This is a genomic window from Nonomuraea sp. NPDC049695 (genome assembly GCF_040674955.1).
In the GTDB taxonomy this organism is placed as follows: domain Bacteria; phylum Actinomycetota; class Actinomycetes; order Streptosporangiales; family Streptosporangiaceae; genus Nonomuraea; species Nonomuraea helvata.
Map to the genome: position 1 here is coordinate 112,086 of NZ_JBFANV010000017.1, position 48,538 is coordinate 160,623.

General features: G+C 70.5%; 41 protein-coding genes. 15 read left to right on the plus strand and 26 right to left on the minus strand.

Annotated elements, in window-relative coordinates; genetic code table 11:
* Positions 1-124: 124 nt before the first annotated feature.
* The 6 genes from pdxS to pgsA form a co-directional block, all read right to left on the minus strand.
* Positions 125-1,039, minus strand: a complete 915-nt coding sequence (gene pdxS / locus AB0J64_RS17745) for a pyridoxal 5'-phosphate synthase lyase subunit PdxS (RefSeq protein WP_344996011.1) — start codon at positions 1,037-1,039, stop codon at positions 125-127.
* 129 nt (positions 1,040-1,168) lie between these two features.
* A complete protein-coding gene (locus tag AB0J64_RS17750; RefSeq protein ID WP_364027772.1) occupies positions 1,169-2,185 on the minus strand; it encodes a DUF3048 domain-containing protein in 1,017 nt (338 codons plus the stop codon).
* Positions 2,186-2,250: 65 nt separating this feature from the next.
* Positions 2,251-2,793 (minus strand): hypothetical protein, encoded by a 543-nt coding sequence (locus tag AB0J64_RS17755; RefSeq protein ID WP_364027775.1) that lies wholly within the window; start codon positions 2,791-2,793, stop codon positions 2,251-2,253.
* Between the two features lie 37 nt (positions 2,794-2,830).
* Entirely contained in the window at positions 2,831-3,961 is a 1,131-nt protein-coding gene (locus AB0J64_RS17760) for a glycosyltransferase family 4 protein (protein ID WP_364027778.1), read from the minus strand.
* The gene (locus AB0J64_RS17765; protein WP_364027781.1) at positions 3,958-4,866 is read right to left on the minus strand and encodes a phosphatidylinositol mannoside acyltransferase; all 909 of its coding nucleotides are present in this window, start codon (positions 4,864-4,866) and stop codon (positions 3,958-3,960) included. Before AB0J64_RS17765 ends, AB0J64_RS17760 begins: the two co-directional genes overlap by 4 nt.
* A complete protein-coding gene (gene pgsA / locus AB0J64_RS17770; RefSeq protein WP_364027784.1) occupies positions 4,856-5,485 on the minus strand; it encodes a phosphatidylinositol phosphate synthase in 630 nt (209 codons plus the stop codon). The genes AB0J64_RS17765 and pgsA overlap by 11 nt, the downstream gene beginning before the upstream one ends.
* Before the next feature lie 235 nt (positions 5,486-5,720).
* Here pgsA and AB0J64_RS17775 point away from each other — a divergent pair, with 235 nt between their 5' ends.
* The 3 genes from AB0J64_RS17775 (at position 5,721) to AB0J64_RS17785 (ending at position 11,837) form a co-directional block, all read left to right on the plus strand.
* Positions 5,721-7,859: an elongation factor G-like protein EF-G2 gene (locus tag AB0J64_RS17775; RefSeq protein WP_364027787.1), complete on the plus strand. Its 2,139-nt coding sequence runs from the start codon at positions 5,721-5,723 to the stop codon at positions 7,857-7,859.
* A gap of 143 nt (positions 7,860-8,002) precedes the next feature.
* Complete coding sequence (locus AB0J64_RS17780; protein WP_364027790.1) at positions 8,003-9,565, plus strand: family 10 glycosylhydrolase; 1,563 nt, start codon at positions 8,003-8,005, stop codon at positions 9,563-9,565.
* Between the two features lie 190 nt (positions 9,566-9,755).
* Positions 9,756-11,837, plus strand: coding sequence for a hypothetical protein (locus AB0J64_RS17785; RefSeq protein WP_364027793.1), 2,082 nt, complete (start codon positions 9,756-9,758; stop codon positions 11,835-11,837).
* Between the two features lie 104 nt (positions 11,838-11,941).
* Here AB0J64_RS17785 and AB0J64_RS17790 read toward each other — a convergent pair whose 3' ends face one another.
* The 4 genes from AB0J64_RS17790 to AB0J64_RS17805 form a co-directional block, all read right to left on the minus strand.
* Entirely contained in the window at positions 11,942-12,472 is a 531-nt protein-coding gene (locus AB0J64_RS17790; RefSeq protein WP_344994723.1) for an HIT domain-containing protein, read from the minus strand.
* A 127-nt stretch (positions 12,473-12,599) separates the two neighbouring features.
* Positions 12,600-14,600 carry a threonine--tRNA ligase gene (gene thrS / locus AB0J64_RS17795; protein WP_344996008.1) on the minus strand — a complete coding sequence of 667 codons (2,001 nt, stop codon included), beginning with the start codon at positions 14,598-14,600 and terminating at the stop codon, positions 12,600-12,602.
* Between the two features lie 29 nt (positions 14,601-14,629).
* Positions 14,630-15,235: a glycoside hydrolase family 25 protein gene (locus tag AB0J64_RS17800; protein ID WP_364027796.1), complete on the minus strand. Its 606-nt coding sequence runs from the start codon at positions 15,233-15,235 to the stop codon at positions 14,630-14,632.
* A 30-nt stretch (positions 15,236-15,265) separates the two neighbouring features.
* A complete protein-coding gene (locus AB0J64_RS17805) occupies positions 15,266-16,165 on the minus strand; it encodes a TIGR03564 family F420-dependent LLM class oxidoreductase (protein ID WP_364027799.1) in 900 nt (299 codons plus the stop codon).
* 95 nt (positions 16,166-16,260) lie between these two features.
* On the opposite strand from AB0J64_RS17805, the gene pgm reads away from it, so the two are divergent.
* A complete protein-coding gene (gene pgm / locus AB0J64_RS17810) occupies positions 16,261-17,892 on the plus strand; it encodes a phosphoglucomutase (alpha-D-glucose-1,6-bisphosphate-dependent) (protein ID WP_364027803.1) in 1,632 nt (543 codons plus the stop codon).
* Between the two features lie 24 nt (positions 17,893-17,916).
* Here pgm and AB0J64_RS17815 read toward each other — a convergent pair whose 3' ends face one another.
* On the minus strand, positions 17,917-18,612 hold the full coding sequence (locus tag AB0J64_RS17815; RefSeq protein WP_364027806.1) for a DUF2786 domain-containing protein: 696 nt from the start codon (positions 18,610-18,612) through the stop codon (positions 17,917-17,919).
* 11 nt (positions 18,613-18,623) lie between these two features.
* The gene (locus tag AB0J64_RS17820; protein WP_364027809.1) at positions 18,624-19,862 is read right to left on the minus strand and encodes a hypothetical protein; all 1,239 of its coding nucleotides are present in this window, start codon (positions 19,860-19,862) and stop codon (positions 18,624-18,626) included.
* Positions 19,863-20,172: 310 nt separating this feature from the next.
* Here AB0J64_RS17820 and AB0J64_RS17825 point away from each other — a divergent pair, with 310 nt between their 5' ends.
* From AB0J64_RS17825 to AB0J64_RS17835, 3 genes are read left to right on the plus strand one after another with little or no spacing between them, the layout of a single operon-like run.
* Positions 20,173-21,342 carry a cytochrome P450 gene (locus AB0J64_RS17825; RefSeq protein ID WP_364027812.1) on the plus strand — a complete coding sequence of 390 codons (1,170 nt, stop codon included), beginning with the start codon at positions 20,173-20,175 and terminating at the stop codon, positions 21,340-21,342.
* 18 nt (positions 21,343-21,360) lie between these two features.
* Positions 21,361-22,110, plus strand: coding sequence for an HAD family hydrolase (locus tag AB0J64_RS17830; RefSeq protein ID WP_364027815.1), 750 nt, complete (start codon positions 21,361-21,363; stop codon positions 22,108-22,110).
* 9 nt (positions 22,111-22,119) lie between these two features.
* Positions 22,120-22,392 (plus strand): DUF4031 domain-containing protein, encoded by a 273-nt coding sequence (locus tag AB0J64_RS17835; RefSeq protein WP_344994698.1) that lies wholly within the window; start codon positions 22,120-22,122, stop codon positions 22,390-22,392.
* Here the strand turns inward: AB0J64_RS17835 and AB0J64_RS17840 are convergent.
* Positions 22,339-22,968 (minus strand): metal-dependent phosphohydrolase, encoded by a 630-nt coding sequence (locus AB0J64_RS17840; protein WP_364027818.1) that lies wholly within the window; start codon positions 22,966-22,968, stop codon positions 22,339-22,341. The genes AB0J64_RS17835 and AB0J64_RS17840 overlap by 54 nt on opposite strands.
* A gap of 92 nt (positions 22,969-23,060) precedes the next feature.
* Between AB0J64_RS17840 and AB0J64_RS17845 the strand changes: the two genes are divergently transcribed.
* The 3 genes from AB0J64_RS17845 (at position 23,061) to AB0J64_RS17855 (ending at position 26,294) form a co-directional block, all read left to right on the plus strand.
* Positions 23,061-24,227 carry an alpha-hydroxy acid oxidase gene (locus AB0J64_RS17845; protein WP_364027821.1) on the plus strand — a complete coding sequence of 389 codons (1,167 nt, stop codon included), beginning with the start codon at positions 23,061-23,063 and terminating at the stop codon, positions 24,225-24,227.
* 124 nt (positions 24,228-24,351) lie between these two features.
* Positions 24,352-24,771: a hypothetical protein gene (locus tag AB0J64_RS17850; protein WP_364027824.1), complete on the plus strand. Its 420-nt coding sequence runs from the start codon at positions 24,352-24,354 to the stop codon at positions 24,769-24,771.
* 272 nt (positions 24,772-25,043) lie between these two features.
* Complete coding sequence (locus tag AB0J64_RS17855) at positions 25,044-26,294, plus strand: hypothetical protein (RefSeq protein WP_364027827.1); 1,251 nt, start codon at positions 25,044-25,046, stop codon at positions 26,292-26,294.
* 10 nt (positions 26,295-26,304) lie between these two features.
* On the opposite strand, the gene AB0J64_RS17860 is transcribed toward AB0J64_RS17855, so the two are convergent.
* Complete coding sequence (locus AB0J64_RS17860; RefSeq protein ID WP_344994683.1) at positions 26,305-26,877, minus strand: sigma-70 family RNA polymerase sigma factor; 573 nt, start codon at positions 26,875-26,877, stop codon at positions 26,305-26,307.
* Positions 26,878-27,059: 182 nt separating this feature from the next.
* On the opposite strand from AB0J64_RS17860, the gene AB0J64_RS17865 reads away from it, so the two are divergent.
* Genes AB0J64_RS17865 through AB0J64_RS17875 form a run of 3 tightly spaced genes read left to right on the plus strand, consistent with a single transcriptional unit; the run spans position 27,060 to position 32,265 of the window.
* Positions 27,060-27,761: a Crp/Fnr family transcriptional regulator gene (locus AB0J64_RS17865; RefSeq protein WP_364027831.1), complete on the plus strand. Its 702-nt coding sequence runs from the start codon at positions 27,060-27,062 to the stop codon at positions 27,759-27,761.
* Positions 27,762-27,784: 23 nt separating this feature from the next.
* Positions 27,785-29,062, plus strand: coding sequence for an oxygenase MpaB family protein (locus AB0J64_RS17870; RefSeq protein ID WP_364027834.1), 1,278 nt, complete (start codon positions 27,785-27,787; stop codon positions 29,060-29,062).
* Positions 29,059-32,265 (plus strand): AAA family ATPase, encoded by a 3,207-nt coding sequence (locus tag AB0J64_RS17875; RefSeq protein ID WP_364027837.1) that lies wholly within the window; start codon positions 29,059-29,061, stop codon positions 32,263-32,265. The genes AB0J64_RS17870 and AB0J64_RS17875 overlap by 4 nt, the downstream gene beginning before the upstream one ends.
* Before the next feature lie 30 nt (positions 32,266-32,295).
* Here AB0J64_RS17875 and AB0J64_RS17880 read toward each other — a convergent pair whose 3' ends face one another.
* The 8 genes from AB0J64_RS17880 to AB0J64_RS17915 all read right to left on the minus strand — a co-directional run bounded on the left by AB0J64_RS17880 (position 32,296) and on the right by AB0J64_RS17915 (position 41,989).
* Positions 32,296-33,039 (minus strand): SDR family oxidoreductase, encoded by a 744-nt coding sequence (locus AB0J64_RS17880; protein ID WP_364027840.1) that lies wholly within the window; start codon positions 33,037-33,039, stop codon positions 32,296-32,298.
* Positions 33,040-33,092: 53 nt separating this feature from the next.
* Positions 33,093-34,367: a HAMP domain-containing sensor histidine kinase gene (locus AB0J64_RS17885; RefSeq protein ID WP_364027843.1), complete on the minus strand. Its 1,275-nt coding sequence runs from the start codon at positions 34,365-34,367 to the stop codon at positions 33,093-33,095.
* The gene (locus AB0J64_RS17890; protein WP_364027846.1) at positions 34,364-35,041 is read right to left on the minus strand and encodes a response regulator transcription factor; all 678 of its coding nucleotides are present in this window, start codon (positions 35,039-35,041) and stop codon (positions 34,364-34,366) included. The genes AB0J64_RS17885 and AB0J64_RS17890 overlap by 4 nt, the downstream gene beginning before the upstream one ends.
* Before the next feature lie 82 nt (positions 35,042-35,123).
* Positions 35,124-36,446, minus strand: a complete 1,323-nt coding sequence (locus AB0J64_RS17895) for a cation:proton antiporter (RefSeq protein ID WP_364027849.1) — start codon at positions 36,444-36,446, stop codon at positions 35,124-35,126.
* 1 nt (position 36,447) lies between these two features.
* The gene (locus AB0J64_RS17900) at positions 36,448-37,752 is read right to left on the minus strand and encodes a cytochrome P450 (protein ID WP_364027889.1); all 1,305 of its coding nucleotides are present in this window, start codon (positions 37,750-37,752) and stop codon (positions 36,448-36,450) included.
* Between the two features lie 2 nt (positions 37,753-37,754).
* A complete protein-coding gene (locus tag AB0J64_RS17905; RefSeq protein ID WP_364027852.1) occupies positions 37,755-38,798 on the minus strand; it encodes an alpha-hydroxy acid oxidase in 1,044 nt (347 codons plus the stop codon).
* Complete coding sequence (locus AB0J64_RS17910) at positions 38,798-40,354, minus strand: NAD(P)-binding domain-containing protein (protein ID WP_364027855.1); 1,557 nt, start codon at positions 40,352-40,354, stop codon at positions 38,798-38,800. The genes AB0J64_RS17905 and AB0J64_RS17910 overlap by 1 nt, the downstream gene beginning before the upstream one ends.
* Before the next feature lie 39 nt (positions 40,355-40,393).
* On the minus strand, positions 40,394-41,989 hold the full coding sequence (locus AB0J64_RS17915) for an AMP-binding protein (RefSeq protein WP_364027858.1): 1,596 nt from the start codon (positions 41,987-41,989) through the stop codon (positions 40,394-40,396).
* Between the two features lie 112 nt (positions 41,990-42,101).
* Between AB0J64_RS17915 and AB0J64_RS17920 the strand changes: the two genes are divergently transcribed.
* Positions 42,102-42,665 carry a sulfotransferase family protein gene (locus tag AB0J64_RS17920; RefSeq protein WP_364027861.1) on the plus strand — a complete coding sequence of 188 codons (564 nt, stop codon included), beginning with the start codon at positions 42,102-42,104 and terminating at the stop codon, positions 42,663-42,665.
* Between the two features lie 61 nt (positions 42,666-42,726).
* Here AB0J64_RS17920 and AB0J64_RS17925 read toward each other — a convergent pair whose 3' ends face one another.
* Genes AB0J64_RS17925 through AB0J64_RS17940 form a run of 4 tightly spaced genes read right to left on the minus strand, consistent with a single transcriptional unit; the run spans position 42,727 to position 47,263 of the window.
* Positions 42,727-43,626, minus strand: coding sequence for a carbohydrate ABC transporter permease (locus tag AB0J64_RS17925; RefSeq protein ID WP_364027864.1), 900 nt, complete (start codon positions 43,624-43,626; stop codon positions 42,727-42,729).
* A gap of 8 nt (positions 43,627-43,634) precedes the next feature.
* On the minus strand, positions 43,635-44,522 hold the full coding sequence (locus AB0J64_RS17930; protein WP_364027867.1) for a sugar ABC transporter permease: 888 nt from the start codon (positions 44,520-44,522) through the stop codon (positions 43,635-43,637).
* A gap of 2 nt (positions 44,523-44,524) precedes the next feature.
* Positions 44,525-45,991, minus strand: a complete 1,467-nt coding sequence (locus tag AB0J64_RS17935; protein ID WP_364027870.1) for a sugar ABC transporter substrate-binding protein — start codon at positions 45,989-45,991, stop codon at positions 44,525-44,527.
* 15 nt (positions 45,992-46,006) lie between these two features.
* Positions 46,007-47,263 (minus strand): alpha-L-fucosidase, encoded by a 1,257-nt coding sequence (locus AB0J64_RS17940; protein WP_364027872.1) that lies wholly within the window; start codon positions 47,261-47,263, stop codon positions 46,007-46,009.
* Between the two features lie 542 nt (positions 47,264-47,805).
* On the opposite strand from AB0J64_RS17940, the gene AB0J64_RS17945 reads away from it, so the two are divergent.
* Positions 47,806-48,249 (plus strand): DUF6623 family protein, encoded by a 444-nt coding sequence (locus tag AB0J64_RS17945; RefSeq protein WP_364027875.1) that lies wholly within the window; start codon positions 47,806-47,808, stop codon positions 48,247-48,249.
* Positions 48,250-48,538 lie beyond the last annotated feature (289 nt).

Consider the following 48,538-nt stretch of genomic DNA (forward strand, 5'->3'; position numbering starts at 1 on the left):
CTTCGTGGTGCACCCTGCCTGCCGTACCGACAGGCACCACTCCCTGCAGCGAGCCGCGGAACGCGTCCCGCCACGTGTGATCATGTCACGTGGAAAGCTCAGATGACCTGCAACGACGCGCCGACTACCAGCCGCGCTCGGCCAGGCGGTGCGGCTGCGGGATCTCGTCGACGTTGATGCCGACCATGGCCTCGCCCAGGCCGCGCGAGACCTTGGCGATGACGTCGGGGTCGTCGTAGAACGTGGTGGCCTTGACGATGGCCGCGGCGCGCTTGGCCGGGTCGCCCGACTTGAAGATGCCCGAGCCCACGAACACGCCCTCGGCGCCGAGCTGCATCATCATCGCGGCGTCGGCCGGGGTGGCGATGCCCCCCGCGGTGAACAGCACGACCGGCAGCTTGCCGGTCTTGGCCACCTCGGCGACCAGCTCGTACGGGGCCTGCAGCTCCTTGGCGGCGACGTACAGCTCGTCCTCGGGCAGCGAGGTGAGTCGCTTGATCTCGGCGCGGATCGTGCGCATGTGGGTGACGGCGTTGGAGACGTCACCGGTGCCGGCCTCGCCCTTGGAGCGGATCATCGCCGCGCCCTCGGTGATGCGGCGCATGGCCTCGCCCAGGTTGGTGGCCCCGCACACGAACGGCACGGTGAACTGCCACTTGTCGATGTGGTTGGCGTAGTCGGCCGGGGTCAGCACCTCCGACTCGTCCACGTAGTCGACGCCGAGCGCCTGCAGCACCTTGGCCTCGACGAAGTGGCCGATGCGGGCCTTGGCCATCACGGGGATCGACACGGCGCTGATGATGCCGTCGATCATGTCGGGATCGCTCATCCTGGACACGCCGCCCTGGGCACGGATGTCGGCGGGCACGCGCTCGAGGGCCATCACGGCGACCGCGCCGGCGTCCTCAGCGATTTTGGCCTGCTCGGGGGTGACGACGTCCATGATGACGCCGCCCTTGAGCATCTCGGCCATGCCGCGCTTGACACGGGCGGTTCCGGTGACGGGGGTGCTTTCAGGCGTGCTGGTGGACACGGTCATCCTCACGGCTCTCACGGCTGGTCGGTAAGTTATCAACCCCATGGTAGGTCCTGATGGACCCCTCCCCCGACATGCCAAGATGTCAGGATTTATCGCCGTACTTAGACACATCGGCGACCAAGAATCGCCCTAGGGGATGACGGGCTTGCGGCTGGCCAGCGCGATCCACACCTGGCCCGGCGCGAAGTTCATCGGCTCGCCGCTCTCCGTGGTGAACGTCGTGCCGACGTCCTCCGATTCCCGCTCCCAGTTCGCGTTGTACGCCTTGCCGTCGCGCAGCACGACCGCCTTGCCCTTGCCCGTGGTGTGCACGAGCGGCGTGTAGCTCTGGTTCTTGTCGTGGAACTCCGAGCGCTCGGTCTTGGTGTACTGCACGACGATCGTGGGCGCGCTCAGCTGGCCGCCCTCCGCCGCCATGTCCTTCTTGCCGTCCTGCCAGATCAGCCACTGCTGCTTCTCCTCCGACCAGGCGAAGGTGAAGCGCGCCGCGGGCCACTTGACCGTGTACGACTTCTTGTCCACGCCGCCCTCGGCGGGAGCGTCGCCGAAGGTGAGGCCGATGTCCTTGGCCTTGCTCGCCTTGGGCGCCTTGGACAGGAGATCCTTGGTGTTGGCGAACAGGTTGTAGGGGGCGAAGCGGCCGGGCTGACGGAAGAACGCACCCGGATTGCGCGTGTCACCCACGTCGAACAGCGACGCCTTGGCCACGAACGGCAGCATCTTGGTCTGCACGCCCGAGTAGGCGAAGGCCGGCTTGCCGAACTGCGGCGTGATGTGCAGGTCGGAGATGCGAGCGCTGCGGACGGGGCCCACCTTGGCGGGCAGCTTGGAGGAGAAGATCGCCATGAGCCGGGTCAGGCCCGCCTCGACCTGCTCGATGTAGACGAGGTCCGCGCTCTTGAGCCCGAGCTGCGGCTTGCCCGCCGCGGTGTTCTCGATCTTCACCGCGAGCACCGGCTTCAGCGCGTCGTACGGCTTGCCGGTGAACGGGTGCCCCTTGGCCTCCTCCGTGGGCTCCTCGCTGGGCGCCGCCGTGGCCGCCTGCGGCGCCTTCCCCGGAGCGGGCTCGTCCGAGGAGCAGGCCGCCACGGGCAGCAGCACGGACGCGCCCGCCAGTGTGACCGTGATCAACCGGGATAGCCGCACGTCAAACACACTCCTCGCTTCAGCCCAGAAAACGGGATGAAGCTTACTGGCTTCCTCAAATCAGGTCATTCAGTTGCCATAGTCGCCGGCGGATTGTCATCAATCTCGAAGAATCGCGGATATTCCGTATGCCCCGCCAGGCGCAGGGTTCTGGCAAGCCAGCGCCGCTGAGCCGTACGGGTGACCGCCACGGCGTTGTTGTAGAAACGGCGCGAGTAGACCACCTTGGCGACGGCGGCGTCGAGCTCCTCCAGCAGGTCGCCGCCGCCCGGCGACTCCGAGAGCTTCTCCCTGAACCGCTCCTGGTCCACGGCGGCGCGCAGGGCACGCGACAGGTCGCTCTCGGCGTGCTCGCGCTCCTCGGGCCCGGCCGTCCTCGCCTCGTGCGCCGCGGCGGCCAGCACCAGGGACGTGGCGGGGTCGAGCAGGCGCGATCCGGCCAGCTCCAGCACCACCGCCCTGCGCCGCATCAGCGCGGCGTCCAGCGACTCCTGGGCCAGCTCGAGCCGGATGTGCAGGCGGTCGAGCCGGCCCGCCCGCCAGGAGATGTAGACGGCCGCGAGCACCACGACGATGCCCACGATCAGCACGATCATGGTCGAGGTCAACGGTCACCCTCCACACGCCCACAAGCGCGCCGTAGCGTCACAGGTCCTCCTCCACGCGTCCGGCGCCGCCCGTGGTGACGGTCTCGTAGACGCGTACGACGTCGCGCGCCACCGTCGACCAGTCGTACTTCCGCACCGCCACCAGCGCTTCGGCGGCCAGCTTGGCGCGGCGCTCCGGCGCGTCGAGCAGCGCCGCGGCCTCCCGCGCCAGGGAGGCCGCGTCGCCGTTGGCGAACAGCGCCCCCGCCTGCCCGTCGCCGAGCACCTTGCGGAAGGCCGGGATGTCGCTGGCCAGCACCGTCGCCCCGGACGCCATGGCCTCGGCCAGCACGATGCCGAAGCTCTCGCCCCGCGTGTTGGGGGCGCAGAAGACGTCGACCGAGTGGTACGCGCGGATCTTGTCGGCCTCGCTCACCATGCCCAGCACGGTCACCCGGTCGTGGAACTGCTTGGGCACCCGCTCGTACACGTCCTTGGCGTCGCCCGGCCCGGCGATCAGCAGCTTCACCCGGGGCCGCTCGGCCGCCAGCGTCCTGAACGCGTCGAGCAGGATCGGCAGGCCCTTGCGCTCCTCGTCCATCCGGCCCAGGAAGCCGATCGTGGTGCCGTCGGGCCCCCAGCCGTCGAGCGGCTCGGCCTCGGTGTAGCGGGAGACGGTGACGCCGTTCGGGATCAGCACGGCGTCGCCGCCGAACTGCTCGACCAGGCTCTTGCGGGCCGCGTCGGAGACCGCGATGCGGCCCATCAGCTTCTCCAGCGCGCTGCGCAGCAGCGGCTCGGCCACCGCGATGGCTCGCGAGCGCGTGAACGACGCGTGGAACGTGGCCACGATCGGCCCCCTGGCCGCCCAGCAGGCCAGCACGCCCAGGCTCGGGATCAGCGGCTCATGGATGTGCAGCACGTCGAACTCCCCGGTGCGCACCCACCGCCGCACCCGCGCGGCCGACAGGAAGCCGAACGACATCCTGGCCACCGACCCGTTGTACGGCACCGGCACGGCCCGGCCCGCGCCCGTCACGTAGGCGGGCAGCTCGTCGTCGTCGGCCGCCGGCGCGATCACCGAGACGTCGTGCTCCTGCGCCATCAGAGCCTGGGCCAGGTCGTCGATGTGCTGTTTGACCCCGCCCGGCATGTCCCACGAATAGGGGCAGACAATGCCGATTCTCATCGCGGGAGGTCTTCCAGCCACAGCCGCTGCAACATGTGCCAGTCCTCCGGATGCTCGGAGATGCCCTTCTCGAAGACGTCGGCCAGCGCCTGGGCCACCGCCGCGACCTTCTCCTGCCTGGTGCCCTCGGCGGGGACCGGGATCTCCTCGTGGATGTGGATGCCCCAGTCGTCGCCCACGTTGTAGACGATGGCCGGCAGCAGCGCGGCCCCCGTCTGCACGGCCAGCAGCGGCGGCCCAGCGGGCACCTTGGTGGCCGCGCCGAAGAAGCGCACCTCGACGCCGCTCTTGGTCAGGTCGCGCTCGGCGGGCAGGCACACCACTCCGCCCCTGCGCACCCGGATGGCCAGCGTGGCGAAGTTGTGCCCGTCGCCGCCGGTGAGCGGCAGCACCTCCATGCCGAGCCCCTCGCGGAAGGCCACGTACCGGCGGAACAGCGACTCCGGCTTGAGCCGCTCGGCCACGGTCGCGAACGGGTGGCCGACGCCCACCAGCCACGCGCCCGCCTGGTCCCAGTTGCCCATGTGCGGCAGCGCCAGCACCACGCCCCTGCCGGCCGCCACGGTGGTGTGGACGTGCTCGGCGCCGATGACGTGGGTGCGGCGCACGATCTCCTCGACGTCCATCGACGGCAGCCGGAAGATCTCGTGGAAGTAGCGGAAGTACGAGCGCATGCCCGCCCTGCTGAGCTCGCGCAGCTCACGGCTGCCCACGTCGAGCCCGGTCACCCTGGCCAGGTTGGACTCCAACCGGCTCACGGACCTGCCCCGCCTGCGCCAGATCCGGTCGGCCAGGAAGCGGAAGACCGCGGCCGTCGGACGCTCGGGCAGCAGCGGCACGAGCTTCCACCCGGCCGCGAAGCCCGCGGCGACGACGCGGTCGCCGAAAGACGCGTTATCGCTCATCTCTCCTCGTCTGCTGGTAGACCGCCACCACACGCTGCGCCACGGTGATCACGCTGGCCGCCGCGAGCAGCCACATGCCCACAGGCAGGATGTACGGAACCCCGAGCCCCGAGAAACAGGCCGCGACGAGCGCCACGACCAGCCGCTCCGGCCGCTCGGCCAGCCCCACGTCGGCCGTCAGCCCGAGCCCCTCCGCCCTGGCCTTGGCGTACGAGACGAGGGCGCCCGCGATCAGGCACACCAGCGTCACCGCGGCCATCAGCGTGTCATGCCGGGAGATGAAGTAGAGGATCAGCCCGGCGAAGATGGCGGCGTCGGCCACCCGGTCGAGCGTGGAGTCGAGGAACGCCCCCCAGGTGGAGCCGCCCTTCCCGCCGAGCCTCGCCACCACTCCGTCGAGCAGGTCGAACAGCACGAAAACGGTGATCACGAGGGCGCCCCAGGTGAGCTGCCCCAGGGGGAAGAAGAGCAGGGCCGATACCACCGTGCCGAGGGTGCCGATCGCCGTGACGGCGTTCGGGCCGATCCCGCGGCCGACGAGGGCCCTGCCCAGCGGGGTGAGTATCCGGGTCATGGCCGGGCGCAGGAGTTTGAGCATCGCCGTCCGATCGTAGGCCATGGAACGCCTGACAACTTTCTTTGCCCCGCCCCCCTTGTGATATCCGCCACACGGGTATTTGGTGAACACACCGCGTCCATGCGGTTTCTGTCACCTTCCGCGCGGGTGCGGTCACGGGATCGTCGCCTGCACTGAGGAGCGGAGAAGCGTAGCGACCAGCGTTGAGGGAAGTCGACGGGTCCCGGCGTCGGAGCCGAAGCCTCACGTGGTGGGGCCGTGAAAACAGGAGGCCGAAGTGGCAGAACGGAACCCAGGCGCCGTGGGAGCCGCGGGCAGGGCACCCGCGGCCGACAGGGCGGATGCGATACGCAATGTCGTACTGGTCGGCCACTCAGGAGCGGGTAAGACGACCCTCGTCGAGCAGTTGCTGACCGCGACGGGCACCGTCCAGCGCCCGGGACGCGTGGAGGACGGCAACACGGTCAGCGACTTCGACGAGGTCGAGGTGCGGCAGCAGCGGTCGGTGAACCTCGCCGTGGCGCCGCTGGTCCACAACGGCATCAAGGTCAACCTGATCGACACCCCGGGCTACGCCGACTTCGTGGGCGACCTGCGCGCCGGGCTGCGCGCGGCGGACGCCGCGCTGTTCGTGGTGTCGGCCGCGGAGGGGATCGACGGGCTGACGCAGATGCTGTGGGAGGAGTGCGCCCAGGTCGGCATGCCGCGGGCGGTCGTGATCACCAAGATCGACCACCAGCGGGCCGACTTCGACGAGGTGCTCGCCACCTGCCAGGACGTCTTCGGCGACGGCGTCGCGCCGCTCTACCTCCCGGTGATCACCAACGGCAACGTCAACGGGCTGATCGGGCTGCTGTCCGAGAAGTTCTACAACTACGCCACGGGCACGCGTACGGAGAAGGAGCCCGGCGCGGAGTACGCGGCGCAGATCGAGGAGCGCCGCGGCGAGCTGATCGAGGGGATCATCCAGGAGAGCGAGGACGAATCGCTCATGGAGCGGTACCTCGGCGGCGAGCACCTCGACACCAAGGTCCTCGTGGCCGACCTGGAGAAGGCCGTCGCGCGCGGCAGCTTCTACCCGGTGCTGTGCAGCGGGCTCGGCGTCGGCGCCGAGGAGCTGCTGGAGATCGTGACGCAGGGCTTCCCGTCGCCTCTCGAGCATCCCATGCCGGAGATCACCGACCTGTCGGGCAAGCCGGTCAAGTACATCACGTGCGATGCGGACGGCCCGCTCGTGGCCGAGGTCGTCAAGACCACCAGCGATCCGTACGTGGGCCGCATCAGCCTCGTACGCGTCTTCTCCGGCACACTGCGCCCCGACATGACCGTGCACGTGTCCGGCCACGGCCTGGCCGACCGCGGGCACGAGGACCACGACGTGGACGAGCGCATCGGCACGCTGACCAGCCCGCTGGGCAAGCAGCAGCGCCCGGCGGCCAAGGGCGTCGCGGGTGACATCGTGGCGGTGGCCAAGCTGTCGCGGGCCGAGACCGGGGACACGCTGTCCGACGCCGACCACCCGCTGCTGATGACCTCGTGGGCCATGCCCGACCCGCTGCTGCCGGTGGCGATCAGGGCCAGGTCGAAGGCCGACGAGGACAAGCTGGCGCAGGCCCTCGGCAGACTGGTGGCCGAGGACCCGACGCTGCGCCTGGAGAACAACGCCGAGACCAAGCAGCTCGTGCTCTGGTGCATGGGCGAGGCGCACACCGACGTGCTGCTCGACCGCCTGTCCAAGCGCTACGGCGTCGAGGTGGAGCGGGTCGAGCTGCGGGTGCCGCTGCGCGAGACGTTCGGCGGCAAGTGCCAGGCGATGGGTCGCAACGTCAAGCAGACCGGCGGCCACGGCCAGTACGCGATCTGCCATCTCGAGGTCGAGCCGCTGCCGTCGGGCGCCGGGTTCGAGTTCGTGGACAAGATCGTCGGCGGCGTGGTGCCGCGGCAGTTCATCCCGTCGGTGGAGAAGGGCGTGCGGGCCCAGATGGAGCGGGGCGTCGTGGCCGGCTACCCGATGGTGGACGTGCGCGTCACCCTGTACGACGGCAAGGCCCACTCGGTCGACTCGTCCGACATGGCCTTCCAGATCGCGGGCCAGCTCGCGCTCAAGGAGGCGGCGTCGAAGGTGCCGACGCTGCTGCTGGAGCCGGTGGACGAGCTGTCGGTGCTGGTGGCCGACGATTACGTGGGGTCGGTGATGTCCGACCTGTCGTCGCGGCGCGGCCGGGTGCTCGGCACCGAGCCGGTCGGCACCGGGCGCACGCTGGTCAAGGCGGAGGTGCCCGAGCTGGAGATAACGCGGTACGCCATCGACCTGCGATCCATGTCACACGGCACCGGGACGTTCCAGCGGACGTTCCTGCGCTACGAGCCGCTGCCGCCGAACCTCGCGAGCAAGCTCGCATCCGCCGGGGAGTAGGGCCTGGCGCGAGGCTGTGAGGAGCCGGGAGGGACATTGTTCCCTCCCGGCCCAGCCCAGCTCTTTTGTCACAGTAATATCACGAGTCGATTTCGATTTTCCGGCCTGAGCATCCCGGAGCAGGTGCCACACTGGGTGGCATTATGCGAACTGGACGCCCACTCCTGGCCGCTGCCGCCCTCGCGGTCGTCACCACCGCCGCCGCATATGTCTTCGGCCCCGGAGCCGGGGAGAGCCCAGCAGCGAGCAAGAAGAAGACGGCCGTCGCCGCCGCCCCGGTCGCGGCCTGCAAGGCCGACGCCCGCTATCCCAAGCGCCAACTGCGCGGGTTGTGGATCGCCACGACCACCAACCTCGACTGGCCCTCCAAGCCCGGGCTCTCGCCCGACCGGCAGCGGGCCGAGTACGTCAAGATCCTGGACGCCGCCGCCAAGCGCAACTTCAACGCGGTCTTCGTCCAGGTACGGCCCGCCTCCGACGCGCTCTACAAGTCGTCGCTGGAGCCGTGGACGCAGTACCTGACGGGCAAGGCGGGCAAGGACCCGGGGTGGGATCCGCTGCCGTTCCTCATCGACGAGGCGCACAAGCGGGGCATGGAGTTCCACGCCTGGTTCAACCCGTACCGCGCCTCCTACGGCGACGACCCCGCCAAGCTGCCCGCCGACCACCCGGCCCGCCGGCATCCGGACTGGACGGTCAAGTACGGCGGCCGCCTCTACTACAACCCGGGCCTGCCCGCCGTCCGCGACCACGTGACCAAGGTCATCACCGATGTGGTGTCCCGGTACGACGTGGACGGGGTGCACTTCGACGACTACTTCTACCCGTACCCGGAGCCTGGGCAGACGTTCGACGACTCGGCGGCGTTCGCGAAGTACGCCGACGGCAAGAAGCTGGCCGCCTGGCGGCGCGAGAACGTCAACAAGCTCGTCGCCCAGGCGGACAAGGCCGTCCACGCCACCAAGGGCTACGTCAAGTTCGGCATCAGCCCCTTCGGCATCTGGCGCAACAAGTCCAACGACCCGACCGGCTCCGACACTTCGGGCATGTCCGCGTACGACTCGATTTATGCGGACGCGCGCGCCTGGATCAAGGCGGGCACCGTCGACTACGTGCTGCCCCAGCTCTACTGGCCGCGCGGTCACAAGCTGGCCGACTACGACACGCTGGTCTCCTGGTGGTCCAAGGAGGTCAAGGGCACGGACGTGCAGCTGTACATCGGCGAGGGGCTCTACCGGGTCGGGGCCAAGGACGACCGGGCCTGGACGAAGCCGGGCGAGCTGGCCGCCGAGGTGGGCTCGAACCGGGAGCACAAGCAGGTCAAGGGTGACGTCTACTTCAGCGCCGTCAACCTGCTCGCCAACCCTCTCGGCGCGATCGACCGCGTCGCCAAGACCTACTACGCCCGTCCCGCCCTGCTGCCCCTGATCGAGGAGCGCGGCGGCGACGCCCCGGCCCCGCCCGCCGGGGTGAAGGCCGCCGGCTCCCAGCTGTCGTGGACGCCTTCCCAGGGGGCCCGGGCGTACGCGGTGTACCAGGTGCCGAAGTCCGGCAAGGACTGCCACAGCACGGACGCCCGCAACCTGGTGGCCATCGTCACCAGCCCGTCGTTCACGGCCAAGTCGGAGGGCACCTACCTGATCACGGCGCTGGACCGGCTCCAGCACGAGAGCAAGGGGGTCAAGGCGAAGGTGGAGGCCGTCTGACCTCGTGACGGCGCCGGGGACACGCCTCGGCCACCCCGTCCCCGGCACCCGCCGACATGCCTGACCCGTCGCACCAGGGAAACGGTGCACGTGATACATGCGGCGCATGAGAGGGTAGTCGGGTCTGGTGGCGCCGGAACATGACCTTGCTCTACCGTGCCACGCAACATCGATCGCGGGAGGTCATCGGGTGAGGCGCGCGCTAGTCGTACTGGCCGTGCTGATCGGCCAGATACTGGCCGGTCAAGGGCTGTTCACCGGACCGGCCCAAGCAGCCGGACAGGAGACCGCCGGCCGGGTGGCGCTCATCGGCGTGTCCGGGCTGCACTGGAACGACCTCACCCAGGCCGACACCCCCAATCTGTGGGAGCTGGCCAGGTCGAGCGCGATCGGCTCGCTGTCCATTCGCACCGTCGGCAGCGTGACCTGCCCCTACGACGGATGGCTGACCGTGTCGGCGGGCACCAGGTCGGCGGCCGGATACTGGTGCGGCGCGCCCCCCACGCCCGAGCAGCAGGGCGCGGGCGCGGTCATCCCCGACTACCGCTACCTCACCGACGTCGCCGGGCAGCGCAACGCCGGCGTCCTGGGCGAGTCGTTGAAGGCGGCCGGGCAGTGCTCGATCGCGATCGGTCCCGGCGCCGCTCTGGCGCTGGCCGACCGGGAGGGCGCGGTCCAGCGGTACCACCCGTCCCCGCTGCAGGTCGGCACCGCGGACCTCCAGCAGTGCCGGATGATCGCCATGGACGTGGACGACCTGGTGCTCCCCTACCTGACCGGCGGGAAGCTGCCCAAGGTGCCCGACGCGCTCAGCCCCGCCGAGCGCCGCGACGCGCTGCGGATGGCCGACGCCAAGGCGGGCGCGCTGCTGTCGGTCCTGCCCGCCGACACGACGGTGCTGCTGGCGGGCCTGGCCGACACCGGCTCCGTGCCCCATCTGCGGGTGGCCGCGCTGCGCGAACCCGGCGCGCAGGGGCATCTGCTGGGCGCGGCCTCCACGCACCGTGAGGACATCTCGATCCTGCCCGACCTGACCGCCACCGTGCTGACCAAGCTCGGCGTGCCGGTCCCGAGCACCGTGATCGGCGTGCCGCTGCAGGTGGGCGGCCCCGGTGCGACGTTCCAGCAGCTCCAGCGGGCCGACGCCACCGCGCAGGCCATCCGCTCGATCAAAGGCATCTACTTCACGGCCGTGGCGGTGCTGCAGGTGCTGTTCTACCTGGTCGCGTTCCTGCTGCTGCGCCGCCGCAAGGGCCTGGCACCGGTACGTTTCGCGGCCGTCGCCCTGGCCGCCCTGCCCGTCTCCAGCTACCTGGTCAACCTGCTGCCCTGGTCGAGCCTGCCGCAGCTGGTCGCCGGGGTGCTCGGGTGGGCCGCGGTCGTCACCGGGGTGGCGTTCGCGGGGCCGTGGCGGCGCAGGCCGCTCGGCCCGCTGGCGGTGGTGGCCGGGCTCACCGCGCTGACGCTGGCGGGTGATCTGCTGACCGGTACGACGTTGCAGCTCAACAGCGTGATGGGCTACAGCGCCGACGTCGGGGCCCGCTACTACGGGCTGGGGAACATCCCGTTCGCGCTCCTGGCCACCGGCACCCTCCTCGCCACCACGGTCATCGCGCACCGGTGGCCCGGCAAGGTGGGGCTGGCCGCGATCGTGGTCCTGGGGGCGTTCGCGATGGTCCTCGGCGGGTCCGGGATGGGGAGCGACTTCGGCGGCGTGATCGCGTTCGTGCCGGGCATCGCGGTGACCGCGCTGATCCTGGCGGGCAAGCGGGTCTCGCTGGTGAAGCTGGGCGCGTTCCTGGTGGCCGGCGGGGTGATCGTGATGACGTTCGCCTGGCTCAACTACCTGAAGCCGGCGGACGAGCAGACGCACCTGGGCCGGTTCGTGGGGCAGGTGCTGACCGGCGAGGCGTTCGACGTCATCCTGCGCAAGCTGCAGGCCATGCTGGCCACTCTGCTCAGCCCCAACCTGATGCCGATCGTGATCGCCGCCGCCGCGTTCCTCGTGTACGCGATCATGCGGCCCGAGCAGGCGTCCGCCGGTGTGGTGCCGGCGGCGTTCGAGCACTCCCCCGCGCTGCGTGCCGGGCTGATCGGCACGCTGGTCAGCGGCGTGGTGGGCATGCTCGTCAACGACTCGGGCGCGGCCGTGCTCTCCATGGCGCTGGCGCTGGCCGTACCGCTCCTGCTGGCCACCGGCATCGGAGCCCTGCGGCGCGACCGCGAGCAGGTCGCCGGATCCGTCTCGGACTTAACGCCCGCGACGAAGTGACGCCGCCCCGGGGGTAGCGGGGCGGGGCGGGGGCGCGTGCGGCGTACGGGCTGCCCGCGCGTCGCAGGGGCCGTGGCGGGCCAGAGGCCGTGGCGGGCCGGGAGTCAGTCCCAGGCGTCGGCGAGCAGCTGGCGGGTGTCGCGGAGCAGCTGCGGCAGGACCTTGGTCTGGGCGACGACCGGCATGAAGTTCGTGTCGCCGCCCCACCTGGGCACCACGTGCTGATGCAGGTGCGCGGCGATGCCCGCCCCGGCGACGTGGCCGAGGTTCATGCCGACGTTGAAGCCCTGCGCCCCGCTGGCCTTGCGCAGCGCGCGCAGCGACTTCTGCGTGAACTCGCCCAGCTCCACCAGCTCGGCCGCCACCAGCTCGTCGTAGTCGGACACGTGCCGGTAGGGGACCACCATCAGGTGGCCGGAGTTGTACGGGTAGAGGTTGAGCACGGCGTAGACCGTCTCGCCCCTGGCGACGATCAGGCCGTCCTCGTCGCTCATCTTGGGGATCGCGTCGAACGGGCAGCCGTCCTCGGGGCCGTTGCCCGTCGGTTTGTTCTCGCCCTTGATGTAGGCCATGCGATGCGGGGTCCACAGACGCTGGAAGTTGTCGGGGGCCCCTGCCCCTGCCTGATCGTGCATAACTAGCAGCATAGGACCCCGGACGAACAGGAGTCTCTTTCGGCGGGCTCGTCAGCCGCCGGCCAAGTAAGCCGGGAAAAAGAGAGAACGGCGGAGCCGTTGGCTCCGCCGTTCTCTCAACAACGGGTCAGACCTGGACGCGGCGCTCCACAGCACTGACGATCTCGGCGATGGCCTCGTCGATCGCGACGCCGTTCTTCTGCTCCCCGCTCCGGTAACGGAACGACACGGCGCCGTTGGCGATGTCCTCGTCGCCGGCCAGCAGCATGTACGGGACCTTGGCCTTCTGCGCGTTGCGGATCTTCTTCTGCATCCGGTCGTCGGAGGCGTCCACCTCGATCCGGATCCCGCGCTCGCGCAGCTTCTTGGCCACATCCTGCAGGTACGGGATGTGCGCGTCGGCGATCGGGATGGCCGTCACCTGCACCGGCGCGAGCCAGGCCGGGAAGGCGCCCGCGTAGTGCTCGGTGAGCACGCCGAGGAACCGCTCGACCGAGCCGAACAGCGCCCGGTGGATCATGACCGGGGTCTGCCGGCTGCCGTCCGCCGCCTGGTATTCCAGCCCGAAGCGCTTGGGCTGGTTGAGGTCGAGCTGGATGGTGGACAGCTGCCACGTGCGGCCGATCGCGTCCTTGGCCTGCACGGAGATCTTCGGCCCGTAGAACGCCGCGCCGCCCGGGTCGTCGACCAGCTCCAGCCCCGACTCGGTGGCCACCTGGTGCAGCGCCTGGGTGGCCTCCTCCCACTCGGCCGGGTCGCCGATGAACTTGTCGGAGTCGTCGCGGGTGGACAGCTCGAGGTAGAAGTCCTCCAGGCCGAAGTCACGCAGCACGCTGAGCACGAACCTCAGCAGTGACTTGATCTCATCGGCCATCTGCTCCCTGGTGGTGTAGATGTGCGCGTCGTCCTGCGTCATGCCGCGCACCCGGGTCAGCCCGTGCACCACACCGGACTTCTCGTACCGGTAGACCGAGCCGAACTCGCACAGCCGCAGCGGCAGCTCGCGGTAGGACCGCCCGCGCGCCCTGAAGATCAGGTTGTGCATCGGGCAGTTCATCGGCTTGACGCGGTATTCGATGCCCTCCAGCTCGAAGGCCGGGAACATGTCGTCGGCGTACCAGGGCAGGTGCCCCGAGGTCTCGAACAGCGACGACTTGGTGATGTGCGGCGTGTTGACGAACTCGTAGCCCGCCTCCGCCTGCCGCCGGCGCATGTAGTCTTCCATCTCCTTGCGGATGATCCCGCCCTTGGGATGGAAGATCGGCAGGCCGCTGCCCAGCTCCGGCGGGAAGCTGAACAGGTCGAGCTCCGCGCCCAGCTTGCGGTGGTCGCGCTTTTCGGCCTCCTCCAGCAGCTTGAGGTATTCGTCCTGCTTGTCGCGGGACTCCCAGGCGGTGCCGTAGATGCGCTGGAGCTGCGGGTTCTTCTCGCTGCCGCGCCAGTAGGCGCCGCCCGAGCGCATCAGCTTGAACGCCGGGATCGACCTGGTGGACGGCACGTGCGGGCCGCGGCACAGGTCCTTCCACTGCAGCTCGCCGCTCTTGGGGTCGAGGTTGTCGTAGATGGTGAGCTGCCCGGCCCCCACCTCGACCGACTCCTCGTCGGCGGCGCCGCCCTTGAGCCCGATCAACTCCAGCTTGTACGGCTCAGCCGCCAGCTCCTCGCGCGCCTCGTCGTCGGACACGGGCCGGCGGGAGAACAGCTGCCCCTGCTTGACGATCTCCCGCATGCGCTTCTCGATGCGCTTGAGATCGTCCGGGTGGAACGCCTGGGCGACGTCGAAGTCGTAGTAGAACCCGTTGTCCACGGGCGGCCCGATGCCCAGCTTGGCCTCGGGGAACAGCTCCTGCACCGCCTGCGCCATGACATGGGCGGTGGAGTGGCGGACGATCGCCCGGCCTTCCTCGCTGGAGATGTCGATCGGCTCGACCACGTCACCCTCGGACAGCGGGTGGGCCAGGTCGCGCGCCTCACCGTTGACCCTGGCCGCGATGACCGTGCGGCCGTCGGCTTCGAGTGCCTCGCCGGCCGTCGTGCCGGCCGCCACCACACGCTCGGCTCCGGCGAGGGTGATGTGTAGCTCGGCTGACACGGTGACTCCCTTTGATCGCGCCCCGGCGCTCGACACCGGAGCTGCTTCGATGGTGAACACCGATGCTATCGCGGGTGAAACCCCAGCTTTGTCAGCTCCTGCCGGCTCCCGTGGAAGACGTTGCGGTCGAGCGGACTGTGGACGTATTGGTGGATCGTCCAGTCTCGCCAGGGCCGCGGCGTTATGGGCCGGCCGCGCGGTCTCTCCGGAGCGGCGATCCACAGCGGGTATTCGCCCAGGCCCGCGCAGTTCCCGTCGCGCGCGAACGACAGGAAGGTGTAGACGAACGGCCGCACGCCGCCGTGCCGCTCGATGTGGTGGCACCAGCGGCGCGCGTAACGGGCGACCTGCTCGGGCCGGAGCCCGTCGTTGGTCTCCAGGTCGAGGGCGACCAGGTCCCCGCGGCGCAGCCCGCCGGCGGACCTGATCGTGGCCAGGAAGTGCCGCGCCTGCTCGACGGGATCGCCCTTGGGCCTGGCGAAGTGGTACGCGCCGCAGACGAGCCAGCTCTCGCGCATGCCGTTCCAGTTACGCGCGAACCGTTCGTCGGTGTAGTCGCCGCCCTCGGTGGCCTTGGCGAACGCGAAGGACACCCCATCCTCCGCGTGATCGGCCCAGTCGACGGTCCCCTGCCAGTTGGACACATCAATGCCATGGAGCAACCGGTTCACCCCGCCGAAGCTTATTGAGCTGTCTCCTGATCAGCCCTTTGCCGCGCCGATCAGGAGGTTGCGCGTGCGGTCCTTGGCCGCGAACACCGACCCCACGAAGTCGGTCACGCCGGCCTGCCGCAGCTGGTCGATCTTCGCCAGCACGGTGTCCTCGTCGCCGACGATCGCGATGTCACCCGGGGTGGCCGCGCCCTCCTTGTCGAGCATCGCACGGTAGGAGGGGAGCTGTCCGTAGATGGCGAAGATCTCGTTCGCGCGATCGACGGCGGCGGCGGGGTCGTCGGTGACGCAGATCGGCAGCGCGCAGACGATCCTGGGCGCCTCCCGGCCCGCCTCGGCGGCGGCCGCGTTGATGGTGGGCGCGACGTGCTCGGCGACCGTCCTGGGGCCGGTCATCCAGAGGACGGTGCCGTCGGCCACGGTGCCCGCGAGCTTGAGCATGCGCGGTCCGAGCGCGGCGATCAGCACGGGGAAGCCGGCGCCCGGCGTCGTGAGCCGGAGGTCGGCCTTGAGCGTCTCGCCCTCGTACTTGACGTGCTCGCCCCTGCGGGCCGGGAGCAGGATGTCGAGGTACTCCTTCATGTGCCGGTAGGGGCGCTCGTAGCTGTAGCCGTACATGCCCTCGATGACCAGCTGGTGTGACAGGCCGATGCCCAGCGCGAGACGCCCGCCGAGTGCGGCGTTGGCGGTCATGGCCTGCTGGGCCAGAACGGCCGGATGGCGCGGGTAGGTAGGCACGACGGCGGTGCCGAGCTCGATGCCGGGCACCTGGCAGCCGGCGGCGGCCAGCGCGGTCAGCGCGTCGAAGCCGAAGATGTTGGAGAGCCAGGCGGAGGTGAAGCCGTCCTGCGCCGCCTGGGCGATCTGGTCGCGCAGCCCGCCGATCGGGTCTGGCCCTTTCGGCTCGGTCAGGTAGTAGCCGAATCTCATGACAGAACCCCGTTCTAGTGACTGAGGCGACTGTACCTTCCCACGCCGACGTGCGGTCATCCGCCGGGCCGGGCCGGATTTGTAAAGTGGCCTTTATGACGCACGAACGCGCAGGACAGCCCGCCCAGCCCGCCGATCTCGTGGACGTCGCCAGGCTCGTGACGTCCTATTACGCCCTGCATCCCGATCCCGGCGACGCGGGGCAGCGGGTGGCGTTCGGCACGTCGGGGCACCGGGGGTCGTCGCTGAAGACGGCGTTCAACGAGGACCACATCCTGGCGACCACTCAGGCCATCTGCGAGTACCGGCGGTCGAAGGGGACCGACGGGCCGCTGTTCCTCGGCATCGACACGCACGCGCTCTCCGAGCCCGCGCGGGTGTCGGCGCTGGAGGTGCTCGTGGCCAACGGGGTCGAGGTGCTGATCGACACGCGCGACGGCTACACGCCGACCCCGGCCGTCTCGCACGCCATCCTGCGGCACAACCAGGGGCGGACCACCGGGCTGGCGGACGGCGTCGTGATCACGCCGTCGCACAACCCGCCCGGTGACGGCGGCTTCAAGTACAACCCGCCGCACGGGGGCCCCGCCGACACCGACGCGACCACGTGGATCCAGGACCGCGCCAACCGGCTGCTGGCGAACGGGCTGGAGAGCGTGCTGCGGGTCTCGTACACGAAGGCCGTGGGCGCGGCGGGACGTTACGACTTCCTCGGGATGTACGTGGACGACCTGCCGTCCGTGATCGACCTGGACGCGATCCGGGCCGCCGGGGTGCGGATCGGGGCCGATCCCCTGGGCGGGGCCAGCGTGGCGTACTGGGGGGAGATCGCCGAGCGGCACCGGATCGATCTGACCGTGGTCAATCCGCTGGTGGATCCGACGTGGCGGTTCATGACGCTCGACTGGGACGGCAAGATCCGGATGGACTGCTCGTCGCCGTACGCGATGGCCTCCCTGATCGCCAACCGGGACAAATACGATATTTCCACCGGAAACGACGCCGACGCGGACCGGCACGGCGTCGTCACCCCCGACGGCGGCCTGCTGAACCCCAACCACTACCTCGCCGTCGCCATCTCCTACCTCTACACGCACCGCGACGGCTGGCCCGCCGACGCCGGGGTGGGCAAGACCATGGTCAGCAGCCAGATCATCGACCGGGTCGCGGCCTCTCTGGGACGGCGGCTCTATGAGGTGCCGGTCGGCTTCAAGTGGTTCGTCCCGGGACTGCTGGACGGGTCGCTGGGCTTCGGGGGCGAGGAGAGCGCGGGCGCGTCCTTCCTGCGGCGGGACGGGTCCGTGTGGTCGACCGACAAGGACGGGATCATCCTGGCGCTGCTGGCCTCGGAGATCCTCGCCGTCACGGGCAGGTCGCCGAGCGCGCACTACCGTGAGCTGGTCGAGCGGTTCGGGGAGCCCGCGTACGCCCGGGTGGACGCCCCGGCGACGCGCGAGGAGAAGGCGGTGCTCGGGAAGCTGTCGGCGAAGCAGGTGACGGCGTCGTCGCTGGCGGGCGAGCCGATCACGGCCGTGCAGACCGCCGCGCCCGGCAACGGGGCGGAGCTGGGCGGGGTGAAGGTCTCGACGGAGAACGCCTGGTTCGCGGCGCGGCCTTCGGGGACGGAGGACGTCTACAAGATCTACGCCGAGTCGTTCCGGGGGACCGACCACCTGGCCAAGGTCCAGGAAGAGGCCCGCTCCCTGGTCTCCGACGCCCTCGGCTGACCGCACCGCCCCCGGCCGCGCGGCTCAGCGGCCGGGGGTCAGTTCGGGCGCGGTGTCGGTGGTCATGCCGGTGCGGCCGAGGTCGGCGCGGCGGCCGGCGGCCACCCCGTCCCGGTAGCCCGTGCCGCTCGTACGGGGCACGCTCACCCGGATGTTCGGATAGTGGGCCGCCACCACTCGCTCCACCTCGGCCCGGCGGTCGGCCAGGACGAGCGCGGCGCCCGTACTGGCCTCCTCCGCCTGGGACTCGGCCACGCGCAGCAGCCGGTACACCTCGTCCGTGAACCCCAGCAGCCACGACCGCCGGTACGCCCGCACGGCGGTCACGTCGCCGGGCACCCGTACGCGCGCCAGCCCGCTCGCCATCTGCAGCAGCAACGACGTGGCGAGCAGGTCGGCCCGCTCCAGATCGGCGGCGAACCCGAACACGTGCACCCGCTGGCCGCCCGCCTCCCCCCGCCCGATGAGCAGCGGACGGCACCGCACGGCCTGCGCCACCAGGCTGACGAGGCGGGCCTTCTCCCTGGACCAGGGGTTGGGCAGCGTGACGATCCGGTCGCCGGGCGCCTGCCGCGTGCCCGCCGGAGGGAGCGAGTCGATGCCGTGCTTGGCCATCAGCGCCGACGCGGCCGCCATGAACGTCGCGCGCTCGTGCTCGTTGTCCGTGCGTTCGGCCTTGGCCAGGAGTTTCCTGACGCGTTCGAGCGTGCGCTCCCGCAAGCGTGCTCCCCCTACGACTTGGTCAGCACCCTCCCGTCGGCCGCGATGGCGGGGAAGGCGCCCGTGTCGACGATGCCGTGCTGCTGGAACAGCGCCTCGATGAGGGCGTGCGCCTGCGGCTCGAGCTTCCACAGGGAACGATACTCGCGCGCCGTGGCCAGCGAGATGCCGATCTCCTGGGCGATGTCCACCGTACGAGGCACGATGCCCTTGGCGATCTGGCGGTCCCAGTACGCGCGGGCCTGGCGCATCAGCGCCGCCCGCTGGGCGGTGTCGACCACCTGCGGGGTGGTGTCGAGCACCTCGACGTCCTCGTCCTCCTCCTCGACGAGCTCGGCCAGCGCGGGCGGCAGCGCCGGGCGGGCGGGCACCGGGCGCTGCTCGGGCTCCGGCTCCCACGGCACGCGGGGGTCGGCGTCGATGAGGGCGGTGGTGTTGTACAGGGCGGCGATCTGGGCCAGCAGCGCCTCCTGGCGGGCCTGGTCGACGGCCAGGCCGGTGTGCTCGACGGCCTGGTCCATGGCCTTGTCGAGCTTGGCCAGCGCGGCGCGCATCTTGCGCTCGGAGGCGCCTCCCTCGCGCAGCGCCTTGGCCCGCTTGGCGGCCAGCGCGACGCGGGTCAGCCTGCGGTGCGCGTCGACTTCGCTCGCCGTACGGTCGCTGACCTCGGCCAGCCCCATCCTGACCAGCAGCCGCTCGGGCGTCAGACGCCAGTTGATGCGGCCGGTGCCGCGGATGCGGTGGCGTTCGATGGCCATGCCGCGCTCCCACAACCAGGCGGCCACGAGGGGGGCGGCGAGCCTGAACACCGCCTCGGGGAGGCTGCGCGCGTCCATGCTGGACAGCACGGCGGTCAGGCACGTCAGTGCCCACACGGCGATGCCGTCGATCCCGGCGGAGAAGTTCTCGCGCATGTTGCGGCGGGCGCGCACCGCGCTCGTGATGATCGCGACCTCGATGAACGCGAACAGCAGCAGCCTGAGCGGCCCGTCCAGGCCCAGCACGTCGCCGGAGAAGCGCCACATGCCCTGCGCGGACACGCCGGTGGCGATGGAGGCGGCGACGACGGTCAGCACGTCCTCAATGGGACGGGGGGCGACGTATCGCGCGAACAACCAGGCGCAGGCGCGCCAGGCGATCCTGAGCACCAGGAACGCCAGCACCAGCCCCGCCAGGCTCAGCAGCGCGATGACGGCGGTGGCGAGCGGCTTCTCGGTGACGAAGGCTGTTATTTCCTCAAATGTCGGCATCAGTCACTATCCGTGATGGCTCAAACTCCGGCTCTATGCGACGAGATCATCGCAGAATGTCGTCATCTTGTACGCCAAACGACGGCTGGCGCCCCATTTTGCCCCTGTTTCCCTGCTGTTCCGGGCTTGCGGGGAGGTGTGGCAGACGATCCGAGAGCGGCTCCGGCGATGACGAGGGGCCGGGGCAGGGTGACACGGTACTGGCCGGAAATCCTCCTTTGGTAGGGCAACATCCGTCGTTCCTGATGGGACCATCTATGCAGGGATTTATCCCGACATGGTGTGATGCATCCCATCAGGACGGATATCGATGTCAGACAATGAGTTCCCACTCGTCCAGTTCATGCGTGAGGGGTTCGACCCCGTAGGCGAACTCGGGCGCATCCGCGCCGAGCACCCGGTCTTCCCCATGGAGATCCCCGGCGGCCAGACCGTGTACCTCGTCTCTCGCTGGGAACACGTACGGGGCGTCCTGAGCGACCACGAGCGCTTCAGCAACGACTTCGCCGGGGTGATCGGCCTCGGCTCCAACCAGGAGGACCCGGGCGGCCTGGGGTTCCGCGACCCGCCCGAGCACACGCGGCTGCGCAAGTACCTGACTCCGGAGTTCACCATGCGCCGGCTGCGCAGGCTGGAGCCGCGCATCGAGGCGATGGTCGAGGAGTACCTGGACCGCATCGAGGCCAAGGGCTCCCCGGTGGACCTGGTCGAGGAGTTCGCGCTGCCGATCCCGTCGCTGGTGGTGTGCGAGCTGCTCGGCGTCCCGTACGAGGAGCGCGCGGACTTCGTGAAGATCAGCAAGGACCGGTTCGACCTCTCGGCCGGGCCGGAGGCGTCGCTGCAGGCGATCAACGACGCCATGACGTACCTGATCGACCTGGTCGCGCGGGAGCGGCAGAACCCGGGCGAGGGGCTGCTCGGCCAGCTGCTGCGCGAGCACGGTGACGAGCTCGACGACCGTACGCTCGCCAGCATGGCCGACGGGCTGCTGACCGGCGGGCACGACACCAGCACGAGCATGCTCGCCCTCGGCACCCTGTGGCTCCTGCGCAACCCCGAGCAGGCCGCCAAGGTGCGCGAGGTCGACGGGTACGTCAACGACGTCGTCGAGGAGCTGCTGCGCTACATGACGGTCGTCCAGGTGGCCTTCCCGCGCTTCGCCCGCGACGACCTCGAGCTGCACGGCGTGCCGATCAAGAAGGGCGAGATGGTGCTCTGCTCGCTCACCGGCGCCAACCGCGACCCCGCCCTGGGCGAGAACATGGACGAGGTACGGCCCGGCAGGGAGACGGCGGGCTCGCACATGGCGTTCGGCCACGGCATCCACCGCTGCATCGGCGCGCCGCTCGCGCAGATGGAGATGCGCATCGCCTTCCCCGCCCTGCTGCGCCGCTTCCCGGGGCTGCGCGTCGCGGGCGAGGTGCCGTTCAGGGAACTCGCCATCGTCTACGGGGTCAAAGAGCTACCCGTCGCCTGGTAGAGGGGTTACGTTCGCAATGTGAACGAGCCTGTCATCGATCTGACCTCGATCAACGCCGTCGTGTTCGACACCGACGGCGTTGTCACCGACACCGCTCGGGGGCACGCGGCGGCCTGGAAGCACGTCTTCGACGCGTTCCTGCGCGGCCGCTCAGAGCCGTTCGACATCCGCGACGACTATCTGCGCCATGTGGACGGCCGCCCGCGCCTGGACGGCATCCGCGCCTTCCTCGGGGCACGCGGCATCACGCTGCCCGAGGGCTCGCCGGAGGACGAGCCGGGCGCGGCGACCGTGCACGGGCTCGGCCTGGCCAAGGACGAGATCTTCATGGGCCAGGTGGAGAAGTACGGCGTGGCCGCGTTCCCGTCCACGGTGGCGCTCCTGCACGAGCTGCGCCAGCGCGGCGCCCGCACCGCGGCGGTCTCCGCCAGCCTGCACGGCCGCAAGCTGGTCACGTCGGCCGGCGTGATGCACCTGTTCGACCTGCTGGTGGACGGCAACGACGCGGCGCTGATGAACCTGCCGGGCAAGCCCGACCCCGCGCTCTTCCTGGAGGCGGCGCGCCGCCTGGCGCTGCCCGCGGCCAGGGTCGCGGTGGTGGACGCGGCGCTGCCCGGCGTGGAGGCGGGCAGGAAGGGCGCGTTCGGGCTGGTCGTCGCGGTGGCCAGGGACGGCGCCGCCGCGGCCGAGCTGCGCGCGGCGGGCGCCGAGGTCGTGGTGTCCGACCTGGCCGAGCTGGTGATCAGGGGCAAGGTCCCACCCGTCTAACCTTGGGTCGTGACCGTTCTCATCGACCCGCCCAACTGGCCCGGGCCGCGTGGCCTGATGTGGTCGCATCTGGTCAGCGACAGCTCGCTGGCGGAGCTGCACGACTTCGCCTCGCGGCTCGGGGTGCCGGAGCGGGCGTTCGACCGCGATCACTACGACGTGCCGGAGACCGTGCACGCCAGGGCGGTGGAGCTGGGGGCGGAGGCGGTCAGCTCGCGGGAGCTGCTGCTACGGCTGGTCGCCTCCGGGCTGCGCCGCCGCAAGCGCCGCCAGCTCCCGTGACATGTTCGCCCGTGCCCGCTCCTCCCACAGCTCGCGCGCGCGGCAGGTCCGGTAGAGACGCGGTACGGCCAGCAGCCGGCGCAGCACCTCGGCCCGTCCCTTCCTGAACAGGTCGTCGGGCACGTGGGCGTACTCCTGCCGGATCCTGGCGGCGTACTCGTCATAGCCGGGCCGGCCGAGCACGGCCAGGTCGGCGTCGCACAGGACGGCGCCGTTGCGGTCCCCGGCGGCGAGCGTGTCGTGGGCGGCGGTGAGACGTACGAGCCGCGCGACCTCGGCCACCCGCGAGGCGGGCACCCCGCACGCGGGCAGACGTGACTGGGCGAGCTGGGCGCTGCGCTCCTCGTCCCGGCCAGGCCGCCCGTCGTAGACGGCGTCGTGGAACCAGGCGGCGAGGCGTACGGCAGCGGGATCTTCCGCGAGAGCGGCGAGCGGGGAGATCGCGCCGAGCACGGCGGCGAGGTGGTCGAGGGTGTGGTAGCGGCGGTGCGGCTCCGACCAGCGGGCGATCAGCTCCGCCCCCGTGGCCAGGCAGGCGGGCGACTCCCCCGCCAGCGCGGTCCAGTCGTCGATCACCACCCCACCGTACCTTTGATAGCGTCCTGGGTATCGAGCCGAACCAGCGGGAGCCCCGGCGCCTGCCCCGATGGCGGGAGCTTCGTGCCGTCATGCCCGCGCGGCCCCGGCTCTCCAGGGCGCGGCGGGTGGCGGACGCCGCCGACGTCGCCGACCTCCGGCTGCTGGCCAGGAGGCGCGCCCCGCGCATGGTGTTCGACTACGTGGACGGCGCGGCCGAGGGCGAGCGGTCGATGGCCAGGGCGGTGGAGGCGTTCGACCGGGTGGAGTTCAGCCCGCGGGTCCTGCGCGACGTCGCCGCGGCCCCGACCGCCGTCGAGATCCTGGGCCGGCGGATCGCGATGCCGCTGGTGCTGGGGCCCACCGGGTTCACCAGGATGATGCACCGCGAGGGCGAGCGGGCCGTGGCACGGGCGGCCGAGCGGGCGGGGGTGCCGTACACGCTGTCCACCATGGGCACCACGACCGCCGCCGACGTGGCCGCCGCGGCGCCCGACGGGTGGAACTGGTTCCAGCTGTACGTGGTCCGCGACCGCGCCCGCACACTCGAGACGCTCTCCCTGGCGCGGGCGGCGGGCATGGACGTGCTGGTGGTGACCGTGGACGTGCCGGTGGCCGGGGCGCGGCTGCGTGACGTGCGGCACGGGCTGACGGTCCCGCCCGCCCTGCGCTGGCGCAGCGTGCTGCAGGCGGTGCGGCATCCGGCGTGGTGGTTCGACTTCCTCACCAGCGAGCCGCTCAGGTTCGCCACGGTGGACGGGGCGCCCGACGACCTGGCCGGGATCACGAACCTGATGTTCGACCCCTCCGTGACCGTCGCCGATCTGGAGTGGATCCGGTCGGCGTGGCAGGGGCGGCTGCTCGTCAAAGGGGTGCAGCGGGTGGACGACGCCAAGGAGCTGGCGGCCGTGGGGGTGGACGGCGTCGTCGTGTCCAACCACGGCGGGCGGCAGCTCGACCGCGCCCCCACGCCGCTGGAGCTGCTGCCCCACGTGGTGGCCGCCGTGGGCGACCGCACGGAGGTCTTCCTGGACGGCGGCGTGCGGAGCGGGGCCGACGTGGCCGCGGCGGTGGCGCTGGGCGCCAGGGCCTGCTTCGTGGGCCGCGCCTACCTGTACGGGCTGATGGCCGGCGGCGAGCCCGGCGTGCGCCGGGTGCTCGACCTGCTCCACGCCGAGCTCGTACGCACCCTTCAGCTGATGGGCGTCGGCGGGGTCGCCGACCTCGGCCCCGACATGGTGCGCATCAGGGAAAGGTGACGCCCCCGGCCCGCCCGCCCCATACCCGTCATTCATTGACAACGCGGACGCGTATTTCGCCGCCTCCGTCGCCGCTCTGCTCCTTCACACGGGGACGACGTTCCCACCGCACAAGGAGATCGGAATGGCTACCGGAGAATTCCAGGTGATGAAGGTAACGGCCGAGCAGTTAGCCGGCGTTCTCCACAGCCAGGTTGTCGACCCCGGCGCTCAACCCACGAACGTCGTCTGCAGCACCGAGGGTTGGACCGTGGACGTGAACTGGGAGGTCACCGGCGAGCTCGTCGACTGGCTGTCGGGCCGCTGGAATGTGGAGATCATCGCCGACCTGGTGGGAGGTGGCGAGTCGAGGCACCCCTCACCTCCTGTGGAACTGACCTTCACCCCCGGCTCGGGCCGGTACACCGCGTCCGTCCCCATGCGCGGTCAGCTCGCGCCCGGCATCTATGACCTGGTGGTCAACCTCACCACCACGACCGCCGCCGGCACCGCGGGGGCGCTCGGCGGGTTCGTGGTGCTGAGCAAGATCGTGGTCAAGGAGTGACGCGCGCCGCCCCGGGCGGCCCGTCCGGGGCGGCGCCTGCTGCCGCTCGGCTACCTGCAAGCTCATCCTGCCGCTTTGGCTACCTGCAAGCTCATCCTGCCGCTCGAGCGACCTGCAAGCTCATCCTGCCGCTCGGCGACCTGCAAGCCCGTCGCAAGTCGGGCCTTCTACGCTCCTGGCGTGGCGGCCACGGGGGAAAGGCGGGCCGCCGGACGTATCTGACGCCGCTGGAGACGCTCTTAACTCCTCGAGGCGAACCAACGGGAGACCCCATGGCCGACACCACGATGACCGCGGACGACGTCCTGCGCATCGCCGCGTACAAGGACCGGAGCCCGGCTCTTGAGGCGATGGTCATCGCCTACAGCTACCACCGCGTCGCGGGGGACCTCGCCCAGCACCTGGGCAAGGACGCGAACAACTGGTACTGCTACGCCACCTGGACCTCCAAGGCCGTCGGAGAGAGCCTCGACCTGGGCCCCGACTCGCCGTTCATCATGGACTTCAGCAGGAAGATGAGGGTGCCCCACCGCTTCAAGCGGGTGTTCAGGGCGGTGCTGCTCACCCTGCTCGGCCCCAGCTACCAGCTCGGGCTCGCGCTGGCCAACCGGGCCATCTTCCTGGAGACCGCGAGTCTGGCCGTCAACCTGTGGAACGACTCGCCCGACCGCTACCTGCGGGTGAGTCCGGAGTCGGACCTGACGCCGACCCCGCCGGAGTTCCTGACCGAACTGCTGGCCGAGGCCGACGACCGCTACCTGAAGGACGCCGCGCAGCTCCTGGTCGAGGCCAGGCAGGCCACCGACCCGGAGGCGCGGGCCGAGCTCATGTTCGGCGCCAGCATCGCGCTGTCGGCCTACGAGCAGGCACGCGCGCAGAAGGCCCTGGAGCTGGTGCTCTACCGGCCGGTCAGGTGGCTGACGCGGGTGTCGTGGCGGTCGCTGCGCTCGCTGGTCACCCGGCGGCCCTTCCCCCGGTTCCGCCTGTACGCGGCGCGGCACGAGGACCAGCCGTGGCTGACGCGCTGGCTGGAGCAGCAGTGGTCCTCGCTCTACACCCGCCACCTGTTCGCCGTGAAGACGCCGCTCAGCGACGTCAAGGTCGGCAGGCCGCTCACGGCGCCGGCGGGGGTGGACATGGCGAAGGTCTGGGCGCCGATCCAGAACGAGAAGGTGCGCAAGCTCGCCGAGGAGTTCATCACCGAGGACCAGGAGGCGTCCACGGCCGGGGTGGCCGACTGGGTCTCCTACCCCGACCGGATGCGCTTCATCGTCAGCTATTTCCGCGTCTACCAGCACGTCGCCGCGCTCTACGACGTGCCCTTCGCCAAGGACGTCGCCGACGGCCTCGCCGAGGAGATGCGGCGCGGGCTGGTCCCCCAGGCCGTCAGCGGCATGCTCGCCCGGGGCGGCCGCAGGGTCTACCGCTACCCGGCGGAGTCCGACCCGGACGCGTACGAGATGGCGCACTTCGACTTCGAGCCGTTCCTGGAGGCGATCCAGCTTGACCCGTCCGCGAAGTGAGGGAAGTGCGTCAGTCCAGGAAGTCGCGGGTGATCTCGCGGGCCTGAAGGAGGCCGCGTAGCTTCGCGAAACAGCGGGCTCGGGTGGGCCCGATGCTCCCTACCGGCCTGCCCAGCCTGCGTGCCACGTCCACGTAGTGCGGCTCGGAGGTTTCCGTGAGCGCTCTGAACAGGACCCGCTGCGCTGCCGGCAGCTCCTCGACGAGCTCGGCCAGCGTGCCGGCCAGCCAGATCCTGGCCAGCTCCCTGTCCACGTCGTCGGTGCTGCCCAGCGTGTCGAGGTCGGGGGTGCAGATCTCCTTGGTCCGCTTGCTGAGCTTGAGGCACTCGCGGAAGGCGATCGTCGCCAGCCAGCCCGCCATGCGCTGGCCGTCCTCCACGCTCCTGAGGTTCTGCCAGGCCAGCAGCCAGGTCGTCTGGAGCACGTCCTGGGAGTCCTCGTGGCTGAGCCTGAACCGGCGGATGCGTGCCTTGAGCATGGGGCTGAACTCCTCGACCAGCCGCTCCCACGCCTCGGCGTCGCCGTCCTGCGCGGCCGAGACCAGGGTTGCCGTGTCGGGCCGTTCGATGGTGTCCACGTACATGTCGATCTCCCTGCCTGGCCGGGTGTTCGGGGGGTCGCCATTACCGGCCGGCACACCTACGGTGCGCCGAGTGATCGATTTGAGCTGTCTTGCGCGTGACAGTCCAGATGTGTTCCGCATCACACCTGGGAGATCGCTTGTCGCCGGCTGTCCCCGCCCGGGATGCGGCCTAGAGTTCTCGCATGAGCGGGTTTCCACGCGACATCCAGCCGGTCGCCGCCGTGCTGGCGGAGATCCCGCTGTTCCGCGTACTCGGAGAGAGCGGCATCGAGACCACGGCGCGGGCCGGGCTGTCGAGGCGATACCGGTCGGGGCAGATCATCTGCCACCAGGGGGACCCGGGAGAGTCCTTCTACGTGCTGCTGGACGGCCTGGTGAAGGTGGTGTTCACGACCGAGCACGGCGACGAGATCGTGCTCAACATGCTCGGCCGCGGCGACACCTTCGGCGAGATGGCCCTGCTGGACGGCTCGCCGCGCTCGGCGTCGATCGTGACGGTGCGCCCCGCGTGGGCGTTCGTGCTGCCCAGGGCGCGGCTGCTGGAGCTCATGCGGGAGCATCCGGGGCTGGCCGACGAGTTCCTGCGCATGCTCGGCCACATGGTGCGCAGACTCACCGACCAGGCGGCCGACCTGGCCTTCCTCGACCTGGGCGGGCGGCTGGCCAAGCTGCTGCTGCAGCTGGCCGACAAGCACGGCCAGGCCGACGGGGTGGTGGACCTGCCCGGGCTCACCCAGTCCGACCTCGCCGCGCTGATCGGCGCATCGCGGCCGGCGGTCAACCGGGCGCTGCAGTCCCTCGTCGCGAGGGGCCTCATCGCCGTCGAAGGCCGCACGATCACGCTGCTGGATGTCGCCGCCCTGCGGAAACGGGGTGGCCTCTGACCGAGATCTGGAGTACGGGGTAGATGAACGAACAAGACCGCTGGCCGGAGGAGAGGTTCCGGCAGCTGAGGCAGCAGGCCGACCCGGACATCGACAAGGTGGTGGCCGGCTATCTGGACGACCAGCCCGCGGGCACAGGGCCGCTCGAGCTGGTGAAGGCGGTGGTCCAGGAGCTGTCGGCGGCCAAGCAGGAGGCCAGGGCGCCTTCGGGCGAGCCGCCCGCCTCCGAGATCTTCGAGGCCCTCGACTTCGCCGCGGACCTGCCCGAGTGGGGCGACGACCGCGATCTGCTGGCCAAGGGGCAGGCCGTGTTCGCCGACTACGGGCTCTACCAGGCGGCCGCGCTGTTCTGCAAGTGCCTGCCGATGGCGTACGTCGAGGTGTCCAGCGCCAAGGTGCTGGCCGGCGTCTCGCGGCTGGCCACGCACGGCCTCACCCGCCGGGTGGCCGAGACCGGGCAGATGCTGGTCGACGTGATGGGGCTGAAGGCCGTCAACAGCCTGGAGCCCGGCCGTCCCGGCCACACCACGGCGATCGGGCTGCGGATCCTCCACTCGTTCGTGCGCGCGCTGGTCAACGAGCGCTTCGCCGGCCACTGGGACACCGCGCGGTTCGGCCCGCCGGTCAACCAGGAGCTCCTGCTTGCCACCATCTTCGACTTCTCCGTGGTGACGTGGGAGGCTCTGGAGAGCATGGGCGTGACGCTCTCCGACGAGCAGCGCGCGGCCCACCTCTACACATGGAGTGTGTTCGGCCACCTCATGGGTGTGGAGGCCTGCCGCGACAGACCTCTCACGCTCGACGACGTCGAGCCGGTCAGCGAACGCCTGGGCCGCCTGTACGAGTCCAGCGACGAGGGCCGCCGGCTGATGGCCAGGCTGCTCGAGGAGATGGAGGGGTTCATGCACCTGGGGTGGCGCAAGCTGCCGCGCAGCCTGGTGCACTGGGTCTTCCGCGACGCCAGGTACGGCGCCGACCGCGTTCCCGAGCTCCTGGGCGTGCCCAAGCCGGCGTGGTGGTTCACGGGGCTGTTCACGGTGGCGCGCGCGGCGCACCGGCACTCCAGGCTGGCCGGGCCGGTCGACGGCCTGGTGCGCTGGCTGGTGCGCAGGGTCGGGCGGCAGCTCGTGATCGCGCTGATCGACCGCCACTCCGACGGGCAGGCGGCGTTCCGGATCCCCGAGGAGCTGGCACGTGCCTGGCGGATCAGGCAGTCGCGTCCGGCGGTGAAGACGCGCGCGATCCGCCGCACCGTCCGCAAGACACTGCGAGCGCCCGTCCAGGGAGGGTCGCGCAGGTGACCGTTCTGCACGCGCCAGGCACGCTGACCACGGCGACGATCCTCTTCACCGACGTGGTCAGCTCCACCGCCATGCGGATCAGGCTCGGCGAGGAACGCGCCAACGTCGTCTTCCGCCGCCTGTACCAGCTGCTCCGGTCCGTGGTGACGGCCAACGGCGCCACGTTCACCAAGAGCCTGGGCGACGGGCTGATGGCCGTCTTCGACTCGGCGACGGCGGGGCTCGACGCGACCATCGCGGTGGAGCAGGCGGTGGCCGACGAGAACGAGCGCGCCCTGGAGAAGATCTCCATCAGGGCCGCGCTCGCCGCGGGCGACGTGTGCTGGGGCCACGACGACGTCAGCGGGCTGCCGACCGTCGAGGCGGCCCGCCTGGTCGCCATCGCCGAGGGCGGCCAGGTGCTCTGCACCGATCTCGTACGGCGGCTGGCGCAGGGGCGGAGCCGGCACGAGTTCAAGGACCTGGGGCGGCTGCCGGGCAAGGGTCTGCGCGAGCCGATGCACACGTACGAGCTGCACTGGCAGGCCGCCGACCACCACGAGATGGGCGGGCTGGCCCCGTGGCTGGACGACGGCCACGTGCTGCCGTTCGTCGGCAGGGACGAGCAGCTGCGGGCGCTCGACAGGGAGCTGGCGACGGCCGAGTTCGGCAGCGGGCTGGTGGTCCTCCAGGGCGACCCGGGGGTCGGCAAGACCCGGCTGGCGTCGGAGGTGGCCAGGCGGGCGCTCAAGCGGCAGTTCACGGTGCTGGCGGGGCGGTGCACCGATCCGGCGCGGCAGGCGTACGAGCCGATCGCCGGCGCCGTGGAGCGGCTGGCCCGCACCTCGCCCGCGCTGCTGCTGCGGGCCGGGGTCGACCAGCAGTGCGGCCAGCTCGTCCGCCTCGCGCCCTCGCTGGCCGCTCCCCCGCTGTCGCTGCAGGTGCCGCCGGCCACCGAGCCCGTGTCCGAGCGCTACCACCTGATGGCCGCGGCGCGCACGCTGATCGAGCGCCTGGCCACCGTACGGCCGGTGCTGCTGGTGATCGACGACCTGCAGTGGGCGACGCTGGAGTCGCTGCAGATGCTGAACGCCCTCATGTGGGACTCCGAGTCCCTGCCGCTGCTGGTCCTGGCCACCTCACGGCCCGTGCCGGTCGAGTCCGCCATGCCGGAGCTGCACAAGCTGACCGCCGACGGCCACCTGATCGAGGTCCCCTCCTTCGGGCCGGACGAGGTCTCCCACGCGCTGGCGGAGGTGCGCGGCGGCGGCGACTCCGCGCTGCTGCACCGGATCACCGGCGGCAACGCGTTCCTCATCAGCGAGGTGGTCAGGGAGCTGGCCGCGGGCAAGGACCTCGACGCGCTGACCGTGCCCGACTCGGTGACGCGGATGGTCATGGCGCGGCTGGCGCAGCTCCACCCGGACGCCAGGGACCTGGTCAACCTGCTGGCCGTCGGCGAGCGCATGGACTCGGCGGAGCTGCGGCTCGGGCTCGACCTCGACGAGGGCAGGTTCGTGGCCGCGGTGGAGGAGGCCATGGGCGCGGGCCTGGTGACCATGTCGGACGGCGGGGCCTGCCGGTTCTCCCACGAGCTGACCAGGAACGCCCTCTACTCCAAGCTCTCCACCCCGCGTGCCGGGCTGCTGCACGGGCGGGTGGCCGACGCGCTGTGCCAGACGGATCCGCGTGCCATGGAGACCCGGCCGTACGTCGTGGCCACCCACCTGATGGCCGCCGCCGAGCACGGCCACGACCCGGCCCGCGTCGGCGCCGCGGCCGAGGCGGGCGCGCGCGCCGCCCAGCACGCGCTGGCCGGGCTGGCGCACCGCGAGGCGGTCACCTGGTATCAGCGGGTGCTCGACCTGCTGCAGGACTTCCCCGGCGCCACGCTGGAGCGGCGCGCGGAGCTGCTGGTGGAGTGCGGCAGGGCGAAGTGGCTGGCCGGCGACCCCGACGCCAGGCAGACCCTGGCGCAGGCGGCCGACCTGGCCAGGCAGTGCGAGCGCGGCGACCTGATCGTCATGGCGGCGCTCGGTGGCGACCGCGGCTTCTCCACCATCTCGGCGGCGCCCGACCAGCAGCGCATCGCGCTGCTGACCGAGGCGCGCAGGCTGGTCGACTCCACCGACCTGAGCACCAGGGCGCTCCTGGCGGCCAAGCTCGCCTCGGAGCTCATCTGGGCGCCCGACGGCGAGCGGCGCTTCGCGCTGAGCGACGAGGCGGTGGCCCTGGCCCGCAAGTCGGGCGATCCGCGCACGCTCGCCGGCGTGCTCGGGCTGCGCAGCCTCACGATCATCCCCGCCGACCCGCTGCACCAGCGCCACCGCGACGGCGACGAGATGCTGGAGGCGGCCCGCCGCACGGGCGACGACCTGGCGCTCTTCCACGCGTACGTGCAGCGCACCCCCCCGGTGCTCGACCACGGCGACGTGGCCAGGGCCGCGACCCTGCTCGACAGGGCCGACGAGCTGGCGCACCGGCTGGCCCAGCCGCACCTCAACTGGCTGATCGGCTACTCCAAGGCCGGGCTGACGCTGATGCAGGGCGACCTGGCGCAGGCCGAGTCGGAGGCGGTGTCGGCCATGCGGCTCGGCTCGGAGATCGGCCGCCGCCTGGAGGCCGTGGCCATCTTCTCGGAGCAGATCGCCGAGATCCGTCGGCTGCAGGGCCGGCTGTGGGAGCTGCGCGACCGGCTCCGCCGCGCCGCCCAGGCGCCGCGCGTGGACCCGGTCCACGCGGTGCTGCGCTACCTGTGCGAGATGGCCGACGAGGAGGCCGCTCCCCTGCTGGAGCGCATCCTTTCGTACGGGGGCGCGACGCCGCCCCGCAACATGGCCCACCGGCCCGCCCTGGACAACCTCGCCGTGGCCGCCTCCCGCCTGGGGCGGGCGGAGCTGGCGGGGCAGCTGTACGACGCGCTGGCCTCCGACGGGGAGACGTTCGGGCACGGCACGGTGGCCCACCACTGCGGGCACCACTACCTGGCGCACCTGTGCGTGGCGATGGGCTCGCCGCAGCGGGCCGCGGAGCACTTCGAGGCCGCGGCAGAGGTGCACGAGCGGCAGGGGGTGCCGCTCATGCTGGCGGAGTCGCTGCTGGACTGGGCCGACCTGCTGGAGCAGGAGTCGATGAGCGGGCCCAAGCCGGCGGACCTCCGCAAATGGTGCGCCTCGCTGCTGTCCGGCCGCGGAGCGCTGCTGCTGGAACGGCGGCTGCGCTGATCACCGGGGGCTGATGTCAGGAGGTCAGCGTCAGCGGAGGTAGGAGGCGCCGTTGAGGTCGAGCACCGCGCCGCTGGCCCATTCGGCGGCCGGAGAGGCCAGGTAGACGACGGCCGCGGCGATCTCGTCCGGCCGCGCCACCCGCCCGAACGGGCTCTGCGCCCGGATCTCGTCCCCTCTCGGGGCCTTGAGGTGCTCGTTGGTCATGTCCGTCTCCACGAACCCGGGCGCCACCCCGGCCACCGCGATCCCGCGCGGGGCCAGCGCGATGGCCAGCGACTGGCCCAGCGCGTTCAGCCCGGCCTTGCTCGCCCCGTACGCCGGACCGTCGGGCTCGCCGCGGAAAGCGCCGCGCGAGGAGACGTTGACCACGCGGCCGCCGGCGGGCATGTGCTGGACGGCGCACCAGGTGACGTTGGCCGGGCCGATCAGGTTGATGTCGAGCGTGCGCTGCCAGGCCGTCCGCCACTCGTCGTAGGACGTCTCGGTGATGGGGTGGTGGAAGAAGACGCCGGCGTTGTTCACCAGCACGTCGATCCCGCCCAGCTCCCGCGCCGCCGCGTCCACCATGCGCCGCACCGCCTCGGGATCGGCCAGGTCGGCCTGGACGATGACGTGACCCTGGCCGGGCAGCTCCGCGAGGAGGCTCTCGGCGTCCTTCGCCGAGTCCCGGTGGTGGACCGCCACCCGGTCGCCCTGCGCGGCGAACGCCGCCGCGATCGCCCGCCCGATGCCCCTCGACGCACCCGTGACAAGAACTCCACGCCCGCTCATGCGCCGCACCCTAGCAGGGCCCTTGATCGCGGCGGAGCGCCGGTACTTACCGCTCAGAGGCGGCGTTCGGGCTCGCGGGCGGGTGGCGCCCAGAAGGGCGGTGTGCCGGTCCGGCCGGCCGGGAGGCGGACGGTGAAGGTGGCGCCGGCGCCGGGGCGGCCGTCCGCGGTGACGGTGCCGCTGTGGCCCTCCACCACCTCCCGTACGAGCGCCAGCCCCAGCCCGAATCCTCCTCCCACGAACCGGGTGAAAAGGCGTTCGGCCTGCGCCGGATCCAGGCCCACCCCGTCGTCCCGGACCTTGAGCAGGACGGTCTCGCGCTCCCTGGACAGGGTCATCCAGATGTGGCCGCCCACGCGCGTGTGGCCCAGCGCGTTGTCCAGCAGGGCCGAGATCACCCGGCGCAGCGCGGACTCCACGCCTCGCACCACGTGATCACCCTGGCCCTCGCACCGGACCTCGATCGTCACCCCCTGGGCCTCAGCCCGGGCGCTCTCGGCCACCGCCAGCTCCGAGACCAGCACCGCCAGGTCCACCGGGCCGAACGGGCGGCGGAGCTGCTGGAACTGGGCCGACTGCAGCAGGTCCTCCACCACCTCGCCCAGCTGCCTGGTGCCGGTGACGAGCTGGTCGACCTCGTCGAGGAGCAGGATCCGGTCCGTGCCGCCCCGCATCCGCCGGGACAGGAGCTGGGCGCGGGTGTGCAGGCGGGTCAGCGGGGTGCGCAGCTCGTGGCTGACTTCGGCGGCGAAGTGGCGCCGGCGCGCCAGGGCCTCGCCCAGCGGGGCGATGGCGCGGCGGGAGATGACCTGGCCGACCAGCAGCGCGGCCAGCAGGCCCGCGACCTGCGCGCCGCCGAGCGTGCGGAGCAGCCGCCGGCGTTCCTCGACCTGGTAGCGCAGGTCCATCGCGGCCTGGACCGTCGTGTCGCCGCGCCGCTGGGTGCGGATGAGGTACGCGTGCCCGGCCACCTCGACCTCCTCGACCCGTGACGGGGAGCCGGCGGCCAGGTCGGCCAGGCGTACCGGGAGCTCCTCCGGCGTGCCGGGAGAGCTCCACACAGCGCCGTCGCGCAGCTCGGAGAGCCACACGCAGGGAGGAGGGTGGGCGATGGAGGCACGAGTGACGGCGGCGGCCAGGTCGCGCTGCGCCGAGTCGGCCTGCTGGTGCACCATGAAGCAGTAGACCAGCACGCCGACGAGCGTGAGCAGCACGAAGATCGCGCCCGCGACCTGAACGGTGAGACGGCGGCGGGCCCGCTTCAGCAGCCGCTTCTCGAGGTCCTGCCGGTGCGGATCGGCCCGCCCGCCTGGCACCGGCAGGCTCATAACTCACCCAGGCGGTAGCCCACGCCTCGCACGGTGTACACGACCCCCGAGCCCAGCTTGTTGCGCAGGTAGTAGACGTACGTGTCCACGATCGATTCCTTCTTGGCGCCGTCGAAGACCCGCTGCCGGAGCGACGTGCGGGTGTGCACCTGCCGCGGCCGGGCCGCCAGGGCGCTGAGCAGCCGGCATTCCTGCCCCGACAGCGCCACCTGCTCGCCGTTCGGCAGCCGGACGATGTGCGACTCGGAGTCCAGCCAGCCCGCGCCGAGCGGCAGCAGCCTGGCCTGGTCGATGTTCCTGCGGTGCAGGGCCCGCACCCTGGCCAGCAGCTCGTCGATCTCGAACGGCTTGACCAGATAGTCCTCCGCGCCCGCGTCCAGCCCGGCGACGCGGTCGGCGAGCGAGCCGAAGGCGGTCAGCACGAGCACGGGCGTGGTGACCGCCCGTGCGCGCAGCCGCCGGAGCAGGTCGATCCCGTCGAGCGAGGGCAGGCCGCGATCGACGATCAGCACGTCGTACGCTCGGCTCAGCCCGAGGTGCAGCCCCCGCTGCCCCTCCAGCGCCAGGTCAACGGCGTAGCCCTGCTCCGTGAACAGGTCGACGAGCATGTGCCCCAGCTCGCGGTCGTCCTCGATGATCAGCAGCCCACGGGCCGCACCCGGTGAAGCAGCCACGTGACCACGGTTACACCACCGCTGGCGCAATTACCAGATCCACTCGTCAGGAAACCGCAGGCACCCCGGCTCACCTGCGCGTTCACGACGGATTGGATCTGACAAGCTCAGGGGGTTCGGCCACCTTGGTCGCATTCTCGAGGCGCTCGGGCAGGGCCAGCTTGTACAGCGGCAGGGCGCCCGCCGTGGTGATGACGGCCACGAGCACCAGCATGGCGAAGAGCTCGTCAGTGATCATGCCTTGGGCCAGGCCGATGTTGATGAAGATGAGGATCATCAGCCCGCGGGCGTTCATCAGGGCGCCCACCGCGTACGACTCCCGCCGGCCGAACCCGAGCCCGCGCATCGCCAGCGAGCACCCGAAGTACTTGCCGCAGAACCCGGCGAGCAGGATCAACCCGAACGCCAGCACCATGCCGCCGCCCGCGATGCCGCCGAGATGGGTGTTCAGCCCGGAGAAGGCGAAGAACGTCGGCAGCAGCAGCGTCGAGACGACCTCCATCATGCGGCCGTGCAGCGCCTGGCGGAACGCCGGGTCGCGCGGCATGGCGAGGCCGGCGAAGAAGCCGCCGAAGACCGAGTAGACGCCGATCCAGTCCGTCAGCCAGCCGGCGGTGAGCGGCACGAGGATGACGACGTACATGCCGGTGGCGCCGAGCCGGCCGGTGCGGGCCACGGTCCTGCCCAGGGGGCGCAGGGCGGGGGCGACCACCTTGAGCATCACGACGGCGAACACCGCGGTCAGGCCGATGGTGGGCAGCGCGCCGGTGGGGCCGGAGCCGAGGTGCATGGCCGACAGGACGGCGAGCAGGCACCAGGCCAGCGCGTCGTCGATGGAGGCGGCGAGGAGGGTGAGGCGGCCGAGGGGTGAGTTCTCCAGGCCGCGTTCGTACAGGATCCTGGCCAGCATGGGGAACGCGGTCAGCGACAGCGCCCCGCCGACGAACAGGGCGAACTGGAACGGGCTGACGTCGGGGCGCGAGAGCATGTCGTACAGGAGGAGCGCGGCGCCGAAGCCGAGCAGCAGTGAGGGGACGATGCCCGCGGCGGCCAGCGCGGACGCCTTGCGGACCTCGCCGGGTGTCCGTGCGCTGTGGTCGAGGCCGGCGCCGACCAGGAACATGTAGAGCGTCAGCCCGATGGTGCTCAGCACGTACAGGACCGGCCTGACCTCCCGGGGGAACAGGGCCGCCTGCGCCTCCGGGAAGAGCCAGCCCAGGAACGTCGGGCCGAGCAGCACGCCGGCGACCATCTCGCCGAGCACGCGCGGCTGCATCACCAGTTGCGCCAGGCGGCCGCAGATCGCCGCCGTGATCAGGATGACGACGAGGGCGGGCAGGACCTTGAGTATGAGGGCGAGGTTCGGGTCGGGGGCCGCGACGTGGGGGATCAAGAGGACAGGCATGTCAGTTCTCCGCTGAGTGATGGAAGTGGCGCTCGCAGAGCCGTTGCCTGCGGGCGTCCCAGACCATGTACGTGCCGAGGACGAGTTGTACGAGGCTGCGCCAGACGTCCTCCCAGCGGTCGCGGACCCGCATGAAGGCGAGTGCCGGCCGCACGCGCCGGGGCGCGCCCATCGGCGTGAGCAGACACGGTCCCCGGTTGGGCAGGGAGCGGGTGTGGGCGGCCGAGGAGTCGAGGGCGTACCGGTGCAGGACCTCCCGCGCCGCGGCCCGCATGGCGATGGGGGCCAGCCGCCAGGCGGGACAGGGACGGTTGGCGGCGATCCCGAACGGGATGTGGTTGAGCTCTTTGGCAGGCCGGTCGAAGCGTCCGGGGTCGAAGTGTCCCGGGTCGGGGAATCCGGCGCGGTGGAACTCGGGGTAGTCGAAGCAGAGCACCGACCCGGCCGGGATCGCGGTGTGCTCGTCGAGCGGGATCTCGCCGGTGGTGATGCGGTGGGCGATGCCGAAGAGCGGGTAGAGCCGCAGCGTCTCGGCCATCACCTGGTCGAGATAGCGGTCGTCGCCTGTGCGCGCCTTGTCCTGCACGCCGGGGTGCTGGGCGAGGACCATCAGCAGGTGGGCCGTCGCCTCCGACATCTGGACGACGGCGGTGGTGAAGAAGGCGCCGTGCAGGTAGTACGCCTGCTCCTGGGGCGACAGGCCGGCCGGGAGCGGGATCCGCACCTGTGACAGGCGGCCGAGCAGGTAGCGGGTCAGGCGCCGGCGGCGCTCCATGTGCCGGAGACCGGTGCATTTGAGCGAGGAGACCACGTCGTCGGCGTTGCCGACGATCAGGTCGCGGGCCTCGCGGGGGCACGGCTCGGCGAACACCAGCTCGTACGAGAACTCCGCCCACAGCGGCATCACCACGTCGCGCAGCCGCACCAGCCCCCGGACGCCCGCCAGCGTGCGGGCGGCGCAGCGGCGCGTGAGCTCCTCGGCCTCCGCGCGCGGCACGGCGAGCAGCCCGCGCGTCGTCCTGGCCACGGCGTCGTACCGCTCGCCCGCCTCCAGGTGCTCCTGGTGCATCTCGGGGCCGGGCGACAGCCAGTACCAGAACAGGTCCGACAGCGCGGCCCCTTTGCTCCGCCCGCTCGCGTTGGGATGCGAGTAGACCTCCTTGAAGCGGTCGATGCCCACGAGGTCGCCGGGGACGGGGATCCCCTCGTCGCCGTTGATCCGGTTGAACACGCGTACGCGCAGTGCCACGACCCTGCCGGGCAGCCACCATGGCAGGCTCACGACGACGGCCAGCGCGAGCAGCATGATCAACACAGCTGTCGCACCATGCCCGGCTCGAGATCACTGATGGACGCGCAGCCGCACAGGGTGAGCGCGTGCTCGACCTCCGCGCGCAACAGGCCGAGCACGCGGGCCACCCCGCGCTCGCCGTCCGCGGCCAGCCCCCAGATCACCGGGCGGCCGATCGCGACCGCCGCGGCCCCGAGCGCCAGCGCCTTCAGCACGTCGGTGCCCCGCCTGACGCCACCGTCCAGCAGCACGGGCACGGCCCCGCCGACCGCCGCGACGATGTCCGGCAGCAGGTCGATCGTGGCGGGGACGGTGTCGAGCTGCCGCCCGCCGTGGTTCGAGACCATGATCGCGGAGACGCCGTGGCCGAGGGCGAGCCGGGCGTCCTCCGGATGTGTGATCCCTTTGAGCACGATCGGCAGCGCGGTCATGTCCCTGAGCCGGTCGATGTGCTCCCACGACAGCTCGGGTGACATGGCGATCGGGCGCACCCGGTCGCCGTCGCGCAGGTTCTCGCAGCACAGGTGCTCGGGCAGGTCGTGGAAGCCGTTGCGCAGGTCCCGCTCGCGCAGGCCGAGCACGGGCGAGTCCACGGTGACGACCAGTGCCGTGCAGCCGGCCGCCTCGGCGCGGCGCACGACGGCCTCGGTGAAGGCCGGGTCCGGCTGCACGTACAGCTGGAACCAGAGCCCGGCTCCGGGCGCGGCGGCGGCCACGTCCTCGACGGCGACGGTCGCGGCCATGCTCACGATCATGATCGTCTCGGCGGCGGCGGCCGCCCGCGCCGTGGCCCGCTCGCCCTCCGGGTCGGCGAGCCGGTGGAACGCGGTCGGCGCCACCAGCACGGGCATGGCCGCGCGGCTGCCGAGCAGGGTCACGTCCGTCTGGAGTTTGGCCAGGCCGCGCAGCACCCTGGGCACCAGGCCGAGCCGGGCGAACGCCTTCTCGTTCGCGCGCAGGGTGACCTCGTCACCTGCCCCGCCTGCGAAGTAGTCGTAGTGGGCGGGCTCGAGGCGGTCGCGGGCCGCGGCCTCGAACTCGCGCAGGCTCCACCGCTCCATCACACCGCGACCGCGGCCGTGCAGCGGGCGAAGAAGGCGCGGAGCGGTTCGACGTGGATCTCCGGGGAGTTCCACTCGTTCTCCAGGTTCTCGGTGATGTGGTGGGCGACCGGGGCCTGTCCCGGCACGTGGTGGCGGACCACGGGGTGGAGGTAGTGGCCCTCGTGGGCGCGGGCGGAGTCGCTCTGCCGGATGCGGCCCACCTCGATGTCGAAGGGGTCGATCTTGTCGTGGTCGGGGCCGTACTCGAGGGTGATCGCGAAGTGGCCGCGCTCGCCGACCGGCGGGCCCTGCAGGTCGTACGGCACCTCCTCCATGTAGCGGGCGGCGCCTCCGTCGAGCACGATGACGTCGGCGAGCAGGCCGAACTGCTGCCACAGCGCCGACGTGCGGTTGACCCGCTCCAGGACCGCCGCCGCGAGCGCCGCCGGGTCGGCGGGCAGTTCCCTGGCGGGCCAGGGAACGTCGTGGTAGCGGGACTCGAGGACGCGGTGCAGCGCGCGGACCCCGTACCTGAAGCCGTGGATGAAGCCGCTGGTGCCGTGCTTGAAGTCACGCGACTGCGTGATCGTCCCGGCGAAGTGGAGATCCGGCACGTTGACGGACTCGTAGGCCGGGGTGAGCGCCGGGAACCTGTCGTTGATCATCAGCTCGGGCCGGCAGCCGTCGCCGAAGATGGACGCGTCGAAGCGGAAGCCGGTGCAGAGGATCACGCGGTCGTACGGGATGTCCTTGGTGACCTCGTTCACCCGGGCGAAGGAGACCGTCACCAGGTACGTGCCGTCCGGTTTCCGCTCGATGCGCTTGATGTCGCCGTCGAGGATCGCGTTCTGGGACTTGAGCTGGTAGGTGTCCAGAAAGCCGTTGTTGACCGCGCGCAGGTGGCCGACGAAGTGCGTGCGCCAGGCCATGCGCACCGAGTGCGGGCCCGCGACGTGGATCACCGCGGCGGTCTCCATGAGGTTGTCGGCCGTCTCGAACGCCGAGTTGCCCTTGCCGATGATGAGCACCCGCTGGTTGAGGTGGTCGGCCGGGTCGATGGAGGCGGTGCCGTACAGCTCGGCGGTCTCGATGCCCGGGATGGGCGGGATGTTGGCCTGGGTGACGCCGGTCGCGACAGTGATCTGCTTCGCCTCGTACCTGCGGCCGGACTCGTCCGTCACCTGGAACAGGCCCGATCGGTCGATGCGGACCACGCGCGAGCCGTACGCGATGCGCAGGCCGCACTTGTCGGCGAAGTCGGACAGGTAGCGGACCATGTCGTCGGCGTGCGGGAAGTACCGGTCGCTGTAGCGGGTGAACAGCAGGCCCGGGTCGTCCGACAGCAGCGAGTTCCAGTCCATCCTGAGGTTGAGCTCGGGGTCGTCCCACCCGGTGTGCTTCTTGTTGATCGAGATGAGCGTGCGATGGCGCGGGAACGTGCGGAAGAACTGCCCCGGCGCGGGACCCGCCTCGAGGATCAGGTAGTCCCGCCCCTGCTGCTGCAGGAAGTACCCCAGTTGCAGGCCCGCCGGGCCCGCGCCGATCACCAGGTGGTCCAGGGTCGTGTCCGGCACTGACGCCTCCGTCACAGCTATGTGATTGAACGAACAACATCAGTGTTGGCGGGCAATTCTCAGAATTTGCTCAGAGAGGGCGCTTTTGTCGGGCTTCCCGCTGGTGGCGAGCGGGACGGCGGACATGATGGTGATCGTCTGAGGGACGCTGTCCTCGCCGAGCTCCTTCCGCACCAGCGCTCTCAGGGCGTCGCGGCCGGGAGCCCGTCCCGCGGACGGGACGACGAACGCGTGCACGGCCTCGCCGGTGCCCTCGTCGGGGGCGCCCACCACGTACGCCTCGTCCACGTCGGGGTGACCGGTCAGCACGCGCTCGATCGGGCCGGCGTACACGACCATCGCGTTGACCATGACCACGTCGCGGGAGCGGCCCGCCAGATGGAGGAATCCGTCCTCGTCCACGTGGCCGAGGTCGCGGGTGCGCAGCCAACCGTCCCGCAGGGTCGCGCGGGTCTCCTCATCGTCGCCCCAGTAGCCCTTCATCAGGTACGGGCTGCGTACGTGGATCTCGCCTTGGGTGTGGCGAGTGACCTCCTCGCCGTCCTCGTCGCGCACGCTGATCTCGACGCCGGGGTGCGGGCGGCCGACCGGTTCCAGCACGCCCGCGGCGATGTGCTCCGGGGTGAGCATGGCGATGTTGCCTGCCTCCGTCTGCCCGTACCCCTGGTAGACGACGGGCCCGAGCCTCTGGACCGCCTCGGCCAGCCGCCGGGGGCTGATCGGCGAGCCGGACACCATCAGCGCCCGCAGGCTACTCACATCCACCTCATCGAGAAATTTCAGCATCTGGGAGAGTTTCGGCACGGTGATGATCGAGCCGGTGATCCGGTGGCGCTCGATCGCGTACGGGAACACGGGCCGCCCGTCCTCCTCGGGGATCACCGCGGTGCCGCCGCCGAGCAGGCACGGGGCCACGAACTCCATGACGACCATGCTGGCGAGCGTGCCGAACAGCAGGTAACGCTCGAATCCCCTGGCGAGCCCGGCCGCGACCGGCGACCACAGGCGCGGCTGCCACGCCCAGTGCTCGGTGAGCGCCCGGTACGTGATCGCGCACCCCTTGGGCCGGCCGGTGCTGCCGCTGGTGAAGGTCAGCAGCGCCACGTCGTCGGGCCGGGCCGCCACGTCCAGCGCCCGGCCGTCGCCGGGGTGCCGCAGGAGCTCGTCAAGGCGTAACACGGGCTTTCCGGGCAGGTGGCGCGCCGCGGCCCTGAGCAGATCGGGCGTGGCCGTCGCGGGGTCAGTCACGGGGCCGGTCATGGGGCCGGTCGCAGGGCCGGTCGCAGGGCCGATCACGGGCCCGGTCGCGGGGTCGGTCGCTGAGTCCACGAGCAGGGCGTCGACGTCCATCCCGAGGATGTGGGCGAGCTGCCCCTCCGGGTACCCGGGCCGGATGCCGACCACGCGGCAGCCCAGCGTGTGGGCGGCCATGTGGGCGGCGAACGACTCGGGCGTGACGGCCGTGCGGATCGCGACCGCCCGTCCCGGGCCGAGGCCCGCCGCACGCAACGCGCCGGCCAGCCGCCCGATCAGCTCCAGCAGCTCGCCCCGGGAGACGGCCCTGTCGCCGTGCTCGAAGGCCGTGCTGCCGGGTGTCTCGCGCAGCGCGTCGAGAAGGGAGTTCGGGAAGAGCATGTGCGCTCCTCTGTGCTTTCATCGGCGGTAGGCGTATTTATCGGGATTCATCGCGACGGTAGACAGCACAGATCAGAGCCGCATCAGAGACGCGCAAGGCGGTGAGCACCAGGTGAAGGTGATCGGCGCGGGCTTCGGCCGCACGGGCACGAGGTCCTTGCAGGCGGCGCTCGAGATCCTCGGTCACGGGCCCTGCTACCACATGTCGACGGTCATCGCGGAGCCGTACCGCGTGCGACAGTGGCTGGACATCGGCGAAGGGCGCTCCCAGGACTGGGACACGCTGTTCGCGGGATTCCAGTCCGCCGTCGACTGGCCCGCCGCCGCGTACTGGCGGGAACTGTCCGAGCACTACCCCGACGCCAAGGTCGTCCTCACCGTCCGCGACCCCGCCCGCTGGTACGACAGCGTCAGCGAGACCATCTTCCGCAGCGCCCTGGAGGAGCGGCGGCTCTCCTTACGCCGCCGGGTGACCCGCTGGCTGGTGGCCCGCCGCGCCCCCGACTTCGCTCTCTACCCGCGCATGGCGCGGGCGACCGTCATGGACCGCGTCTTCGACGGCCGCATCGACGACCGCGCGCACGTCCTCGACGTCTTCGAACGGCACGTGGCCGAGGTCAGGGCGGCGATCCCAGCGGAGCGGCGGCTGCTGCGGCTGATCGTACGGGGACGCTGAGCCGGAGGTGCGCACGGCAGGGTTCGCCGTTCGAGCGAGCCCTGCCGCATGCGCCCGGGAGCTACCTCCCCGCTATGCCGGTGAGCATGATCCCCCTGATGAAGTACTTCTGCGCCGCCAGGAACACCACGATGACCGGAACCAGCGCCAGGATGGACACCGCCATCATGAGGTTGTAGTCGTCGGAGTACTGGCCGCGGAACAGCGAGATGCCGAGCGGGATCGTGTAGTTCTCCGTCGAGCGCAAGTAGATCAGCGGGTCGATGTACTCGCCCCAGGCACCGACGAACGACAGCAGCGTCACGGTCGCGATCGCCGGTTTGGACAGCGGGATCATGATCCGCCAGAGGATCCGCAGCTCCCCGGCCCCGTCGATGCGGGCCGCCTCCACCAGTTCCTGCGGGATCGTGGTGAAGAACTGCCGGAGCAGGAAGATGTACAGCGCGGTGCCGAAGAAGTTGGGCAGGAACAGCGGCCAGAAGGTGTCCACCAGGTCCAGCTTGGAGAACAGCAGGAACCTCGGCACGATGACCACCTGCGCGGGGATCATCATCGTGCCCAGCATCAGCGTGAAGGCCATGCCGCGCATCCGCGAGCGCAGCCGCGCGAAGGCGTAGGCGGGCAGGATGCAGGAGATGAGATTGCCCACGATCGACAGCGTGGTCACCACCACGCTGTTGACCAGGAAGGTGTTGAAGGGCAGGCTCATCCACGCGTTCGGGAAGTTGGACCAGGTGAAGACGTCGGGGATGAACCTCGGCGGAAACTCCAGCACGGCTCCGGACGGTTTGAGCGCGGTGGTGAGCATCCACAGCAGGGGAAGCAGGCTGGCCGCCGAGGCCAGGACGAGGAGCGCGTAGGCCGTCAGACGCTGGACCCGGCGGATCCGCTCGGCCTGGGCGGGGGCCGCGGGCCGCTTCTCCACCGGGCGGGCCTGTGCGGGCAGGACCTTGATTGCCATCTCGTGACCTACTTGACCTCGTAGTGGACCCAGCGGCGCGCGAGCCCGAACTGGATCGCGGTGAACACGATGACGAGGAAGAACAGCGCCCAGGCGATCGTCGAGGCGTAGCCCATCTCGAAGTACTTGAAGGCGTAGCGGTAGACGTACAGGCCCAGGACCAGGGTGGAGTTGGCCGGCCCTCCGTCGGTCATGAACAGGATGAGCTGGTAGGCCTGCAGGCTGCCGATGAACCCCACGACCAGGTTGAAGAAGATGACCGGCGACATCATCGGGACCGTCACGTTCCTGAACCTGCTCCACCAGCCGGCGCCGTCGATGTGCGCGGCCTCGTACAGCGAGACGGGCACGCCCTGCAGACCGGCCAGAAAGATGATCATCGCGTTTCCGGTGGTCCAGGTCGTCATGATGACCAGGCCGGGGATCGCCCAGCTCGCGTCGGTCAGCCACCCGGGCCCCTGCACGCCCAGGAGGCCGATCAGGTAGTTGACCAGGCCGTAGTCGGGATGCAGCACGTGGATCCAGAGCAGGGCGGTGGCGATGCCGGAGATCACCGACGGCATGTAGATGATCGTGCGGAAGATCGCCTGCCCGCGCAGCTTGATGTTGAGCAGGAGCGCCGCGGCGAGGCTGTAGACGACACCGGCCGTGGCGGAGGCGGCGCCGAAGTAGATGGTGTTCCTCGTCGCCACCCAGAAGTCGGGGTCGCGGAGCAGCTGGACGTAGTTGTCCAGGCCCACCCACTGCGGGGCCGACAGCAGCTCGTAGCGGGTGAAGCTGAGCACCAGCGACACGATGATGGGCCCGCCGGTGAAGAAGACGAAGCCGATGGTCCACGGCAGGGCGAACAGGTGGAACCGGCGGGCCTCGCGCCGGACGAGCGGGGAGGCGGCCATGATCAGACGTTCTCCGCCAGCATGGGAGTGACGCGCTCGGTGACCTGCTTGAGCCCCTCGTCCACCGACAACGACCCTGACATGACCCGCTCCCAGATCGGCTTGGTCAGGTCCTCGAGCTTGGGCGTCGCGGGCAGCCTCAGCACGCCGTCGCTGGTGCCGTACTTGTGCAGCGAATCCTTGGTGGTGTCGATCACCTCCTTGTCGAGCTTGAGGTCCTGGAGGTTCTCCTCGAACGCCGACAGCCGCGACGGCGGGGTGTCGAGGAAGAAGCGGTGGCCGGCGTAGGAGCGCAGGGAGTTGAGCACGATCCACGCCGCTTCGGGGTTGCGGGTCTTGCTGGTGATGCCGAAGGCGCTGCCCAGGACCGGGGTGAACCGGCCCTCGGGACCGCTGGGCACGTGTGTCAGGCTCCAGTCGAACTGCTGCTCGGCAGGCAGGGTGAGCAGGGTGACGATGTTCCACGCGCCGCCGACGTACAGGGCTCCCCTGTTCAGCGTGAACGGCTCGACCTTCGCCGTCGCCTGCGTCTCGGCCAGGTCCGGCATCGCCTTGTCCTTGATCAGCAGGTCCATCCAGCGCTTCAGCACGTCGCGGCTGGCCGGCTCCTCGATCACGCACTTGCGCTCGTCGGCCGTCAGGTAGCGGCCGCCGTGGGCGAGCAGGAACGTCGCGGTGAGGTCGCTGGTGGGCTTGGGCACCGGCGTGAACCCGAAGATCTTCTGCGCACCCGTGCCCGAGACCAGCCCGCGCGCGGCCTCCATGAGCTTGTCCCAGGTCCAGGAGGCGTCGGGCACCTTGGCGCCCGCCTTCTCGAAGATCTCCTTGTTGTAGAAGAGCAGCTTGGGCGCCGAGTCGGTGCCCAGCGCGTAGAGCTTGCCGTCACGCTCCCAGTAGCTGAGCGCCGCCTTGGAGAAGTCGGCGCGGTTGAAGTCGGGCGTGGCCGCGATGAAGTCGTCCAGCGGCAGGTACAGGTTGTTCTTGATGAAGCTCTGCCCCCACTGGAACTGCGAGTACATGATGTCGGGCAGCACGCCGCTGGCGGCGCCCGTCAGGTACTTGGTGCGGAAGTCGTCGAACGGCGTGACCTCCACCTTGATCTCGATGTTCGGATGCCGCTTCTTGATGAACTTGGCGAACTGGGCGTGCCGCACCTCGTGCCGCTGACCCGGAATGATCGCGACGGTGACGGTGACCTTGGAGGTGGGTTCCGGCACTTTGGTCGTGGGCCACGGCAGCGAGTCGAAGAGCTTCTCCGCCTCGTCGTAGGGGAACAACGCGCTCTCCGGCCGGTCCGGGTTGATCACCTCGGAGCTGCTCGACGCCGAGGTGGTCGGTCCGGCCTGGCGGGTGCGCGGGCCACTCCCGCAGGCGCTGAGGGGTACGGCAGCCGCCGCCATGGCGGCGAGGCTGAGAAGCTGGCGCCGGTTCAGGCCGGTGGTGTCCAGGCCGCGCAGGGGGTTGTGCATGGGGGGTAATGCCTTTCAGAGGAAGAGCTCGATCACCGGGACGGCGACATCCGGCGGCTGTACGGGAAGCTCGAGGGTGAGGGTGCCCTCGGGGATCGTGAAGAAGTTGACGTTCCCGTTGTCGACCTTGGGGTCGGGGGCCCACATGCGGATCTCCGACTTGTCGTTGAGCAGCTGCGCGTAGCGGACCTTGCCCGCCAGGCCCGGCAGGTGCAGGTGCCGGTACGGCCAGGACAGGACGTGCACGTACAGCCGGTCGCCCCGCTGGGTGTAGCGGCAGTCCTCCGGAGCCTGGAACTGGCTCACCCCCGCGCCGTGGATCGACTGGCTGTGCAGCCGCATCCAGTCGCCGATCTCCCGCAGCGTGTCGAGCGCTCGCGGTTCGAACTCGCCCCGGCCGTTGGGGCCCACGTTGAGCAGGAGGTTGCCGTCCTTGGAGACCGAGTCGATCAGCATGCGGATGAGCAGGCCGGGCGACTTCCACGCGTGGTTGTCCCGGTCGTAGCCCCAGCTTCCGTTCAGCGTCTGGCAGGCCTCCCAGACCGTCGACAGCGGGCCAGGCGGCTGGAACTGCTCCGGTGTGGTGAAGTCGCCCGGCAGCTCCAGACGGTTGTTGATCAGGATGTCCGGCTGGATGCGGCGGATCTTGTCCACCAGCTCCTCCGAGCGCCACTCGGCCTTGCCCTTGCCGCCGTAGACCGGCTTGCCCTGCCTGACCCGGCCGGCGTAGGAGAAGTCAAACCACAGCGTGTCAAGGGGGCCGTAGCGGGTGAGCAGCTCCTCGACCTGCCCGTGCAGGTAGTCCGCGTACTTGGTGACATCCCGGTCGGGGAACGTGCCGCCCTCGACGTACGCCGGATGCAGCCCGTCGATCGGGAAGTCCGGGTGATGCCAGTCCAGCAGCGAGTAGTAGAACCCGACCCCGAGCCCTCTGCTCTTGAACGCCTCGACGAAGGGACCGATCAGGTCCTTGCCGTGCGGCGTGCCGCTCACGCAGTAGTCGGTCAGAGCCGAGTCCCACAGGCAGAAGCCGTCGTGGTGCTTGGCGGTCAACACGGTGTAGCGCATCCCGGCCCGCTGCGCGGCCTCGGCCCAGGCCTCGGGGTCGTACAGATCGGGGTCGAAGCGTTCGAAGTAGCGCTGGTACTGCTCATCGGACTGGTGCTCGCGCTGCTTGACCCACTCGTGACGGGCCGCCAGCGCGTAAAGCCCCCAGTGGACGAACAGGCCGAACCTGCGCTGCCGGAAGTCCTCGATACGGGAATCTGACATCCGTGCCACCCTCTGCCGTTAGGGAAGTGCGAAATATTTCGCACGTCTCGACTTGCGGGTAACGTAGGCGAAACATCGGATGTGGTCAAGGCTCTTGAGTCAGAAGTCGACTGGGAGCCCCCGCTTCTTCCTTGACGCCTCGGAGATGCCCTCCGAGCTGCTGATGTCGTACAGGACCGATGGACGGCCGCCATCGCCACGGTGCCCCATGCCGCACTGCCGAGCGTCGCGCCGGCGCGATCACATCCGATGTTTCCACCGCAGCGGCTTGCGAAACATCCCGCAGACGGTACGGCGGCCGGCACCCCGCCAGGGCGAACCCGTCAGCGGACACCACGAGGGTGGAGCGCGGAGGCGCGCGCCGTAAGTTTTTTCACACTTCGTCCTGTAGAAATATATTTTCCGCTGAATTATCAGTTAGACGAATATCCCCAATCTTAGGGATGCCAAGCCTTCCTCAAGGCGTTTTATCGTGGAGCTGCCAGGGAGCAATAAACCCTCAAGAAAAGTCCACAGCCCACCAAACCGCAAGGAGTACGGCGATGTCAAAGTTGTACGCGTCATGGCACCACGGATTCACGGCAGTGGCCGAGAATCCCAACACGAGCGCACTACGTCAGGGATTCGGCGTCACCTTCTCGCTTCCGGCGAACGGCGGCGACTGGATCCACCTGCCCATTCCCACCCCGGTCATCGTCGAAGACCGCCGGGCCACCCTGGACAGGGTGCTGATCCTCTTCGACGCGCGGGAGACCAGCGCGCTCGTCGCCGTGCACGTGTGGGAGGGCCCGAACCGCATCCTGGTCCGAGAGGGTCTCAGGATCGAAGGCGACCATGCGCACGGTCTGAGCGGGGACAACGTCTTTCCCGTAGGCCACGACGGCATCTCGTGGGGGTGCGGGATCTCGATGTTCTTCACCGCCGGTGCGATCGACAGCCACGTCTTCATCGCCGGTTTCGGCGGGGACTTCTCGCACAACATCTGACTGGACCGGCGTTCCTCGGCGGGGTCGGCTCCCCGCCGAGGAACCCGTCCGATGGCGCCTTGGCTCTGCTTCCGGTTCACGGCCGGGAGCGGAGCCTTTCGCGTGCCAGCGGATGATCGCGAGGCACGGTCACGCGAGACATGGTCACCCGAGGCACGGTCACGCGAGGCACGGTCACGCGAGGCACGGTCACGCGACCAGGCGCAGCCAGGCCGCCTCTGACGTGGCCTTCCACGGGCCCCAGATGGATCCGCTGCTGGCCGAGCTGACCGCCGCCGCGGGCGACCTG

Coding starts and splice junctions, on each gene's coding strand:
- AB0J64_RS17805 (WP_364027799.1), bottom strand. CDS start 16,165: ATGAGATTCGGCTACTACCTGACCGAGCCGAAAGGGCCAGACCCGATC.
- AB0J64_RS17845 (WP_364027821.1), top strand. CDS start 23,061: ATGCCCGCGCGGCCCCGGCTCTCCAGGGCGCGGCGGGTGGCGGACGCC.
- AB0J64_RS17790 (WP_344994723.1), bottom strand. CDS start 12,472: ATGCACGATCAGGCAGGGGCAGGGGCCCCCGACAACTTCCAGCGTCTG.
- AB0J64_RS17765 (WP_364027781.1), bottom strand. CDS start 4,866: ATGAGCGATAACGCGTCTTTCGGCGACCGCGTCGTCGCCGCGGGCTTC.
- AB0J64_RS17870 (WP_364027834.1), top strand. CDS start 27,785: ATGAACGAACAAGACCGCTGGCCGGAGGAGAGGTTCCGGCAGCTGAGG.
- AB0J64_RS17930 (WP_364027867.1), bottom strand. CDS start 44,522: ATGGCCGCCTCCCCGCTCGTCCGGCGCGAGGCCCGCCGGTTCCACCTG.
- AB0J64_RS17780 (WP_364027790.1), top strand. CDS start 8,003: ATGCGAACTGGACGCCCACTCCTGGCCGCTGCCGCCCTCGCGGTCGTC.
- AB0J64_RS17820 (WP_364027809.1), bottom strand. CDS start 19,862: ATGCCGACATTTGAGGAAATAACAGCCTTCGTCACCGAGAAGCCGCTC.
- AB0J64_RS17935 (WP_364027870.1), bottom strand. CDS start 45,991: ATGCACAACCCCCTGCGCGGCCTGGACACCACCGGCCTGAACCGGCGC.
- AB0J64_RS17865 (WP_364027831.1), top strand. CDS start 27,060: ATGAGCGGGTTTCCACGCGACATCCAGCCGGTCGCCGCCGTGCTGGCG.
- AB0J64_RS17760 (WP_364027778.1), bottom strand. CDS start 3,961: ATGAGAATCGGCATTGTCTGCCCCTATTCGTGGGACATGCCGGGCGGG.
- AB0J64_RS17895 (WP_364027849.1), bottom strand. CDS start 36,446: ATGCCTGTCCTCTTGATCCCCCACGTCGCGGCCCCCGACCCGAACCTC.
- pgm (WP_364027803.1), top strand. CDS start 16,261: ATGACGCACGAACGCGCAGGACAGCCCGCCCAGCCCGCCGATCTCGTG.
- AB0J64_RS17900 (WP_364027889.1), bottom strand. CDS start 37,752: ATGCTGCTCGCGCTGGCCGTCGTCGTGAGCCTGCCATGGTGGCTGCCC.
- AB0J64_RS17925 (WP_364027864.1), bottom strand. CDS start 43,626: ATGGCAATCAAGGTCCTGCCCGCACAGGCCCGCCCGGTGGAGAAGCGG.
- AB0J64_RS17850 (WP_364027824.1), top strand. CDS start 24,352: ATGGCTACCGGAGAATTCCAGGTGATGAAGGTAACGGCCGAGCAGTTA.
- AB0J64_RS17880 (WP_364027840.1), bottom strand. CDS start 33,039: ATGAGCGGGCGTGGAGTTCTTGTCACGGGTGCGTCGAGGGGCATCGGG.
- AB0J64_RS17940 (WP_364027872.1), bottom strand. CDS start 47,263: ATGTCAGATTCCCGTATCGAGGACTTCCGGCAGCGCAGGTTCGGCCTG.
- AB0J64_RS17915 (WP_364027858.1), bottom strand. CDS start 41,989: ATGCTCTTCCCGAACTCCCTTCTCGACGCGCTGCGCGAGACACCCGGC.
- AB0J64_RS17905 (WP_364027852.1), bottom strand. CDS start 38,798: ATGGAGCGGTGGAGCCTGCGCGAGTTCGAGGCCGCGGCCCGCGACCGC.
- pdxS (WP_344996011.1), bottom strand. CDS start 1,039: ATGACCGTGTCCACCAGCACGCCTGAAAGCACCCCCGTCACCGGAACC.
- AB0J64_RS17825 (WP_364027812.1), top strand. CDS start 20,173: ATGTCAGACAATGAGTTCCCACTCGTCCAGTTCATGCGTGAGGGGTTC.
- pgsA (WP_364027784.1), bottom strand. CDS start 5,485: ATGGCCTACGATCGGACGGCGATGCTCAAACTCCTGCGCCCGGCCATG.
- AB0J64_RS17885 (WP_364027843.1), bottom strand. CDS start 34,367: ATGAGCCTGCCGGTGCCAGGCGGGCGGGCCGATCCGCACCGGCAGGAC.
- AB0J64_RS17855 (WP_364027827.1), top strand. CDS start 25,044: ATGGCCGACACCACGATGACCGCGGACGACGTCCTGCGCATCGCCGCG.
- AB0J64_RS17945 (WP_364027875.1), top strand. CDS start 47,806: ATGTCAAAGTTGTACGCGTCATGGCACCACGGATTCACGGCAGTGGCC.
- AB0J64_RS17860 (WP_344994683.1), bottom strand. CDS start 26,877: ATGTACGTGGACACCATCGAACGGCCCGACACGGCAACCCTGGTCTCG.